Source organism: Nocardioides psychrotolerans, assembly GCF_943371775.1.
Lineage (GTDB): Bacteria > Actinomycetota > Actinomycetes > Propionibacteriales > Nocardioidaceae > Nocardioides > Nocardioides psychrotolerans_A.
Genome location: NZ_CALRWD010000026.1, coordinates 1 through 47,881 on the forward strand (window position 1 = coordinate 1; position 47,881 = coordinate 47,881).

Annotated in this window: 45 protein-coding genes and 1 tRNA gene; 13 read left to right on the plus strand and 33 right to left on the minus strand. The window is 72.0% G+C overall.

Annotated features, from left to right (window positions below; all coding sequences use genetic code 11):
* Positions 1–26: 26 nt before the first annotated feature.
* The 8 genes from AAG827_RS09560 to mca all read right to left on the minus strand — a co-directional run bounded on the left by AAG827_RS09560 (position 27) and on the right by mca (position 9,723).
* Complete coding sequence (locus AAG827_RS09560; protein WP_341925701.1) at positions 27–1,409, minus strand: ABC transporter substrate-binding protein; 1,383 nt, start codon at positions 1,407–1,409, stop codon at positions 27–29.
* A 237-nt stretch (positions 1,410–1,646) separates the two neighbouring features.
* A complete protein-coding gene (locus AAG827_RS09565) occupies positions 1,647–3,332 on the minus strand; it encodes a ribonuclease J (protein WP_341925703.1) in 1,686 nt (561 codons plus the stop codon).
* Positions 3,333–3,407: 75 nt separating this feature from the next.
* Positions 3,408–4,982 (minus strand): peptide chain release factor 3, encoded by a 1,575-nt coding sequence (locus AAG827_RS09570; RefSeq protein ID WP_341925704.1) that lies wholly within the window; start codon positions 4,980–4,982, stop codon positions 3,408–3,410.
* A 51-nt stretch (positions 4,983–5,033) separates the two neighbouring features.
* Positions 5,034–6,422 (minus strand): serine/threonine-protein kinase, encoded by a 1,389-nt coding sequence (locus AAG827_RS09575; RefSeq protein WP_341925705.1) that lies wholly within the window; start codon positions 6,420–6,422, stop codon positions 5,034–5,036.
* A 128-nt stretch (positions 6,423–6,550) separates the two neighbouring features.
* Complete coding sequence (locus tag AAG827_RS09580) at positions 6,551–7,633, minus strand: endonuclease/exonuclease/phosphatase family protein (RefSeq protein ID WP_341925706.1); 1,083 nt, start codon at positions 7,631–7,633, stop codon at positions 6,551–6,553.
* A 66-nt stretch (positions 7,634–7,699) separates the two neighbouring features.
* Positions 7,700–8,575 carry an endonuclease/exonuclease/phosphatase family protein gene (locus AAG827_RS09585; RefSeq protein ID WP_341925708.1) on the minus strand — a complete coding sequence of 292 codons (876 nt, stop codon included), beginning with the start codon at positions 8,573–8,575 and terminating at the stop codon, positions 7,700–7,702.
* 17 nt (positions 8,576–8,592) lie between these two features.
* On the minus strand, positions 8,593–8,814 hold the full coding sequence (locus tag AAG827_RS09590; RefSeq protein WP_341925709.1) for a hypothetical protein: 222 nt from the start codon (positions 8,812–8,814) through the stop codon (positions 8,593–8,595).
* A gap of 12 nt (positions 8,815–8,826) precedes the next feature.
* The gene (mca, locus tag AAG827_RS09595) at positions 8,827–9,723 is read right to left on the minus strand and encodes a mycothiol conjugate amidase Mca (protein WP_341925710.1); all 897 of its coding nucleotides are present in this window, start codon (positions 9,721–9,723) and stop codon (positions 8,827–8,829) included.
* A 29-nt stretch (positions 9,724–9,752) separates the two neighbouring features.
* On the opposite strand from mca, the gene AAG827_RS09600 reads away from it, so the two are divergent.
* Both AAG827_RS09600 and greA read left to right on the plus strand, forming a co-directional pair.
* Positions 9,753–10,193, plus strand: coding sequence for a DUF4307 domain-containing protein (locus AAG827_RS09600; protein WP_341925711.1), 441 nt, complete (start codon positions 9,753–9,755; stop codon positions 10,191–10,193).
* Between the two features lie 189 nt (positions 10,194–10,382).
* Positions 10,383–10,889 (plus strand): transcription elongation factor GreA, encoded by a 507-nt coding sequence (gene greA / locus AAG827_RS09605; RefSeq protein ID WP_341925712.1) that lies wholly within the window; start codon positions 10,383–10,385, stop codon positions 10,887–10,889.
* A 1-nt stretch (position 10,890) separates the two neighbouring features.
* Here the strand turns inward: greA and ilvA are convergent, their stop codons facing one another.
* From ilvA to AAG827_RS09625, 4 genes are read right to left on the minus strand one after another with little or no spacing between them, the layout of a single operon-like run.
* Positions 10,891–12,108: a threonine ammonia-lyase gene (gene ilvA / locus AAG827_RS09610; RefSeq protein WP_341925713.1), complete on the minus strand. Its 1,218-nt coding sequence runs from the start codon at positions 12,106–12,108 to the stop codon at positions 10,891–10,893.
* A complete protein-coding gene (locus AAG827_RS09615; protein WP_341925714.1) occupies positions 12,101–13,450 on the minus strand; it encodes an AI-2E family transporter in 1,350 nt (449 codons plus the stop codon). Before AAG827_RS09615 ends, ilvA begins: the two co-directional genes overlap by 8 nt.
* A 4-nt stretch (positions 13,451–13,454) precedes the next feature.
* Positions 13,455–14,930, minus strand: coding sequence for a glutamate mutase L (locus AAG827_RS09620; RefSeq protein WP_341925715.1), 1,476 nt, complete (start codon positions 14,928–14,930; stop codon positions 13,455–13,457).
* Positions 14,917–16,080, minus strand: coding sequence for a cystathionine gamma-synthase (locus AAG827_RS09625; protein ID WP_341925716.1), 1,164 nt, complete (start codon positions 16,078–16,080; stop codon positions 14,917–14,919). The genes AAG827_RS09620 and AAG827_RS09625 overlap by 14 nt, the downstream gene beginning before the upstream one ends.
* A gap of 85 nt (positions 16,081–16,165) precedes the next feature.
* Between AAG827_RS09625 and msrA the strand changes: the two genes are divergently transcribed.
* The gene (msrA, locus tag AAG827_RS09630) at positions 16,166–16,813 is read left to right on the plus strand and encodes a peptide-methionine (S)-S-oxide reductase MsrA (protein WP_341925717.1); all 648 of its coding nucleotides are present in this window, start codon (positions 16,166–16,168) and stop codon (positions 16,811–16,813) included.
* 110 nt (positions 16,814–16,923) lie between these two features.
* Here msrA and AAG827_RS09635 read toward each other — a convergent pair whose 3' ends face one another.
* On the minus strand, positions 16,924–17,565 hold the full coding sequence (locus AAG827_RS09635; protein ID WP_341925719.1) for a hypothetical protein: 642 nt from the start codon (positions 17,563–17,565) through the stop codon (positions 16,924–16,926).
* A 146-nt stretch (positions 17,566–17,711) separates the two neighbouring features.
* On the opposite strand from AAG827_RS09635, the gene AAG827_RS09640 reads away from it, so the two are divergent.
* Positions 17,712–18,053: a YciI family protein gene (locus AAG827_RS09640; protein ID WP_341925720.1), complete on the plus strand. Its 342-nt coding sequence runs from the start codon at positions 17,712–17,714 to the stop codon at positions 18,051–18,053.
* On the opposite strand, the gene AAG827_RS09645 is transcribed toward AAG827_RS09640, so the two are convergent.
* Positions 18,050–18,208, minus strand: coding sequence for a hypothetical protein (locus tag AAG827_RS09645; protein ID WP_341925721.1), 159 nt, complete (start codon positions 18,206–18,208; stop codon positions 18,050–18,052). The two genes, AAG827_RS09640 and AAG827_RS09645, sit on opposite strands and share 4 nt — an antisense overlap.
* A gap of 31 nt (positions 18,209–18,239) precedes the next feature.
* Here AAG827_RS09645 and AAG827_RS09650 point away from each other — a divergent pair, with 31 nt between their 5' ends.
* Together AAG827_RS09650 and AAG827_RS09655 are read left to right on the plus strand one after the other, a co-directional pair.
* Positions 18,240–19,208 (plus strand): CapA family protein, encoded by a 969-nt coding sequence (locus AAG827_RS09650; protein ID WP_341925722.1) that lies wholly within the window; start codon positions 18,240–18,242, stop codon positions 19,206–19,208.
* Positions 19,209–19,255: 47 nt separating this feature from the next.
* Positions 19,256–20,593: an AarF/ABC1/UbiB kinase family protein gene (locus AAG827_RS09655; RefSeq protein WP_341925723.1), complete on the plus strand. Its 1,338-nt coding sequence runs from the start codon at positions 19,256–19,258 to the stop codon at positions 20,591–20,593.
* 16 nt (positions 20,594–20,609) lie between these two features.
* Here the strand turns inward: AAG827_RS09655 and AAG827_RS09660 are convergent, their stop codons facing one another.
* Genes AAG827_RS09660 through AAG827_RS09680 form a run of 5 tightly spaced genes read right to left on the minus strand, consistent with a single transcriptional unit; the run spans position 20,610 to position 23,715 of the window.
* Entirely contained in the window at positions 20,610–21,131 is a 522-nt protein-coding gene (locus tag AAG827_RS09660; RefSeq protein ID WP_341925724.1) for a DinB family protein, read from the minus strand.
* A gap of 25 nt (positions 21,132–21,156) precedes the next feature.
* Positions 21,157–21,906, minus strand: a complete 750-nt coding sequence (locus AAG827_RS09665) for a VOC family protein (protein ID WP_341925725.1) — start codon at positions 21,904–21,906, stop codon at positions 21,157–21,159.
* Entirely contained in the window at positions 21,903–22,289 is a 387-nt protein-coding gene (locus AAG827_RS09670; protein ID WP_341925726.1) for a pyridoxamine 5'-phosphate oxidase, read from the minus strand. Before AAG827_RS09670 ends, AAG827_RS09665 begins: the two co-directional genes overlap by 4 nt.
* A complete protein-coding gene (locus AAG827_RS09675) occupies positions 22,286–22,939 on the minus strand; it encodes a YigZ family protein (protein ID WP_341925727.1) in 654 nt (217 codons plus the stop codon). Before AAG827_RS09675 ends, AAG827_RS09670 begins: the two co-directional genes overlap by 4 nt.
* The gene (locus AAG827_RS09680) at positions 22,936–23,715 is read right to left on the minus strand and encodes a TSUP family transporter (protein WP_341925728.1); all 780 of its coding nucleotides are present in this window, start codon (positions 23,713–23,715) and stop codon (positions 22,936–22,938) included. The genes AAG827_RS09675 and AAG827_RS09680 overlap by 4 nt, the downstream gene beginning before the upstream one ends.
* 23 nt (positions 23,716–23,738) lie before the next feature.
* Here AAG827_RS09680 and AAG827_RS09685 point away from each other — a divergent pair, with 23 nt between their 5' ends.
* Entirely contained in the window at positions 23,739–24,596 is an 858-nt protein-coding gene (locus tag AAG827_RS09685; RefSeq protein WP_341925729.1) for an ABC transporter substrate-binding protein, read from the plus strand.
* 16 nt (positions 24,597–24,612) lie between these two features.
* On the opposite strand, the gene AAG827_RS09690 is transcribed toward AAG827_RS09685, so the two are convergent.
* The 3 genes from AAG827_RS09690 to AAG827_RS09700 form a co-directional block, all read right to left on the minus strand.
* On the minus strand, positions 24,613–30,786 hold the full coding sequence (locus tag AAG827_RS09690; protein ID WP_341925730.1) for a hypothetical protein: 6,174 nt from the start codon (positions 30,784–30,786) through the stop codon (positions 24,613–24,615).
* Positions 30,787–31,058: 272 nt separating this feature from the next.
* On the minus strand, positions 31,059–33,101 hold the full coding sequence (locus tag AAG827_RS09695; RefSeq protein ID WP_341925731.1) for a VWA domain-containing protein: 2,043 nt from the start codon (positions 33,099–33,101) through the stop codon (positions 31,059–31,061).
* Positions 33,094–34,485 (minus strand): magnesium chelatase, encoded by a 1,392-nt coding sequence (locus AAG827_RS09700; RefSeq protein WP_341925732.1) that lies wholly within the window; start codon positions 34,483–34,485, stop codon positions 33,094–33,096. The genes AAG827_RS09695 and AAG827_RS09700 overlap by 8 nt, the downstream gene beginning before the upstream one ends.
* A gap of 121 nt (positions 34,486–34,606) precedes the next feature.
* On the opposite strand from AAG827_RS09700, the gene AAG827_RS09705 reads away from it, so the two are divergent.
* From AAG827_RS09705 to AAG827_RS09720, 4 genes are read left to right on the plus strand one after another with little or no spacing between them, the layout of a single operon-like run.
* A complete protein-coding gene (locus AAG827_RS09705; protein ID WP_341925733.1) occupies positions 34,607–35,998 on the plus strand; it encodes a wax ester/triacylglycerol synthase family O-acyltransferase in 1,392 nt (463 codons plus the stop codon).
* Positions 35,995–36,831, plus strand: a complete 837-nt coding sequence (locus tag AAG827_RS09710; RefSeq protein ID WP_341925734.1) for an adenylate/guanylate cyclase domain-containing protein — start codon at positions 35,995–35,997, stop codon at positions 36,829–36,831. The genes AAG827_RS09705 and AAG827_RS09710 overlap by 4 nt, the downstream gene beginning before the upstream one ends.
* Complete coding sequence (locus tag AAG827_RS09715) at positions 36,828–37,193, plus strand: YchJ family metal-binding protein (RefSeq protein ID WP_341925735.1); 366 nt, start codon at positions 36,828–36,830, stop codon at positions 37,191–37,193. The genes AAG827_RS09710 and AAG827_RS09715 overlap by 4 nt, the downstream gene beginning before the upstream one ends.
* Complete coding sequence (locus AAG827_RS09720) at positions 37,190–37,738, plus strand: GNAT family N-acetyltransferase (protein ID WP_341925736.1); 549 nt, start codon at positions 37,190–37,192, stop codon at positions 37,736–37,738. Before AAG827_RS09715 ends, AAG827_RS09720 begins: the two co-directional genes overlap by 4 nt.
* Here AAG827_RS09720 and AAG827_RS09725 read toward each other — a convergent pair.
* The 7 genes from AAG827_RS09725 to AAG827_RS09755 form a co-directional block, all read right to left on the minus strand.
* Complete coding sequence (locus AAG827_RS09725; RefSeq protein WP_341925737.1) at positions 37,687–38,535, minus strand: hypothetical protein; 849 nt, start codon at positions 38,533–38,535, stop codon at positions 37,687–37,689. The genes AAG827_RS09720 and AAG827_RS09725 overlap by 52 nt on opposite strands.
* Before the next feature lie 25 nt (positions 38,536–38,560).
* Positions 38,561–39,364 (minus strand): enoyl-CoA hydratase, encoded by an 804-nt coding sequence (locus AAG827_RS09730; RefSeq protein ID WP_341925738.1) that lies wholly within the window; start codon positions 39,362–39,364, stop codon positions 38,561–38,563.
* Between the two features lie 2 nt (positions 39,365–39,366).
* Entirely contained in the window at positions 39,367–40,557 is a 1,191-nt protein-coding gene (locus AAG827_RS09735; protein ID WP_341925739.1) for a lipid-transfer protein, read from the minus strand.
* Positions 40,554–41,048 (minus strand): OB-fold domain-containing protein, encoded by a 495-nt coding sequence (locus AAG827_RS09740; protein WP_341925740.1) that lies wholly within the window; start codon positions 41,046–41,048, stop codon positions 40,554–40,556. The genes AAG827_RS09735 and AAG827_RS09740 overlap by 4 nt, the downstream gene beginning before the upstream one ends.
* Before the next feature lie 197 nt (positions 41,049–41,245).
* Positions 41,246–41,758, minus strand: a complete 513-nt coding sequence (locus AAG827_RS09745) for a hypothetical protein (protein WP_341925741.1) — start codon at positions 41,756–41,758, stop codon at positions 41,246–41,248.
* Positions 41,759–42,045: 287 nt separating this feature from the next.
* Entirely contained in the window at positions 42,046–42,357 is a 312-nt protein-coding gene (locus AAG827_RS09750) for a GIY-YIG nuclease family protein (RefSeq protein WP_341925742.1), read from the minus strand.
* 188 nt (positions 42,358–42,545) lie between these two features.
* Complete coding sequence (locus tag AAG827_RS09755) at positions 42,546–43,958, minus strand: cystathionine beta-synthase (protein WP_341925743.1); 1,413 nt, start codon at positions 43,956–43,958, stop codon at positions 42,546–42,548.
* A gap of 36 nt (positions 43,959–43,994) precedes the next feature.
* On the opposite strand from AAG827_RS09755, the gene AAG827_RS09760 reads away from it, so the two are divergent.
* Both AAG827_RS09760 and AAG827_RS09765 read left to right on the plus strand, forming a co-directional pair.
* Positions 43,995–45,062: an SGNH/GDSL hydrolase family protein gene (locus AAG827_RS09760; protein ID WP_341925744.1), complete on the plus strand. Its 1,068-nt coding sequence runs from the start codon at positions 43,995–43,997 to the stop codon at positions 45,060–45,062.
* Between the two features lie 79 nt (positions 45,063–45,141).
* The gene (locus AAG827_RS09765; RefSeq protein WP_341925746.1) at positions 45,142–45,558 is read left to right on the plus strand and encodes a hypothetical protein; all 417 of its coding nucleotides are present in this window, start codon (positions 45,142–45,144) and stop codon (positions 45,556–45,558) included.
* 97 nt (positions 45,559–45,655) lie between these two features.
* On the opposite strand, the gene AAG827_RS09770 is transcribed toward AAG827_RS09765, so the two are convergent.
* The 4 genes from AAG827_RS09770 to AAG827_RS09785 form a co-directional block, all read right to left on the minus strand.
* Positions 45,656–46,528 carry a Bax inhibitor-1/YccA family protein gene (locus AAG827_RS09770; protein WP_341925747.1) on the minus strand — a complete coding sequence of 291 codons (873 nt, stop codon included), beginning with the start codon at positions 46,526–46,528 and terminating at the stop codon, positions 45,656–45,658.
* 173 nt (positions 46,529–46,701) lie between these two features.
* On the minus strand, positions 46,702–47,385 hold the full coding sequence (locus AAG827_RS09775; RefSeq protein WP_341925748.1) for a methyltransferase domain-containing protein: 684 nt from the start codon (positions 47,383–47,385) through the stop codon (positions 46,702–46,704).
* Between the two features lie 66 nt (positions 47,386–47,451).
* Positions 47,452–47,525 (minus strand) — tRNA-Leu (locus AAG827_RS09780).
* Between the two features lie 61 nt (positions 47,526–47,586).
* Positions 47,587–47,881: peptide deformylase (locus AAG827_RS09785; RefSeq protein ID WP_341925749.1), on the minus strand; the 295-nt coding region annotated here is incomplete at its 5' end.

Genomic DNA, 47,881 nt, shown 5'->3' on the forward strand with positions numbered 1-47,881 from the left:
CCCCCCCACCGCTCTGCTGCCGACCTCTAGGAGGTGGGCCAGGACGACTCGACGTTGGCCAGGGCGTCAGCAGTGCTGGCACCCGTGATCCAGGACGTCATCTCGCTCCAGAAGGAGCCGGCGCCGACGGCACCGGGCATCTGGTCGGAACCGTCGAAGCGGAAGACCGCGTCGGGGTCCTGCAGGGTCGACGCCGACAGCTGGTCGATCGGGCTGACCAGGTTGTTGATGTCAAGACCCGTGTTGGAGCTGACCCAGCCACCGGCGGTGGTGGCGATGGCCTTCTCGTTGGCCCACACGTCGCTGGAGAGGTAGGTCTGGAAGGCCTGGACCTCGGGAGCGTCGGAGAACGCGGCGACGAACTCGCCACCGCCGAGGACGGGCTTGCCGAAGTCCTCGTTGGTGGTGGGCAGGTAGAAGGCGAACACGTCGCCGTCCTCGGCCACGGTGGTGCCCTCGGGCCAGTTGGCGGCGTAGAAGCTCGCCTGGCGGTGCATGGCGCAGTCACCGTCGAGGATGGGCAGGCCACCCTCCTGGAACGGCGTGGTCGCGATCGACTTCACGTCGCCGATGCCGCCGTTGACCATGTCCTCGTCCTTGAGGACCGAGCCCACGCGGTCGAGGGCCTCGGCGATGGCCGGGTCGTCGAAGGGGATCTCGTGGTTGACCCACTGGTCGTAGACGTCGGGGCCGGCGTCACGCAGGACGGCGTCCTCGAGCCAGTCGGTGGTGACCCAGCCGGTGGCCTCGCCCGACTCGATGCCGGCGCACCAGGGCTTGATGCCCTTGCCGGCAGCGTCCTCGGACAGCGCCATCATGTCGTCCCAGGTCTCGGGGACGGTCCAGCCGTTCTCCTCGAACATGGCCGGCGAGTACCACACGAAGGACTTCACGTTGGCGCCCAGCGGGGCGGCGTAGAAGGTGTCGGCGACGGTGCCGTAGGACTTCCAGTCCTCACCGAAGAACTCGTCGACGTTGGCCGACACGGTCTCGGGCGCGGGAACGACCTTGTCGGTCTGCTCGACCAGGGTCTTGAGCAGGCCGGGCTGCGGGATGTAGGCGATGTCGGGGGCGTTGCCGCTGCGCACGCGCACGACGAGCTGCGCCTCGAACTCCTTGGAGCCCTCGTAGTTGACGGTCGCCCCGGTGCACTCCTCGAAGAGCTTGTAGGAGTCCTTGTGGGCCTGGTCCTCGGGGGCGATGATCGAGGTGTAGACGTTGACCTCGCGACCGCTGAGGTCGCCGAACTCGGTCAGCTGCTCGCAGCCGGCCTTGCCCTCGCCGGGCGACGTGCCTCCGGCGGTCTGGGTCTCTCCGTCGGTGCTGTCGTCGGCACAGCCGGCCAGCGCGAAGCCGGCCAGGAGCAGGGCGGACGCGGCCGCGGCGCGGCGCTTGTTGCGTGATGCCATGAGTGTTCCCTCTCTGGGTCTTCGTCGACGACCGTCGGACACCTCTGGGGTCGATCGTTGCGACGCTGTGTATGCAAGCGCTTACACACAGCCCCGGTCAAGAGATACGAGTCACGATTCTGTAACGCACGTCACATCGAGGTTTGACAGCCGGAAATCGCCGAGTCGGCGCAATGTTGCAGACCTGCGTGCAACATTGCGCCGACTCGGCACTGCTGGAGGGGCTGGCTGACCCGGTCAGGCGTCGATGACGATCGGGATGATCAGCGGGCTGCGACGGAACGTCTTGTGCGCCCACCGGCCCACGTCGCGCGCCAGCATCTGCTCGAGCTGGCGGGCGTCGCCGATGCCCTCGGACGCGGCCCGCGCCAGGGTGCGCTCGATGACCGCCGTCGCGGGGTCGAAGGCGCCCTTCTCGTGCACGAAGCCACGGACCAGGAAGTCCGGCGGGTCGGCCAGCTCGCCGGTGTCGGCGTCGACGATGGCGAGCACCGTGACGACGCCCTCCTCGGCCAGCGTGCGCCGGTCCTTCAGCGTCGCCTCGGTGACCCCGCCGACGGTCTGCGCGTCGACGTAGATGTTGCCGGCGGCGACCTTGCCGGTGATCGAGACCTTGCCGTCCACGAGGTCGACGACGACGCCGTCCTCGGCGAGCACGACGGTCTTGGGGTCCATGCCGGTGCTGATGGCGAGGTCGGCGTTGGCGCGCAGGTGGCGGTACTCGCCGTGGATCGGCATCACGTTGCGCGGCTTGACGATGTTGTAGCAGTAGACGAGCTCACCGGCGCTGGCGTGGCCCGAGACGTGCACCTTGGCGTTGCCCTTGTGCACGACGTTGGCGCCCCAGCGGGTCAGGCCGTTGATGACGTTGGAGATGGCGTTCTCGTTGCCGGGGATGACCGAGCTGGCCATCAGGATCGTGTCGCCCTCCCCCACGCGGATCTTGTGGTCGCGGCTGGCCATGCGCGACAGCGCGGCCAGCGGCTCGCCCTGCGAGCCGGTGCAGATCAGCGTGGCCTTGTGGGGAGGCATCCGTTCGAGCTGGTCGAGCGGCACGATGAGGTTGTCGGGCACCTTGAGGTAGCCCAGGTCCTTGGCGACGCCCATGTTGCGGACCATCGAGCGCCCGACGAAGGACACCTTGCGGCCGTGGGCGTGCGCGGTGTCGAGCACCTGCTGGATGCGGTGCACGTGGCTGGCGAAGCTCGAGACGATCACCCGACGCGGAGCGGTGCGGAAGACCTGCTCGATGGCCGGGGACAGGTCGCGCTCGGAGGTCGTGAAGCCCGGCACCTCGGCGTTGGTGGAGTCGGTCATGAACAGGTCGACCCCCTCCTCGCCGAGCCGCGCGAAGCCGCGCAGGTCCGTGATGCGCTTGTCGAGGGGGAACTGGTCCATCTTGAAGTCGCCCGTGGCCAGCACGAGGCCGGCCGAGGTGCGGATCGCGACCGCGAGGCCGTCGGGGATGGAGTGGTTGACCGCGAGGAACTCCAGGTCGAAGGGCCCGTACGACGAGCGGTCACCCTCGGCGACCTCGTCGCGGACCGGCCGGATCTGGTGCTCCTTGAGCTTCTCCGTGATCAGCGCCAGCGTGAGCTTGGAGCCGATGAGCGGGATGTCCTTGCGCTCGCGCAGGAGGTAGGGGACGCCGCCGATGTGGTCCTCGTGGCCGTGCGTGAGCACGATGCCGACGATGGAGTCGAGGCGGTCCCGGATCCAGCTGAAGTCGGGCAGGATCACGTCGACGCCGGGCTGGTGCTCCTCGGGGAAGAGCACCCCGCAGTCGACGACGAGCAGCTTGCCCTCGTGCTCGAAGACGGTCATGTTGCGACCGATCTCGCCGAGGCCGCCGAGCGCGACGACGCGCAGACCGCCCTTCGGGAGTGCGGGGGGCTTGTGCAGCTCAGGGTGGGGATGGCTCATGGCGAGCTCCGATCTGGTTCTGACGTGGTGCGGATGTGTCTGGGCCGCGGTCGCGGCAGAGTCTGGGACGAGGGGTCAGCCGCCGCTGGCGGGCAGGGCCTCGAGGAAGATGTCGGGATTGTCGCGGGCCGCGGTGTGCGCTCGCCACTTGTCGGGGAAGAGGGCCAGCCACGCGCCGTCCGAGCGACGCATGACCTCGACGCCGCGCACCCCGTTGAGGACCTGGGAGCCCTCGAGGTCGGTCAGCATGGCGAGCTGGAAGTCGAGCCGGTCGAGCTTGATCGCGGCCTTGAACTCGCTCTCCATGCGCGCGGTCACGACCTCGAACTGCATGGGTCCGACGGCCGCGAGCACCGGCGACTGGTCGCCGCGCAGGTCGGAGCGCAGGACCTGCACCACGCCCTCCTGGTCCATCTGCTCGATGCCGCGGCGGAACTGCTTGTAGCGGCCGGTGTCGGCGGCGCGCGCCGACATGAAGTGCTCGGGGGCGAAGCTGGCGATCGGGGGGTACTGCACGGCACGGCCCTCGTAGATCGTGTCGCCCACCCGCAGGGCCGAGGCGTTGACCAGGCCCACGATGTCGCCGGGCAGCGCGGTCTCGACGACGGTGCGCTCGCGACCGAAGACCGCCTGGGCGTACTTGGTCGCGAAGGGCTTGCCGGTCTCGCCGTGCTGGACGACCATGCCGCGCTGGAAGACGCCCGAGCAGACCCGCGCATAGGCGAGCCGGTCGCGGTGGGCGGCGTCCATGCCCGACTGCACCTTGAAGACGAACGCGCTGAACTCGTCGTCGACCGCCCGCAGCGACCCGTCCACGGCCGGCGTGGCCGACGGGGCGGGCGCCAGCTCCAGCAGGATCTCGAGGAGCTGGGCGACGCCGAAGTTCTGCAGGGCGGAGGCGAAGAGGACCGGGGTCGTCCTGCCGGCCAGGAACTGCTCCTGGTCGTGGTCGCCGCCGTCCATCTCGAGGAGCTCGTGGCCCTCGATCGCGGCGGCCCAGGCGTCACCGGCCACGGCCTCGGCCTCGTCGGGCGAGACGACCTTCTCCGGCGCGCGCGTCGCGCCCCCCGCCGTGCGGGTGAAGTGGATGAACTGGCCGCTGCGGCGGTCGAGCACGCCGTGGAAGTCGCCGGACTGCCCGACCGGCCAGGTCAGGGGCGTCGGCTTGAGGCCGATCTCCTTCTCGATCTCGTCCATCAGCTCGAGGGCGTCGAGGCCGGGACGGTCCCACTTGTTGATCACGGTGATGACCGGGATCCCGCGGTGGGCGCAGACCTGGAAGAGCTTGAGCGTCTGCGGCTCGAGGCCCTTGGCGGCGTCGACCAGCATCACGGCCGAGTCGACGGCGGAGAGCACCCGGTAGGTGTCCTCGGAGAAGTCGGAGTGCCCGGGGGTGTCGACCAGGTTGACCACGTGGTCGCGGTAGTCGAACTGCAGCGCAGCCGAGGTGATCGAGATCCCGCGCGCCCGCTCCATCTCCATCCAGTCCGAGACCGTCCCGCGACGCCCGGCCTTGCCGTGCACCGCACCGGCCTCGGAGATGACGTGCGCGTGCAGGGCGAGCGCCTCGGTCAGCGTCGACTTGCCGGCGTCGGGGTGGCTGATGACCGCGAAGGTACGGCGGGGGCGGGGGTCGGAAGCGGTGGTCATCGCCCCCCAACCTATCGAGTCCCGGGTGCGGTCACCGAAACGACGCCTCCGTCAGCGGCGGCCCTTGCCCTGGGACCCGCCCTTGGACCCGCCTTTTGACGCGCCCTTGCCCTTGCCGTTGCCGTGCCGTTCGGCCTTGCGCGCGCCGTGCTCCTTCGCCCGGTGCTTCGCCTTGGCCGGCCCCTTGGCCGCGGCCTTCGCGCCCTGCCGGTCGTGCTGACGCGGAGCAGAGCGGGTCGCGGCCGCGGCCACCTCCTGCGCCGGAGCCGCCTGGGTGCCGCCACCGTTCGTCGTACGACGAGGGGGTGCGGTGGGCGACGACGCGCCGGTCGTCGCCACGGAGGCGGCGGACGAGGGCCGATCGGCAGCGCTGGGTGCTCCTCCCCCGAGCAGGCCGCTCCCGGTCGCGAGAGCGAGGGCGACGAGCACGGCGGCGGCCGCGAGGACGGGGCGAGAGGTCCAGCGTCGCCCGGCCAGCCCGGTCGAGGGCACCAGCACACCGGCGCCGCGCTCCTCACGAGCGACGTGGGCCAGCTCGTCGGCGACCTGACCCGCGCTCGGACGCAGCCGCGGGTCGGTCGCGGTCATGGCGCGCACCAGGTCGCGCAGGCGCCCCGGGAGCTCGGAGGGCACGTGGGGCGGTCGGGACAGTCGCGCCATCGCAGCCTCGACCACCGACCCGGTGTAGGCCTTGACCCCGGTCACGGACTCGAGGAGGACCAGACCGAGCGCGTAGACGTCGACAGCCTGGGTGAGCTCGTCGCCGGTGACCTGCTCCGGGGCGAGGTAGGCGACCGTGCCGATCAACGTGCCGGGCAGCGTGTGCCGCACGTTGTCGCCGACGAGTCGCGCGATGCCGAAGTCGGCCAGCTTGACCCGCCCGTCGTCCCCGAGCAGCACGTTGCCGGGCTTGACGTCGCGGTGGACCACGCCGCGGTCGTGCGCGTAGGCCAGGGCTTCGGCCACCCGGGCCAGGACGCGCGCCGACTCCGCGACGGGGAGCGGCCCGTCGGCCAGGACCCCGGACAGCGTGCTGCCCTCGACCAGCTCCATCACCAGGTAGGGCCGGCCCTCGGTGTCGCCGACGTCGAGCACCGTCACGAGGCCGGGGTGCATCAGGGCGGCGAGCGTGCGCGCCTCCGAGCGGAAGCGCGCCCGATCGACCTCCGTGGCCGTGCGCTCGCGGAGCACCTTCACCGCGACCGGGCGGTGCAGGAGCGTGTCGGTCGCCCGGTGCACGTCCCCGACTCCCCCGCGGCCGACCACGGCGTCGAGTACGTAGCGCTCGTCCAGCCAGCCCTGGTCGGGCGAGGAGTCGGGCAGCGCACCGGTGGTGTCGTCCAGCAGGACGGCCATGTCCGGGACCGCGTGCGTGCGGTCGGGATCGACGTGGAGGTCGTCGTCGCGCGTCGTCATCAGGAGGGCCTCGGTGATCGTCACTGACGAGCCCCCAGCGGCCCGTCGACCACCGGTGCCCGCAGGGCGGGCGCGGCAAACCCAGGTCCAGACAGCCGAGCAGGAGGAGGGGCGCGGCGGCGCGGCGGCCCTGGCGGATCAGCCCTGGTCGATCAGCCTTGGGGGATCAGCGGGGTGACCTGCACGTCGGCGTGGACGAAGGCGTGGTCGGTCGCGTAGCGGATCGGGTCGCCGTAGTCGACGACGTGGCCGGAGAAGTCGACCTCGCCACCCGAGCCGAGGATCCAGTCGATCTTGATCGGACCGGCACCGGTGTTGCAGCCGCCGGAGTAGTAGGCGCCGTTGGAGCCGACCATCCCGGTCGAGGCGGCGACCCGGCAGAAGAACTCGGTGTGCTCGTTCATGTCGCCGACGATGAAGACGGGCTTGCCGGTGCTGCGCAGCTCGTTGATGAGCGCGATCTCCTCGCCGGTGGCGGCGTCGCGGTCGCCCTCCTGGTCGCGCGGGGAGTTGTGCACGTCGATGACGTAGAACTGCCCCTGCGTCGCGCGGTCCTCCAGCAGGACCCACGGGATCGGGCGCTGCTGGTGGTCGAAGGTCGTGGTGATCGAGCCGGTGTCGACGAGCGAGAACAGCGAGTCGCGCCACGCGATCTGGAGCCGGACGCCCTGGTTGCCGAGGCCCTGCCCGGGCCAGATCGTGTAGCCGGAGAGCTGGTTCTGCAGGACCGCGAGCTGGTCGTCCTGGACCTCCTGCAGGCCGACGATGTCCACGCCGCGGCCCTGGATGGCGCCGGCGAGCGCAGAGGCGCGGCTGGTGCCGCCACCGCGGTGCTGGCTGCCGAGGATGTTGAGGGTGCCGATCCGGAAGGAGAACGGGTCACCGGGCACGGGGCCCGGGGGGAGCTTCTCGATCGGCTTGGTCGTCCGGACCACCTTGAACGGCGGGATCCGCACGAGCGAGCCGGCCTCCGGGCGGTCCTGACGGGCCTTGCCGGTCGCGCGACCCGAGGTCTGGGCGGCCGGAGCGAGGCCGCCCGCGCGCTCGCCACCACGGGACACCGAAGCCGGGCGGGCACGGACGTCGGCGCTGCTCACGACCGACTGCGAGGCGGCCTCGACGACCATCAGGTCGACAGGGCCGGGAGCCTTCAGCACGCCTACGCCGACGGCTGCGCCGGTGATCAGGGTCGCCGCAAGCAGACAGGCTCGGGTGGCGGCGGGTCGACGAGGCATCACGGAAGGATAACGGCGAGCGGGCCGCCCTGTCTCATCGAGGTCGGATCCCCCGTGGAGCATGCATCAGCGTCGGGGCCGGTGACGCAGCGTCACGGTCGCGCGGATCATCCGGTGGTCGCTGACCTTGCGCACCAGCCGACCGTCGTCGGCGACGTAGTCGGAGAACTCCAGGAGTCCCCGGCCGAAGATCCAGTCGACGCGCACCCCGCGCTCCGGCGGTCGGCAGCGACGTCGGGAGACCCAGCCCCCGTTGGCGGCGACCAGGTCCGTGCGTCCGACGACCTTGCAGAAGGCCTCCTCGCGCTCGTTGAGGTCACCGAGCACGAGGACCGTGCGGCCGGTGGCGCGGAAGCGCTGGACGAGCTCGATCTGCCGCCCGAGCGCCCGGTCGCGCTCGAGCTCGCGACCTCGGGGCGAGTTGTGGACGTCCACGACGTAGAGGGGTCGCCCCGAGGCGCGGTGGCGCAGGAGCACCCACGGCACCGGGCGGTTCTGCCCGACGAACTTCGTCACCAGGGTGCCGCGGTCGAGGAGGTCGAAGGCCTGCTCGCGCCAGGCGATCTGCAGCCGCAGGGTGCCCCGGCCGAGCTGGTAGGCCGGCCAGATGCGGTGGTCCTCCAGCCGACGCTTGAGCACGAGCAGCTGGTCGGCCTGCACCTCCTGGAACGCCACCAGGTCGAGGCGCTTGGCGATGACCAGGTCGCTGGTGATCCTGGCCCGCGCCTTGCCCGGGCCGCGACCGCCGGGGCCGCGGGTGTGCTGGCTGCCGAGCACGTTGAACGTCGCAACCTTGATCGAGGAGTAGCGAGCGGCCGCCGGTGCCGCCTGCTGCCCTGCGCTCGGGCTCGCCGGGACCAGCGAGCCCAGGACCAGCGCGAGCAGGCCGACGACCGCACCGCACGCCGTACGGCGAGGGGCTCGGGTCGTCGAAAGGCGCACCCGTCGACGTTAGGGGATCAGGTGTTGGTGGGCTCGGACTTCTCCGGCGTGGTGCCGAAGAGACCTTCCTGCTCGTTGCTCGCCGCCTTCTTGAGGTGCTTGGTGAGGCTGAAGCCGAGGATGACCACGGCGAGGATGAGCAGGCCGAAGAGTCCGAAGGCGGTCCAGCCGGCGACCACGTCCTCGGGCTCGGGGCCCTGCTCCACGAGAGGGAAGATCAGCGGCATCACGGCGTCCATGGCTCCAGTGTCTCAGGCCGGGTCGAGGATGCCCGCGAACAGGTCGTCCTCGGGGACCTGGGAGAGGACGTGGCTCACCACGAGCTCGAAGTCCTCCGTCGGCCAGACCTTCTCCTGGATCTCGCGCGGCAGGGCGAACCAGAACCCGTCGGGGTCGATCTGGGTGGCGTGGGCCAGCAGCGCCTGGTCGCGCACGCCGAAGTAGTCGCCGCACGGGACCTTCGTGGTGACACGTGCGTCCCACTCGGGCTCGGGCTTCCACTCCTTGAGCCGCTCCTCCCAGGGCGACTCCAGGCCGTGGGCGATCATCGCGTCGTGCAGCCTCTGCATGCGCTCGCGGTTGAACGAGTGGTGGTAGTAGAGCTTGAGGGGCTGCCAGGGCTCACCGGCGTCGGGGAAGCGGTCAGGGTCGCCCGCCGCCTCGAACGCCGCGACGGAGACCTCGTGGCACTTGATGTGGTCGGGGTGGGGGTAGCCCCCGCGCTCGTCGTACGTCGTGACCACGTGGGGCCTGAAGGAACGGATCAACCGGACCAGGGGCTCGGTGGCCTCCTCGAGCGGGACGAGCCCGAAGCAGCCCTCGGGCAGCGGGGGCTTGGGGTCGCCCTCGGGCCAGCCCGAGTCGACGAAGCCGAGCCAGTCCTGGCGCACGCCCAGGATGTCGCGGGCGCGCTCCATCTCCTGGCGGCGGATCTCGGTGATGTTCTCGAGGATGTCGGGGCGGTCCATCTTGGGGTTGAGGATCGACCCGCGCTCGCCACCGGTGCAGGTGACGACGTGGACGTCCACGCCCTCGGCGACGTACTTGGCGGTGGAGGCGGCGCCCTTGCTCGACTCGTCGTCGGGGTGGGCGTGCACGTGCATCAGCCGGAGGCCCGATCGGGCGCCGGCAGGAGGGTGCTGCGGCATGGTGACATGGTAGGTGTCACGCTGGAGGGGTGAGCCCGCAGACTCCCCCTTCCGCCGATCCGGGTGCCGCCGCGACCGTGCCGGCCGACCGCTACGGCGCCCCGTCGCCGTGGCGTCGACGAGGCGTGCTGATCGCGTCGGTCGCCGTCTCCGTCCTGTTCCTGTCCTGGCTGGCCTGGACCTCCTGGCTGCACGCCACCCCGGCGGTGGACTCGGAGCTGATCTCCTTCGACGTGGTCGACGACCACACCGCGACGGCGGTCCTGCAGATCGAGCTCGCCGACGACTCGGTCGAGGCCACCTGCCTGCTGCGCGCCTTCGCCGAGGACCACACCGTGGTCGGCGAGCTCTCCTTCGTCCCCGACCCGGCGGCCGGCAACCGGGTCGAGCAGACGGTGCGCACGGAGCGCCTGGCCACCTCGGTCGAGTCCATCGGGTGCACCGCCGAGGGCCAGTCCCGACCCCGCTGATCACGCTCGAACCTGCGATCTGGGCGGGCCGTTGTTAGACTTGTTGTTCTGACCGTCCCACCGGGCCGTCCAGGAGAGGGCCCGAGATCGTCCGCGCAGCGCCACGTCGTGGCCGCCGGACCGGGCATCGCCTCCTGAAACACCCGGCGGGTCCGACCGTCGTACATCACGCAGCACAGGAGTACCCCCATGACGCAGCAGTCCGCCCAAGGCACCATCTGGCTCACCCAGGACGCCTTCGACAAGCTCACGGCCGAGCTGGCCAACCTCAAGGGTCCTGTGCGCGAAGAGGTCATCGCCCGGATCAGTGCGGCGCGCGACGAGGGCGACCTCAAGGAGAACGGCGGCTACCACGCCGCTCGCGAGGAGCAGGGCAAGCTCGAGGGCCGCATCCGCCAGCTCGAGGACATGCTCCGCCGCGCCGAGGTCGGCGAGACGCCCCCCGACGACGGCATCGTCGAGCCCGGCATGGTCGTGACCTACCGCTTCGTCGGCGACGCCGACGACGAGACCGAGACGTTCCTCCTCGGCGCCCGCGAGATCGAGCCCGAGGGCCTGACCGCCTACTCGCCGCAGTCCCCGCTCGGCTCGGCCATCAACGGCCACAAGAAGGGCGAGACCGTCTCCTACGAGGCGCCCAACGGCAAGATGCTCGAGGTCGTCATCGTCGACGCGACGCCCTACACCGGCGCCTGAGCTACTCGAAGACGCGGTAGCCGCACGCCCGCAGCCGGGTCAGCACCCGCTCGGCGTGCGGCTCGCCGCGGGTCTCGAGCTGGAGGTGCACCTCCACCTCGTCGAGGTGCAGCGCCGGCGAGATCCGCTCGTGCATCACCTCGAGCACGTTGGCGCCGGCATCGCCGACCTCGCCCAGCAGCCGGGCGAGGCCGCCCGGGGTGTCGGGGATGTTGACTCGCAGATTGAGGTAGCGGCCGGCGGCTGCCATGCCGTGGCGGATCACCTTGCCGAGCAGCAACGGGTCGATGTTGCCGCCCGAGAGCACCGCCACGGCCGGGGTCTCGAAGGCGGTCGGGTGGTCGAGCATCGCCGCGACTGCCGCAGCGCCGGCCGGCTCGACGATCATCTTGGCCCGCTCGACGAGCGCGAGCAGCGCCCGTGACATCGACTCCTCCGAGACCGTGATGATGTCGTCGACGTAGTCGCGCACGGCAGCGAACGTGACCTCGCCGGGCAGGCCGACCGCGATGCCGTCGGCCATGGTCTTCATCGTGGTCAGCGCCACGGGGTGGCCCTGGGCGAGCGACGCGGGGTAGGCCGCTGCGCCTGCCGCCTGCACGCCGACGACGCGGACGTCCGGGCGCAGCGACTTGATCGCGATCGCCATGCCGGCGAGCAGCCCTCCCCCGCCGGTCGGCACGAGCACGGTCCGCAGGTCGGGGACCTGCTCGACGACCTCGATCCCGCAGGTGCCCTGGCCCGCGACGATGTCGACGTGGTCGAAGGGGTGGATCAGCACCGCCCCGCTCTCGGCCTCGAACGCACGCGCCGCCCTGAGGGAGTCCTCGAGGAAGCGCCCCTCGAAGACCACGTCGGCGCCGTAGGCCCGCGTCGCCTTCTCCTTGGGGATCGGCGCACCCTCGGGCATGAAGACGGTCGACCTGATCCCGAGCAGGCTCGCGGCCAGGGCGACGCCCTGCGCGTGGTTGCCGGCCGAGGCGGCGACGACCCCGCGGGAGCGCTCCTCGGGCGTCAGGCGGGAGATGCGGAGGTAGGCGCCGCGGGCCTTGAAGGACCCGGTGCGTTGGAGGTTCTCGCACTTGAGCAGCACCGGGCCGCCGGCCAGCGCGGAGAGCCAGCGCGACTCCTCGATCGGGGTCCGGATCGTCACGTCCTGCAGCACCGAGCGGGCGGCCTCGATGTCGGCCAACGTGACGCCGACGGTGGCGTCAGTCATCGGAGTCCTCCGGCTCGACCGAGGCTCTCGCCCCGGTCTCCTCGTAGTCCTCCTGGAGCTCCTCGACCGGGTCGTCCCCCGGCGAGGTGTTGGCAGCCAGGTGCTGGACGACGGCGTTGGCCGCGGCCGCGAGGGGCACGGCGACGAGCGCTCCGGCGATGCCGGCCACGAGCACGCCGGCGCCGATCGCGAAGATGACGCCGAGCGGGTGGACCGAGACCCAGCGGCCCATGAGGAAGGGCTGGAGCACGTGACCCTCGACCTGCTGGACGAGGACCACGACGCCGAGCATCAGCAGGGCCGTGATGGGGCCCTGGTCGACCAGGGCGACCAGCACGGCCACGACCCCGGCGACGGTCGCGCCGACCATCGGGATGAAGGCGCCGAGGAAGACCAGCACGCCGATGGCGAGCACGAAGGGCACCTGGAGGATCGCAGCGCCGATCATGATCCCGACCGCGTCGACCATCGCGACCAGCACCGTGGCCCGGACGAATTGGGTGAGCGAGATCCACGCGACCCGCCCGGAGCTGTCCACGTGCTGGCGGGCGGCCCGCGGCGAGAGGCGGACGAACCAGGCCCAGATGCGGTCGCCGTCGGCGAGGAAGAAATAGCTGGAGAAGAGCACGATGAAGAACCCGGCGACCACGTGGCCGATCGTCGTGCCGACCTCGGTGACCTGGCTGAGGAGCTCGCCGTTCTCGGTGCGGCTGGTGATCGCGTCCTGCGTCTGGTTGATCCAGTCGTTGATCTGGGAGTCGCTGGCGTTGAGGGGGCCGTCCTTGAGCCAGGTCTTGATCTGCCCCAGGCCCTCCACCGTGGAGTCGGCGAGGTCGTTGGCGCCGTTGGCGACCTGCTGGCCGGCGAAGGTGAGCAACGCCCCGACGAAGCCGATGCCGCCGAGGACCACGACGATCGCGGCCAGGCCGCGCGGCACGTGGCGCCGGCTCATCCAGCCGACAACGGGGCTCACCAGCGCGGCGATCAGCAGGGCGATGGCGGCGGGCAGGACGATGACCGAGAAGAACGCGACCGCCTTCACCAGCACGAAGCCGGCTGCGATGATCACCAGGAAGCGCCACCCCCAGGCCGCGGCGAGGTCGAGACCCCACGGCACCTGTGCCCGGCTGAAGTTGGAGGGGCCGGCGACGATCGGGGCGGGCTGCGGCCGCCGCTCCTCGCGCATCGCCGCCCACTGCTGGGCCAGACGCTGGGTGATGCGCTCCTCGGTGGACTGGGCCTCGTCCACGGTGTCCCCGCCGCGCGGGCGACGCGGCAGCAGCCGCCGTCGTGAGTCGTCGGACTCCTCGGGCGCTGCCGGCGTCGGGTCGTCGTTGCTCACGGCGTCACACTAGATGAGCGACGGGGTCGATCAGGCGTCGGGCGAGGCGGTAGGCCGCCTCCGGGTGGGCGTCCGCGAGCAGGCCCACAGCCGCCAGGACGTACGCCGTGTCCACCACCACGCGGGCCCGTTCGGGCAGCTGCCACCCGCCCTCCAGGTCGGCACCGACGCTGCCGGCGAGGACCCGCTCGGCCACACCCTCACGTCCGTGGCGCAGCACGCCTCCCGACCCGACGAGCAGGTCGACCTCGCGCAGGTCCTTGCCGGAGCGCTCGACGACCCGGCCGCTGGGCCCGACGACGACCTTGGAGCGCCCGGCGTGCCGACGCAGCGCCAGGCCGACGGCGGCCCGGGCGATCGCCTCGTCCGCGTCGAGCTCGGCGTCGGTCGTGGGCAGGAACCCCGGGTCCTCGGTGCGGCGACGGGCGGCGGCGAGGAGCTCCTCGTCGGGGCCGGCACCGGGCTCGGCGTCCGCCTCGACGGTGCTCAGCGCCGACCAGCGCATGCCGAGGTCGCCCTCGACGGTCCGCGTGACGGGGGTGGTGGCGACGACCTCGCGGGAGAGCCCGGCGTCCTCCGGGTCGACCTCGACCACGGAGTGCACGTCGGTCGTGGCACCTCCGACGTCGACGACCACCACGTCACCGGCGCCGGGCCGCTCGCTGTCGAGGCCGTTGGCCAGGAGCTCGACCCCGGTGAGCACCACGTCGGGGGTGGCACCGCGGACCATCTCGACGAAGGCGTCGCCCCGGGCGGTCGTGCGGCTGCTGAGGTGCTTGCCGCCGATGACGTGGGAGAGGAACACCTCGCGGATCGCGGCGCGGGCGCCGGCGGGCTCGAGGACGCCGATGCGGGGCACGACGTTGTCGGTGACCACGTGCGGCACGTCGGCCAGGACCGCGGCGACCTCTGCTGCTGCCTCGACGTTGCCGGCGACGACGACGGGACCGCTCCAGCCGCTGTCGACCAGGTCGCGTGCGGCTCGCAGCAGCACCTCGCTGTTGCCGCCGTCGGTGCCGCCGGTCAGGAGGACGACGTCGGGTCGGGTCGTCTGCCTGAGGTCGCGGTAGACCGCTGGCTGGGGCATGGTTCCTGAGGAGGCGAGGGACGAGCCGTCTCGAAGGACACGACTCGCACCCGCAGCGACGACTCCCACCACCTTGCCGCCGCTGGAGAGCGCGACGCGGCGACCGGCCTCCGCGGTGACGAGCTCCTCGTTGCCGACCACGGCGATCCGCAGGCCGCCGCCGGCGCTGGAGCAGGCGAGCACCGTTGCGTCGGCCGCCCGCGGTTCGGTCGCGACAAGCGCGGCCAGGCAGGCGTCGTAGGCGTCGAGGACGTCGCCCTCACCGCTGGCCGAGGGCAGCGTGGTGGGGTGCTCGGCCGCGGCGACGATGCGCCCCTCGGTCAGGTCGACCAGCGAGGCCTTGGTGAAGGTCGAGCCGAAGTCGACGCAGATCGTCAGGTCAGCCGAGAGCACGGTCGAGGTCCGCCAGCAGGTCCTCGACGGTCTCGATGCCGACGCTGAGGCGCACCAGGTCAGCAGGCACCTCGAGGTCGGTGCCGGCGACGCTGGCGTGGGTCATGCGACCCGGGTGCTCGATGAGCGACTCGACACCGCCCAGCGACTCGCCCAGCGTGAAGACCTCGGTGCGCTCGCAGACGGCCAGCGCCTGCGCCTCGCCACCGGTGACGCGGAAGGAGATCATCCCGCCGTAGCGCTTCATCTGCCGGCTCGCCACCGCGTGGCCGGGGTGCTCCGCGAGACCGGGGTAGATCACCTGCGCGACCGACCGGTGCCCGGAGAGGAAGTCGACGATCCTCTCGGCGTTGTCGCAGTGGCGGTCCATGCGTACGCCGAGCGTCTTGACGCCGCGGTGGGTGAGGAACGCGTCGAAGGGGCCGGGCACGGCACCGATGGCGTTCTGGTGGAAGGTCACCTGCTCGGCGAGGTCGAGGTCGCGCACGACCAGCGCGCCGCCGACCACGTCGGAGTGGCCGCCGACGTACTTGGTCGTCGAGTGCACCACCACGTCGGCGCCGAGGGTGAGCGGCTGCTGGAGGTAGGGCGAGGCGAAGGTGTTGTCGACGACGAGCAGGGCGCCGGCGTCGTGGGCGACCGCGGCCAGCGCCTCGATGTCGCCGATGTTGAGCAGCGGGTTGGTCGGCGTCTCGACCCACACCAGCTTGGTGCGGCCGGGCTGGATCGCGGCACGCACGGCGTCGACGTCGGAGACCGGCGCCGGGCTGTGCTCGACGCCCCAGGCCTGCTCGACCTTGTCGAAGAGCCGGAAGGTGCCGCCGTAGGCGTCGTCGGGGATGACCACGTGGTCGCCGGGGCGGCAGGTGGTGCGGACCAGGGTGTCCTCGGCGGCGAGACCGGAGGCGAAGGCGAAGCCCTTCTCGCCCTCCTCGAGCGCCGCCAGGACGCCCTCGAGGGCGGTGCGGGTCGGGTTGGCGGAGCGGCTGTACTCGTAGCCGCCGCGCAGGCCACCCACGCCGTCCTGCTTGTAGGTCGACGTCGCGTAGATCGGCGGGATGACCGCCCCGGTCGTCGGGTCGGGCTCGTAGCCGGCGTGGATCGCACGCGTCTCGAAGCCGGACTTGGTGATGTGCTGCTGCTCGCTCATCCTCCGAGGCTAGCGGTGCCCGGACGAGGAAGGATCGGGCCCTTGGCGGTGTTGCACACTGGACAGACCGACCGAAGGAGTCACCGTGTTCTTCTCGCGCACCAAGACCGAGCTCGTCGCCCCCGACCAGGCCCTGCCCGGTCGCAGCGAGCGCAACTTCCACCTCACCGACAAGCACGTCGTGCTCGGCACGCCGGTCGTCACCGACGAGGCTCCCGCGGGCTTCGAGGTCGCGCTCTTCGGGCTCGGCTGCTTCTGGGGTGCTGAGGAGATCTACTGGCAGCTGCCCGGTGTCTGGTCGACGTCGGTCGGCTACGCCGGAGGGCACACCCCGCACCCGTCGTACGAGGAGGTCTGCTCGGGCCGCACCGCGCACACCGAGGCCGTGCGCGTCGTCTTCGACCCCGCGCAGGTCTCCTTCGCCGACCTGGTGAAGCGCTTCTTCGAGGTCCACGACCCCACGCAGGGGATGCGCCAGGGCAACGACGTCGGCACGCAGTACCGCTCCGCGATCTACTTCACCTCCCCCGAGCAGGAGAAGGTGGCCCGTGAGCTGACCGACGTCTACGGCGCCGAGCTGGCCCTTCGCGGCCTGGGCGAGATCACCACCGAGGTGCGCGAGGTCCCGACGTACTACTACGCCGAGGACCACCACCAGCAGTACCTCGCCAAGAACCCGCACGGCTACCGCTGCCACGCCAACACCGGCGTGAAGTTCCCCGCGACCGCCTGACCTGCACGGCTGGGCGGTGGACCCGCCATCGGATGTCTGTCCGGGCTACGGGAGCGTCGACCCTCGACACGTTCCCGCGCAGCAGCAGCGGCAGGTCCGGACGGATCTCGTCAGTCGTGGCGCACGTCCACGACCACCCGGGTGGGGTCGCTGAGGGCGAAGACGCGGAAGGGCCGCTCCGCGCCGGTGAGGCCGATCCACGCCAGCTGGTCGCCCTCGAAGACCCCACCGGGCGCGATCTCGACGACCCCCTCGGTGCCGGTGCCGGGCACCCGCGTGGTGTCGTCGCCGTACGCCGTGAGGCCGGTGTCGAAGGGCAGGCCGATGCCTCGCAGGCCGACCTGGAGGTAGACCTCCCCCTCGAGCGGCACCGGCTCGCCGCTGCCGTCGAAGCGGGGACGACGCACGTAGTCGACGTACCAGCCCGGGGTGCCGGTGCCGCCGAGGTCGAAGACGACGCGGTCGAAGTCGGGTCCCTGCCCGGTGCGGACCCCGGTCACCCCGAGCCCGTTGCCGGAGCCGTAGCCGCCGTCGACGGGACCGACCTCGTCCGGGAAGGGCACCTCGCTCTCCTCCGGAGCCTCGGTGCTGGGCTCTGGGGTGCTGGGCTCCGGGATGCTCTCCGGCGTGCCGGTCGGCGTCGGATCCGCCGCCACCGCGGGCCCGGCGTCGGTCGACTCCTCCGCGCAGCCGGCCGCGCCGACGAGCAGGGCGAGGACGAGCAGGGCGGGTGCTGCGGCGCTCGAGCGCATGGCGTGCCTCCAGGTGATGGGTGCTCCTGGCCCTAGGACGCAGAGGGCAGCCGAAAAGTTCACCCGGTGGAGGTGTCGTGCCCGGGGTCCGCCGTTCGTAGCCTGGGTGGAGGCGGCGTCAGGTCCGCCCGAGCAGAGGAGCTGTCATGACCCAGTACCTCATCTACTTCAACCAGCAGTGGGTCGGGGACCACCCCGAGGAGTGGTTCCGCTCGCGGGGCCCTCTCGCCCGGGCGGTGGTCGAGGAGATCCGGGAGGCCGGTGACTACGTGTTCGCCGGGGGGCTCGAGGAGGACGGCCCGGTGTTCAGCGCCGACGCCACGAGCGGTGAGCTGCTGTTCACCGACGGTCCCTTCGTCGAGACGAAGGAGTGGCTGGGCGGGCTGACCATCGTGGACGTGGCCGACGAGGAGGCCGCGCGGGCGTGGGCCGGCCGGATCGCCGAGGCGTGCGGCTGGCCGCAGGAGGTCCGGATGTTCGGGGGCTAGGGTCGCGAGATGGCTCCGGGGCGCAGACGCAGCGCCGCGCTCGTCACCTGCGCCGCGCTCGTCTCGGCCGTCGCGTGCACCTCGCCCGAGCCGCCGTACGACGACGCGCGGGCGCCGTCGGCGAGCCCCTCGCCGACGGCGACTCCGACGCCCACGCCTCCTGCTCCGCCGCGCCGACCCCGGCCGGTGACGATCGCGCTGGCCGGCGACGTGCACTTCGAGGGCGCGCTGCGGGGACGACTGGAGGCCCCGGCGACCGCCCTGGCTCGGCTCACCTCGACGCTGGCGGCCGCCGACGTCGCGGTGGTCAACCTCGAGACGTCGGTGGGGTCGGGCGGGCGGCCCGATCCCACGAAGCGCTTCGCGTTCCAGGCCCCGCCGTCCACGTTCGCCGCCCTGAGGGCTGCCGGGGTCGACGTGGCGACGATGGCCAACAACCACGCGCTCGACTTCGGACGCGAGCCGTTGCCGGCGACGTTCGCCGCCATGGACCGCGCCGCCACGCAGGACCCGCCGCTCGCGGTGGTCGGCCTGGGGCGTGACGTCGCCGATGCCTTCGCGCCAGCGGTCGTGGACGTCGGCGGCACCCTCGTGAGCACGATCGGCGCGACGGTCGCCGATCAGGACCCGACGGCCGACCGGACGGGCCAGTGGGCCGCGACGCCTGACTCCCCCGGCACGGCCGACGCGATCGCCGACCCGGAGCGACTGCTGCGCGCCGTCCGCTCGGCCGATCGGAGCACCGACGTGGTGGTGGTCTACCTGCACTGGGGCATCCAGGGTGAGCGCTGCCCGAGCGACGACCAGCGCCGACTGGCCCGCTCGCTCGTCGACGCCGGCGCCGACGTCGTGGCCGGCAGCCACACGCACGGGCTGCAGGGCGACGGGCGGCTGGACGGACCACGAGGACAGGGCTACGTGGCCTACGGGCTGGGCAACTACGCCTGGTACACCCCCACGGAGCTGACCGGTGTGCTGACGCTGAGCGTGCAGCCCGCGGCGGAGCGCGACAGTCGCGCGCGGGTGACCGACGCAGCGTGGTCGCCGGCCTCGATCGGGGCGGACGGGCTGCCCGTGCCGCTCCGGGGCGCTGCCGAGCAGGATGCCCGGGACGAGATCGCGTCGCTGCGGGGCTGCGCGGGCTTCAGCGACTGAGCGGCGACCGCCGGCCCGGATGCGGCACCCCCTGGAACAATGGGCCCATGGTCGACCTCCCCCGCAAGGCAGCAGCGCGCACGGCCCGACTGGCCGCCCTCCCGCTGGGCTATGCCGGGCGCAGCGCTGTCGGGCTCGGGCGCCGACTGGGTGGCGCACCGGCCGAGGCCGTGATGAGCGACATCCAGGCCCGGACGGCCGAGCAGCTCTTCCGCACGCTCGGTGAGCTCAAGGGCGGGGCGATGAAGTTCGGCCAGGCGCTGTCGGTCTTCGAGGCGGCACTGCCCGAGGAGATGGCAGGGCCCTACCGCGAGCAGCTGACCAAGCTCCAGGACTCGGCGCCGCCGATGCCGACCCAGACCGTGCGCGACACCCTGACCCGCGACCTCGGACCCGACTGGCCGAAGCAGCTGGTCTGGCTCGACGGCGGACCGACGGCGGCGGCGTCGATCGGGCAGGTCCACAAGGGGCGCTGGCACGACGGTCGCGAGGTGGCGGTGAAGGTGCAGTACCCCGGCGCCGGGGACGCCCTGCGCGCCGACCTGCGCCAGCTGGCGAGGCTCGCCAAGACCATCGGACCGCTCTTCCCCGGCATCGACATCAAGCCGCTGGTCGAGGAGGTCCAGGCCCGTGCCGAGGACGAGCTCGACTACCGCCTCGAGGCCGAGGCGCAGCGCGCGTTCGCGAAGGTCTTCAAGGACGACCCCGACATCGTCATCCCCGACGTGGTCGCCCAGGGCGAGGCGGTGCTGATCACCGAGTGGCTCGACTCCGACTCCTCCCTGGCCCGGATCATCAAGGAGGGCACGCCCGAGGAGCGCGACCACTACGGCGACCTGCTGGTGCGCTTCCTCTTCGAGGGACCGAGCCGCACCGGGATGCTGCACGCCGACCCGCACCCCGGCAACTTCCGGATCATCCCCGCCGCGGACGGCTCCCCGGGTCGCATGGGCGTGCTCGACTTCGGCGCCGTCGCTCGGCTGCCCGGCGGCACGTTCCCCGACGAGATGGGCACCCTGATCCGACTCACCGCGCTGGAGGACAAGGAGCAGCTCATCGCCGAGCTGCGCCGCGGTGGCTTCATCAAGGACAAGATCAAGGTCGACGCCGACCTCCTCGTGGACTACCTCGCCCCGCTCGTCGAGCCGACGATGGTCGAGCGGTTCCGCTTCACGCGGGAGTGGATGCGCGCGCAGTTCCAGCGCATCAACAACCCCAAGGAGCCGAGCTACACGATCGCGATCAAGCTCAACCTGCCGCCGTCCTACATGCTCATCCACCGCACCTGGATGGGCGGCATCGGCGTGCTCAGCCAGCTCGAGGCCGAGGTCGCGTTCAACGAGATCCTCACCGAGCACCTGCCCGGCTTCGCCGACCCCGCCTGATCCCTCCCGGCGGGGGCTAGTGCCCCACCGCGCCGTCGATCGACTCGCGGATCAGGTCGGCGTGGCCGTTGTGCCGCGCATACTCCTCGACCAGGTGCACCAGCACCCAGCGCAGGTTGAAGTGGCCGCCGGTGCGGCCGCTGGTGTGCTTCGACTCCGTGTCCAGGCTGGCGATCGAGGCGATCACCGCGTCGGCCTTGTCGACCTCGGCGTCGAAGAGGTCACGCAGCTGGGCGGGGGTGTCGTGGACGGCGCTGTGCCAGTCCCAGTCGGCGTCCGCCTCCCAGTCGACCGAGGCCCACGGCTCGTCGTCGTGGCCGCCCATGATGCGGCGCACCCACCAGTTCTCCACGTAGGCCAGGTGCTTGGCCATGCCGCCGAGGGTCATGTCGCTCGGCGGGTGCGGGGTGTCGAGCTGTCGCGCGTCGAGACCGGCGATCTTGATCCGGAAGGTGTTGCGGTGCCAGTCGAGGAAGGCCAGCAGCGTCGTGCGCTCGTCGGCGTTGTTGGGTGGGAAGCCGCGCTGCTCGATGTCCATGCCGCCTGACGCTATGCCATGGCGGTCAGGGCAGCAGCCCGGTTGCGGGGTCGCGGTCCGTGAGGCAGTACGACGACCCGCCGGGGTCGGCGAGCACCGTCCAGCGGTCGTGGGTCGAGAGGACGCGGGCGCCGAGCCCCACGTGACGCCTCGTCTCGGCGGTCCGGTCCGAGGTCGCGAGGTCGAGGTGGATGCGGGGCGGCGTGCCCCGTGCGTCGTCGGTGCGCTGGAGCAGGAACCGCAGCGGCTGCCCCGCGGGACGGACCAGCGAGTGCAGCTCCTCGAACGACGCGGCGACCAGCTCCCAGCCGGTCAGGTCGCGCCAGAACGCCCACTCCCGCTCGTGGTCGGGCGCGGCGACGTCGAGGCACACCTGGTCGACCAGGCTGCTCCCGCCGCCGGGCCACGGCCTCGGTCGCGGGCGGGTGCGCGCCGGGTGGCTCACGTGGCAGAAGGTCAGCCCGGCCGGCGACGTCAGCACCACGTAGCCGTGCTCGGACCGGTGCACGACCTGCGCACCCAGCGCCACGGCGTGCTCGGTCGCCGCGCCCGGGTCGCTCACGTGCAGGTCGAGGTGGATCCGGCTGGGCCCCTCGTCGCGGCGTTGCACCCGCAGGAAGTCGTCGCCTTCCGGCGGCACCAGCGTCGCGAACTCGTCCGTGGCACCACGGCGGGGCGACACGTCGTACCCCGTCACGGCGGACCAGAACGCGAGGTCTCGCTCGAGGTCGGGCGCCGCGAGGTCGAGGAACGCCGAGACCCAGCAGGGGCTCACGTCACCGGCGCGCAGTCGTGGCCGCAGCCGTCCCCGCCGGCTCCGGGGGCCGCGGGCCCGTCGGAGTGCGCGGCCGGGCGGTGCAGGACGGCCGAGGTCGGCGTGAGGCGCACGTCCTCGCCGGCGACCGCGGCGGTGCCGTCGACGAGCAGGGTGTAGCCGCGCGGCTCGAGGGGCGGGAAGAGCGCGGTGACCGACGGCTGGGCGGTCACGTTGGTGCACGAGCCGCGGCCCGGGCCCGTGACGAGGAGGGCACCGTCGACGACCTCGGGCTCGATCGTGACGGCCTTGACGCGTCCGTCGGCCGACGTGGTCAACAGGTAGCCGGCGCCGAAGTCGCCGAGGGCTCGGGCCAGGTCTGCGACGTCCACGGGGATGCTCATGCCCCGAGGCTATCCACCCGGCCGTCCACCCACCGCTCACCGGCGACCACGGCGGCCGGTGCGCCGGAGGTCAGCTCGGCGACGAGGGCGTGCAGCCGGCGTACGTCGGCGGGGGCGACGCCGAGGCGCAGCGTGACCGCCCCGGCGTAGTCGCTGTCGAGCACGGCCACCCCGCGGGTGCGCAGCTCGCTCTCCACACGGCCCGCGTCGGCGTGGTCGACCTCGAGCAGCAGCTCCTGGACGAGCGAGCGGCGCTGGGTGCCCGCGGCGTCGAGCCCGGCGCGCACGGCGTCGCCGTAGGCCCGCACCAGTCCCCCGGCGCCGAGCAGGGTCCCACCGAACCAGCGTGTCACCACCGCCACCACGTCGGAGACGCCCGCACCCCGGACCACCTCCAGCATCGGCGCACCGGCGGTGCCGGACGGCTCGCCGTCGTCGCTGGACCGCTCGACGGCGCCATCGGGGCCGAGCACGAAGGCCGAGCAGTGGTGGCGGGCGTCGTGGTGCTGCTTGCGGAGCCCGTCGACGACGGCCCGCGCGGCGGCCTCGTCCTCGACCCGGGCGACGGTGCACAGGAAGCGCGAGCGCTTGACCTCGATCTCGGCCTGCGTGTCGCGGCGAGGGACGAGATAGCTCGCCGGCCCGGTCACCACAGGCCCAGCACCCCGCCACCGATGCGGATGATGAAGGCGGAGACGACGACGATGAAGAAGACCCGCACGAAGCCTGCACCGCGAGCGACGGCGACGCGGGCCCCGAGGTAGCCCCCGACCAGGTTGGCGAGCCCCATCAGCAGGGCGACCTTCCACAGGATCACGCCCTGCGGGACGAAGACGACGAGCGCACCCAGGTTGGTCGCCCAGTTGGCCAGCCGGGCCTTGGCCGAGCCCTCCAGGAAGTTGTAGCCGAGCAGCCCGACCAGCAGGAACACGAAGAAGCTCCCGGTGCCCGGCCCGAGCGCGCCGTCGTAGAAGCCGACCGCCAGGCCGGTGCCCATCGCGGCCGCCGTGTGGCGGCGGCCGGTGAAGCGCAGCGCCGTCGTCGCGCCGATCTCGGGCTTGAGGAGGACGTAGGCGCCCACGGCCACGAGCACGACCAGCACGATCGGGTCGAACGCCGAGCGCGGGATGAAGAAGGCGACCACCGCGCCCATCGCCGAGCCGATGAACGCCAGCGCCATCAGCGGCAGGAAGGTGCGGGGATCGGGCCTGACGCGGCGGTAGTAGGTCGCGGAGCTGACGGTGGTGCCGCAGAACGACGCGAGCTTGTTGGTCGCGAGGATCTGCACCGGGCTGGCGCTGGGGAGGCCGAGCAGCAGCGCCGGCAGCTGGATGAGCCCGCCGCCGCCGACCACGGCGTCGACGAAGCCGGCCGCCAGCGCGGCCAGCCCGAGCAGCAGGAGCACGCTCAGGGTCGGGTCCTCCACCTGCTCAACCCTAGGCTGGTGCGATGCGCATCGTGTCATTGCTCCCGTCCACGACCGAGATCCTCTTCGCGCTGGGCGCCGGTCCGGAGGTGGTCGGCGTGACCTTCGAGTGCGACACCCCGGCCGAGGCCCGCGCCCGCACGATCGTGTCGACCACGACGATGCCCGAGGGCCTGACCCCGGCCGAGATCGACGCCTTCGTGGTGGGGGCGCTCGCGCGGGGCGAGGACCTCTACCGGCTCGATGCGGGAGCGCTGGCCGGTCTCGACGCCGACCTCGTCGTCACCCAGGACCTGTGCGCGGTGTGCGCCGTCGACGTGAGCGTCGTCGACGACGCGCTGCGCCACCTCGGCTGCACGGCCGAGGTCCTGACCTTTGACCCGCACACGATCGAGGAGGTGCTCGCGTCAGTCGAGGCACTCGGCGTCGCCACCCGTCGTACGACGCAGGCCGAGGCACTGGTCGCCTCGCTGCGGGCGCGCCTCGAGGTGGTGGCCGCGTCGGTCGCCGCCCGGGGCGCCGACCGCCAGCGGGTGGTGGTGCTGGAGTGGACCGACCCGCCCTATGCCCCGGGCCACTGGATCCCGGAGATGGTCGAGATCGCGGGCGGCGAGTGCGTGCTCGGCACGGCCGGCGCGAAGTCCGAGCGGGTCCTGTGGGAGACCGTGCACGCGGCCCGGCCCGACGTGGTCGTCGTCGCGCCCTGCGGCTTCGACCGTCCCGCCTCCCAGGCCATCGCGGACGAGCTCCTGGCCTCCGGCGTGCTGCCGCCCGGGGTGCTCGTCCACGCCGTCGACGCCAACGCCCACTGGGCCCGCCCGGGGCCCCGGCTGGTCGACGGGGTGGAGGAGCTGGCCACCCTGCTGGCGGCACGCGACTGACGAGCACACGGGTGACTCAGCGGCGGATCCTCACCACCGTGCTCGTCGCACCGACCTGGAGCCGCGCGGTGCGCAGACCCGGAGCACGCAGCGCCTTGCGGCCGACCGCGGTGGGCTTGAGCGCCAGCGTGGTGCGGCGGTCGGCTCCGACCCGGTAGGTCGCGGTCGCGAGGACCACGCCCTTGCGGATCGTCGTCGCCCCCAGTCGCTGGGTGCTGCGCGCCACCAGGGTGATCCGTCCGGAGCACGACTGGCCGGAGCTGCACCGCACCGGCACCATCACCCTGGCCCCGGCCACGCTGACGGCTGCACCCGTGAGGCTGATCGGCGTGGCCGGCGTGGTGGTGTCGACGTCGAGGGCCGCGCTCGCGCTGTTGTCAGCGGTCGTGGACTCGGCCGAGGTCGTGGTCACGCTCGCCGTGTTGACGACATGGGTGCCGGACGCCCCGCCGGTGGTGCGGGTGGACAGGCAGCCCAGCCACAGCTCGGCACCGAGCGGCCCGCTCGTCGGGTTGAAGAGCTTGAACACCCGGATCTTGGGACGAGGGTCGTTGCCCAGGTTGACCAGGCCGCTCTCGAGGTCCCACCCGGCGACGATGCCCTTGGCGTCGTCGGCGCACGAGAGCGTCACCTCGAGCACCTCACCGGCCGGCACGACCACCGACTGGTGCACCTCGGCGAGCCCCAGCTGGTGCTGGTGCCCGTCCACCGCCCCGACCAGGTCGGAGAGGCACCGCAGGCTGAAGGTCGCGCTGCCCGCGGTGTCCGAGCCCGCCACCGTCACGACGAACCTCCGCGCGTCGTCACCCGAGGGGTAGGACGTCGCGACGGTCGCGGTGCCGTCCAGCAGGAACCCCGGCTGGACGGGGGTCGTGCCGGGAGCACAGGTGAGCGTCGCGGTCGCGACCCCCGCCACGACCGGCACGGTCACCGTCTGCTCGGCGCTCACCTGCAGCGGGTGCTGGTGCCCCGCGACCACCTCGGTGCTCGCCTTGACGCACACGGCGAAGACCTTGGCCTGCGCCCGTCCGGTCGCGGTGTTCAGCACCGTCACCTGCCAGGTGTCGAGGCCGACGGCACGCGACTCGAGCACCCGTGGGGAGCCGAGCGTGCCCGTGCCCTGGTCCACCGCGTCGATGCGGCCCGAGCCGTCCGTGACGACGTAGCCCGGGGAGCACGTCACCGTGATCGTCCGCTGCTGCCCTGCCTCGACGTCGAGCTGCGCCTCGGTCTTCTGCACGTCGACGAGGTGCTGCTCGGCGGCACCGGCAGGAGCCACCGGGTCGACGGTCGCACGGATGCGCACCGTTGCCGACCCGCCGGAGGCCAGCTGGCCCACAGGACACGTGACCGTGCTGCCCGAGGTGCTGCACGGGGCGTCCGCGCCGACGAGGGTCACTCCCGCGGGGAGCGTGTCGACGATCACCACGTCGGCGGCCGGGCCTGGGCCGGCGTTGGTCGCGGTGAGCGTGTAGGTGACGGTCTCACCCGGTCGGGGCGCGGCGTCGTCCACGGTCTTGGTGATCCGCACGTCCGCCCGGGTGGTGGCGACCGGGGTGGTGGTGGAGTCGCGGTCCGTCACGGTGGCACCGGTGGGCGCCTGGGCGGTGACGGTGGCCGTGTTGAGGACCTCGCCGGCGGCGATGTCTCCCGCCGTGAGGACGTGGACCTGGTCGGTGCAGGTCCGCGTGGCCGCCGGGGCCAGCGGGCCGGTCGGGCAGCCGATGGAGGAGAACATCGGGTCGCTGACCACCACGTCGGTGAGGGTCAGGTTGCCGGTGTTGGTGACCACGAAGCCGTAGGTGATGGTGTCCCCCACGTCCGGTCCGTTGCCGTCCAGGTCGTCGATCGCCGACGCGGTCTTGTCCAGGCTGATCGACGGGCGGACCGGCAGGGTTGTGGTGTCGGTGTCGTCGTCACTGACCGGGGCTCCCGTCGGCGGCACGGCACTGGCCGTCGCCGTGTTGACCACGGCACCGGCGACGACGTCGGCCTGGGTGATGACGTAGGTGCGCTGCGAGCAGGTCACCGACGCACCCGGGGCGAGCGACCCGGCAGGGCAGGTCACGGGACCGATCTTCGGGTCGCTGAGTGCGACGCCGCTGAGGGTGACGGTCCCCGTGTTGGTCACGACGAACGAGTAGGTGATCGTGTCACCGGCGTCGGGCCCGTTGCCGTTGAGGTCGTGGATGGCGCCCGAGGTCTTGTCGAGCGTGATCGCCGCACGCCCGGTCACGGGCGTGCGCCGCTGGTCGTCGTCGGTGACCGTGACACCGCCGGGCGTCGTGCCGGTCGCGGTCGCGGTGTTGTCCACCGTGCCGGCGTTCACGTCCGCCTGGGTCAGCGTGTAGGTCCGCGACGTGCACGTCACCGATGACCCCGGCGACAGCGGACCACCGGGGCACGTGACGTTGGGTGAGGCACCACCGAGGAGCGGGTCGTGGACCACGACCGGGTTGAGCGTCACGTTGCCGGTGTTGGTCACCTTGAAGCCGTAGGTGATCGTGTCACCCGCGTCGTGACCGTTGCTGTCCACGTCCACGATCGCGGAGGCCGACTTGTCGAGGGTGAGCGCGGGATCGAGGAGCAGCGTGGTGCGCGTGGAGTCGGCGTCCGTGACCTGGGCGCCGCCCGGGGTCGTGCCGGTCGCGGTCGCGGTGTTGTCCACCGTGCCGGCGTTCACGTCAGCCTGGGTCAGCGTGTAGGTCCGCGACGTGCACGTCACCGACGCACCCGGGGCCAACGCACCGCTCGGGCACGACACGTTGGGCGCAGCGCCACCCAGGAGCGGGTCGTTCACCACCACCGGGTTCAGCGTCACGTTGCCGGTGTTGGTCACCTTGAAGCCGAAGGTGATCGTGTCACCGGCGTCCTGGCCGTTCCCGTCGACGTCCGAGACGGCGCCGGCGGTCTTCACGAGCTGGAGGTCCGCACGCACGGCGACCAGGGTGGTCGTCGAGTCGTCCGACCTGACGACCGGTCCGCTCGGAGGCGTGCCCGTGGCGGTCGCGGTGTTGTCCACCCTGCCGGCGTCCACGTCGGCCTGGGTCAGCGTGTAGGTCCGCGACGTGCACGTCACCGACGCACCCGGGGCCAACGCACCGCTCGGGCACGACACGTTGGGCGCGACACCACTCAGGAGCGGGTCGTTCACCACCACCGGGTTCAGCGTCACGTTGCCGGTGTTGGTCACCTTGAAGCCGAAGGTCACCGTGTCACCCACGTCGTGACCGTTGCCGTCGACGTCGGAGATCGCGGAGACCGACTTGTCGAGGACGAGCTCAGGACGACCGGGCAGCAGGTTCGTCGTGGAGTCCGTCGCCCGCACCACCGGGCCGCTCGGCGGGGTCCCGGTCACGGTGGCGGTGTTGCTCAGCGAGCCTGCGTCGAGGTCGGCCTGGGTCAGCACGTAGGTCTTCTGCGTGCAGGTCACGGAGGCCGCCGGGGCGACGGGTCCGGCGGGGCAGGTGACGGCGCCTCCGAGGAGGGGGTCCGCCAGGGTGACGGGGTTGAGCGTGACGTTGCCCGTGTTGGTCACCTTGAAGCCGAAGGTGATCGTGTCGCCGGCGTCGACGCCGTTGGAGTCGATGTCGGACACCGCCGAGGCGGTCTTGTCCAGCTCGATGCCCGGAGACGATCCGAGCGGGGTGCTGGTGCTGTCGGCGTCACCCACCGGGCTGCCGCCGGGGCCGGTGCCGGAGACGGTGGCCGTGTTGTCGACCTTGCCCGCGTTGACGTCCGCCTGGGTGAGCACGTAGGTGATGGACGTGCAGCTCATGGCCGCCGCTGGGAGCAGCGACGTCGCCGGGCAGGTCACGGGCCCCCCGAGCTTGGGGTCGCTCAGCGTGATGGCCGAGATCGTGACGTTGCCGGTGTTGGTCACCGTGAAGCCGAAGGTGATCGTGTCGCCGGCGTCCTGGCCGTTGCCGTCGACATCGACCACGGAGCCCGCGGTCTTGTCGATGCGCAGGGCAGCGGCCTGGGTGAGCACGACCGCCACCGTGTCCGGGTCGGTGACCTTGGCGCCACCGGGCGTGGTGCCGGTCGCGGTCGCAGTGTTGTCCACCCTGCCGGCGTCCACGTCGGCCTGGGTCAGCGTGTAGGTCCGCGACGTGCACGTCACCGAGGCCCCCGGCGCCAACGCACCGCTCGGGCACGACACGTTGGGCGCAGCGCCAGACAGGAGCGGGTCGTTCACCACCACCGGGTTCAGCGTCACGTTGCCGGTGTTGGTGACCTTGAAGCCATAGGTGACCGTGTCACCCGCGTCGTGACCGTTGCCGTCGACGTCCGTGACGGCGCCGGCGGTCTTCGCCAGCAGGATCTCGGCGCGAGCAGGGATCGGGGTGGACGTGGAGTCGGGATCGGTGACCTTGGCGCCACCGGGCGCAGTGCCGGTCGCGGTCGCGGTGTTGTCCACCCTGCCGGCGTTCACGTCCGCCTGGGTCAGCGTGTAGGTCCGCGACGTGCACGTCACCGACGCACCCGGGGCCAACGCACCGCTCGGGCACGACACGTTGGGCGCAGCGCCACCCAGGAGCGGGTCGTTCACCACGACCGGGTTCAGCGTCACGTTGCCGGTGTTGGTCACCTTGAAGCCGAAGGTGATCGTGTCGCCGGCGTCCTGACCATTGCCGTCGACGTCGGAGATCGCGGAGGCGGACTTGTCGAGCTCGATGGCGGCACTGGGGGTCAGCGCCGTGGTGATCGAGTCGGGAGCGGTGACCACGGCTCCGGTGGGCGAGGTCCCGGTCACGGTGGCGGTGTTGTCGACCTTGCCGCTGTCGAGGTCCGCCTGGGTCAGGGTGTAGCTCTTGGGGGTGCAGGTCACGCTCGCGCCCGGGGCCAGGGCCGTGGTCGGACAGGTGATGGCGCCCAGCTTGGGATCGGCCACCGTCACCGGCTGCAGGCTGGTCGAGCCGGTGTTCGTCACCTTGAAGCCGTAGGTGATTGTGTCCCCCACGTCGTGACCGTTGCCGTCCAGGTCCACGACGGAGCCCGCGGTCTTGTCCAGGGAGACGGCCGGGAAGCGCGGGACGTTGGTGAAGGTGCACACGACGCCGATTCCGGATCCCGCGGGCACGGTGAAGGAGCCCGTGCTGCCGGTGCCCTGCGAGACTGCGCCACCCGTGGAGGTCACGCAGGACCACGTGGTGGTGTAGTCGGCCGCGTTGGTGCCCGACACGGGCGTCTGGGTGATCGTGTAGGTCTGGCCGGAGGCCACGAGCACCGTGCCGGCGACCTCGCCGACGGCGTCCTGCACCCCGGTGTCGGTGCCGGCCGTGGTCCCCGTGTTGCCGGAGGAGAGGCCGTTGCCGGTGATCGTCACGGTGAACTGGTCGCCTGCCTCATAGCGCCCGTCAGGCAGGTCCACCAGGGCCTTGGCGGTGCTGGGCAACGCGCACGAGGCCATGTCCGAGAAGGCTGCGGTCGTGGTGGCCGTCGACAGGGTCGCACCGGAGGTGGGGTTGACCCGGAGCAGGTTGCCGGAGCCGGCTCCGATCACCAGCGCGCCTGAGGAGTCGAAGGCCATCGAGTTGTACTGGCCCGAGTTGGCGGGCGTGGTGGTCAGGGTGGTGATCGTGAGCGCGGCACTGCCCGCGGTCGTCGGGAGAGGCTGGTTCACGCGCGCCAGGGTCCCCGCGCTGGTGGAGCCGGAGTTGCTGACCACGTAGAGCGTGCCGCTGGCGTCGAACGCGAAGTCGCCGTTGCCGGCCAGCCCGGTCCCGGAGATGGTGGCGACCTGACCGAGAGCCGTGTTGGTGTTGGTGTTGAAGGCGTAGACCGTCCACGTGGCGCCGCCCGCGGCGTAGTAGTAGATGCCGGTCGCCGGGTTGATGGCGCCGGCCACCACTGCGGAGGCGTTGCCGTTCGACGGCGTCGCGTAGGTCGCGACCGCGTGGGTGGTGGCGTCGAAGCGCAGGACCTGGTTGGTCGACCGGTTGAAGGCGTAGATGTAGCGCCCGGCTGACGGCAGTGCGAGGGCGTTGATCGAGTCGCCGGAGCCGGCGGTGAACGCGCCGTTGCCTGACGAGGCACCCGTGAGGGCGTTGACCTTTGAGATCGCGAAGCCGGACGTCCCCTGGACGGTGTAGACGGTGTTGTCCGTGCACACGAAGCTCGGCGCGGTCGCGGAAGCCGGCGCACCTGGCAGGAGCACCAGGGAGACGGTCGTGAGGCTCAGGGCCACGAGCGCCAGGAGCCTCCTGCGCCAGGCGCCGCGAGGTGAAGTCCCGAGATCGAAGTGTCCTGCGCGCGCAGCATTCATTGACAGCGACATGTCGCCGGCCCCCCAGCCGTGTGTGCTCGTCTCCGAGCGGTCTTCAATGGCTCCGGCTGTGGCCGGGCCAGTTCGTGAGCTCGACGACGTCGTCGCTTCGCTCGTTCAGCGAAGCATGGGGGGCGACCCGCATCCCCGTACAGGGATTTCGATCGCAGGCCCGTGAAAAGTCTGTGAAGGCGTCAGTCGCCGACCCAGAACCCGCGTCCGCCGAACCAGTCACCGTAGGCGTTGCGCAGGTCGCCCATCGGGCTCTGCCCACCCCGGGAGCCGAGGTAGGAGCCGACGACGGCCGCCCCGAGGTCGTCGAGCTCGGGCGCCACGACGTTGCCGTCGACCCGCTTGGCCATCGACTCGATGAAGCGGGCCAGGCCGGGGTCCTCGCCGAGACGGAAGAACGTCGTGTGGGCGCCCAGGCGCATCGACGCGTCGAGCTCGCGCACGGCGTAGGCGACGGTGAGCGGGTGCGGAGGGTAGGAGAAGTAGACCTGCCCGTCCGGCTCGAGGTGGGAGGTCGGCTCGCCGTCGGTGACGATCAGGAGCACCGGCTGGGCGTTGGGGTGCTTGCGGAAGTGGCGGTTGGCGAGCAGCAGGGCGTGGTGGAGGTTGGTGCCCTTGTCCCACTGCGCGTCGAGGCCGGTGAGCTCCTCGATGTCCATGACCTGCGCGTGCCGGCCGAAGGCGATCATCTGCAGCGCGTCGCCGCGGAAGCGCGACTTGATCAGCGTGTGCAGGGCCAGAGCGGTGCGCTTCATCGGCACCCAGCGCCCGTCCATCGCCATCGAGAAGGACGTGTCGACGAGCAGCGCGACGCAGGCCTGCGTGCGGGCCTCGGTCTCGGTGACCTCCACGTCGCCGACCTCGAGGCGTACGCCGGAGCGGGGGTCGCCGCCCTCGGAGACCGTGCGCTGCACGGCGTTGGTGATCGTGCGGGTCACGTCCCAGGGCTCGGTGTCGCCGAAGGCCCACTCACGGGTCGCACCGGAGCGCTCCCCGGCGGCGCCGGCCTGGCGCAGGTCGCGCTGGCCCTGCCGGCCGGACATCTTGTCGGCGACGTCCTTGAGCAGCGCCTTGCCGAGCTGGCGCATCGCCTTGGGCGTGAGCTTGAGCTGGCCGCTGGAGTCGCGGCGCAGGGTGCCGCTCTCGCGCAGCGCCTTCTCGAGCTCCTTGAGGGTGCGGGCGTCGACGGCGGCCGGGTCGCCGAGCTGGCGCGAGAGGGCGTCGAGGTCGACGTCGTCCAGGCGGGCGCCGCCGTAGGACTGGGAGAGCTGGTCGGACAGGGCGTCGAGCTCGGCGAGGTCCTGCAGCACGCCGGTGCCGTCGCCGAGACCCAACCCCTGCTCGCCGTCGAAGCGCTCGGAGCCGCCCCAGTCCTCGCCGGGGCGCAGCGCCTGGAGGTTGCCGTCGAGCTGCGACAGCGACTGCATCAGCTCGGGCGAGCCGAAGGCCTGCGAGGCCAGGGCGTCGAGCTCGTCGCGCTGCTCCTGGGTCATCGAGTTGCGCATCCGCTGGGCGGCGGCGGCGCGCTGGGCCAGGGAGTCGAGGAGCTCGTCGATGTCCTTCGGGTCCTCCGGGAAGAAGTCGCCGTGCTTGTCCATGAACTGCTCGAAGTCCGCGGACGTGTCCTCCCCGCGAGCGTGCTTCTCCAGCAGGCCGTTGAGGTCCTGCAGCATCTCGTTGATCGCCGCGCGGTCCTCGTCGGTGGCGTTCTCGAGGGCCTGCTTCATGCCGGCGAAGCGCTGGTCGAGCATCTCGCGGCCGAGGAGGTCCTTGATCTTCTCGTAGTCCTCGCGGGCCTCGCGGCTCTGCCAGTCGTAGTCGCCGAGCTCCTGCACGGCGGCCGACGTCGAGGTCGGGAGGTTCTCCAGGCGCATCTCGGCGAAGGCGCGGTCGGCGTCGTCCATCATCGCGTCGCGGGCCAGCTGCTTGCGCTCCTCGAGCACCGCCTTGTCGAGCAGCTCCTTGACCTCGGCCAGGGTGCCGTCGAGGTTGTGCTTCTGGAGCAGCTCACGGCGCTTCTCGGCCACGCGCCGCGCCAGGTCGTCGAGGCCCTGGCGGTCCTGGCCACCGCGACGCAGGAACTCCCGCATCGCCCGCTCGGAGCTGTAGCCGGCCATCACGTCCTCGCCGATGGCGTCGAGGGCCTCGGCGAGGTCGACCGGCGGCGCGAGCGGGTCGCCGCCGGCGTACTTGCCGTAGCGCGAGGCGCGGCGGAGCCTAGCCATAGACGGTCTCGGACCCGTCGGAGTCCTTGCTGATCTTGCGCGCGAGGTAGAGCCCCTCGAGGGCCAGCTCGATCGCGCCGGCGCGCTGGCCGTCATTGGTGGCCCCGAGGCGGTCGCAGATCTCGTCGTAGAGCTCGGACTCGCCCAGGACCGGCAGCCCGGTGAGGAAGTCGCGCGCGGTGACCTGCTCGCCCGTGATCACCATCGAGCCGGACTCGATCGCGTCGATCAGCAGCGCGAAGTCGAGCCCGCGGAAGTGCGCCCGGACGGTCTCGGCCGTGGCGGTGCGCAGCAGGTGGGTGAGGATCTCGTCCTCGCGGCCCTCCTCGCCGGACTCGAACTCGATCTTGCCGCCGAGCACGTCGACCGCGGTCTCGAGGTCGACGACACGAGCCACGGCGGCGTCCTCGCCCTGCACGGTCGCGCGGTGGATCGCCGCGGCCGCGATGGTCTCGGCGCCCGCGATCGCGAAACGGGCCGAGACGCCCGAGCGCTGGTCGACCGAGGAGGAGTCGCGCAGGTTGCGGGTGAAGCGGGCCAGGATCTCGACGAGGTAGTCGGGCACCTCGGCGACCAGCTCGGCCTCCTGGCGGATGACCGCGATCTCGGCGTCGAGCTCGAGCGGGTAGTGGGTGCGAATCTCGGCACCGAAGCGATCCTTGAGCGGGGTGATGATCCTCCCGCGGTTGGTGTAGTCCTCCGGGTTGGCGCTGGCCACGACGAGCACGTCGAGCGGCAGCCGCAGGACGTAGCCGCGGATCTGGATGTCGCGCTCCTCCATCACGTTGAGCATCGCGACCTGGATCCGCTCGGCGAGGTCGGGCAGCTCGTTGATCGCCACGATCCCGCGGTGGCTGCGCGGGATCAGACCGAAGTGGATGGTCTCCAGGTCGCCCAGCGAGCGGCCCTCCGCGACCTTCATCGGGTCGACGTCGCCGATCAGGTCGGCGACCGAGGTGTCGGGGGTCGCCAGCTTCTCGGCGTAGCGCTCGTCGCGGTGACGCCAGGCGACCGGGAGGTCGTCGCCGAGCTCGGCTGCTCGTCGCTGGGACGCGGTCGTGACGGGCTCGAAGGGGTGCTCCCCCAGCTCGGAGCCGGCGATGACCGGGGTCCACTCGTCGAGGAGCCCGACCAGGGTGCGCAGCAGGCGGGTCTTGCCCTGGCCGCGCTCGCCCAGGAGCACGACGTCGTGGCCGGCGATGAGAGCCCGCTCGAGCTGCGGGATGACCGTGGTGCCGAAGCCGTGCAGGCCGGGCCACGGGTCGCGGCCCTCGGCCAGGGCAGCCAGCAGGTTCTCGCGGATCTCGGCGCGCAGGGTCCGGGCGACGTGGCCCGACGCGCGCAGCTCGCCGACGGTGGAGATGGTGGGAGCAGAGGAAGTCACGTCCTCGAACCTACGCCCCCGCCGCAACGTGGAGCGGGCTCCTGGAGCGCTCTCCAAGACGGCTGCCACGAGCCCGGTGCGTGCTCTAGGGTCACGGCGGGAGCAGGACAAGAGGAGTGACATGGGGCGCAAGCTGCTGGCAGTGAACGACTCGGCGTGGCTGTTCGCGGAGAGCCACCGGACACCGATGCAGGTCGGCATGCTGGCGACCTTCCGCGTGCCCGAGGACCAGCCGACCTTCGTGGCCGACCTCGTGGCCCGGTGGCGCGAGGTGAGGTCCTTCGCCCCGCCGTTCAACTACCTCTTCAAGAAGAGCCCCGTGCCCAGCTGGATCGAGGTGCCCGACGAGGAGATCGACCTCGACTACCACCTGCGGCACTCCGCCCTCCCCGCCCCGGGCTCCCAGCGCGAGCTCGGCGTCCTGGTCTCCCGGTTGCACTCCTCGATGATGGATCGCCGCTACCCCCTGTGGGAGTGCCACGTCATCGAGGGCCTCGAGGAGGACCGCTGGTCGCTCTACATCAAGGCGCACCACTCGCAGGTGGACGGCGTCGGCGGCATCCGGCTGCTGCGCCGGATCCTCTCGGCGGACCCCGACACGCGCGACATGCTGCCGCCGTGGGCGGTGGGCACCCGCGGCCCCGACCAGTCCGGGATCCCCTCCCGGCCCCGGTCCATGCCGTCGGCCGAGGCGGTGGCGTCCCCCCGCGCCGGCGCCGTGCGCAGCGGCGCGACCGTGCTCGCCTCGCTCACCAAGACGTACGCCGAGACGCTTACCGGCACGCGCGACGACGACCGCGCCGTGCCGTTCCGCGCGCCCAAGTCGATCTTCAACGGCCGCATCCACACGCCTCGGCGCTTCGCCACCCAGCACTACTCGATCGAGCGGCTGCGCTCGGTCGCGAAGGCCGCCGACGCGAGCCTCAACGACATCTTCCTGACCATCTGCGGGGGCGCGCTCCGGCGCTACCTGGTCGAGCACGACCAGCTGCCCACGCAGACGCTGACCGCCAACGTGCCGGTCTCGGTGCGCGAGGGCACGGCCGCGTCGGTCGGCAACGCCATCACGTTCCTCTACGCGACGCTCGGCACCGACATCGAGGACCCGGTCGTGCGGATCGCGGCGATCAAGAGCTCGACGGCCAGCGGCAAGGCCCGCCTGCCCGAGGTCAACGGCCTGGCCATGACGGCCTACACCGCCGTGCTCATGGCGCCGTTCCTCACCCAGGCGATCCTCGGCGTGGGGGGCCGCGGCCGGCCCGCGTCCAACATCGTCGTCTCCAACGTCCCGGGACCGGCCGAGGCGCGTTACCTCGACGGCTCGCGCATGGAGGAGATCTATCCCGTCAGCCTGCTCTTCAACGGCCAGGCCCTCAACATCACCGCGGTCTCCTACGACGGCGAGTTCAACATCGGCTTCACCGGGTGTCGCGACTCGATCCCGAGCCTGCAGAAGATCGCGGTCTACGCCGGTGAGGAGCTCGACCGGCTCGAGGCCGCGCTGGCGCCATGATCGCGCTCGCCGTCGTCCTCGCGGTCGCGGCCCTGGTGCTGGGTGCCGCGCTCGTCCTGACCCGACAGCGCCTGTCGGCAGCCCGCGCCGAGCTGGTCGCCGAGCAGGAGCGCTCGGCCCAGCTCGAGGCCGACCTCGACGCCGCACTGCGCCCCCGGCCCGCGGCGACCGCCACCGAGCGCGCCGTACGACGGGTGGTCGAGACCGCCAGCCGGGTGCGGGAGCACGGCATCGCCGGGCTCCTCGAGCGATCCCTCGAGGACCTGACCAGCTGGGCGGCCGACGAGCGCACCGAGATCGTCAACCTGGCCGCCGCCGACGGCACCGTCACGCTGCTCTTCTCCGACATCGAGGGCTCCACCTCCCTCAACCACCGGCTCGGCGACGCCGCCTGGGTCAAGCTCCTGGCCGCCCACGACCAGCTGGTGCGCTCGCGCGTCGACCGCTACCGCGGCCAGGTCGTCAAGACCGCCGGCGATGGCTTCATGGTCGCCTTCCGCGACGCCGAGGCCGCCTGCCGGGCCGCCCTGGGCATCCAGAAGGACCTCGGCCGCAGCCTCGACGCGCGGCTGCGCCCGGTGCGGGTGCGCATCGGCATCCACACCGGCACGGTCGTGAGCCGCGACGGCGACTACTTCGGGCGCAACGTCGCGATGGCCGCCCGCGTCGCCGACAAGGCCGTGGGCGGTGAGGTCCTGGCCAGCGGCGCGGTGCTCGCCGCCCTCGACGACGACGCGGCCGTCACGCTCGTCAAGGCCGCCGACGTCGAGCTGCGCGGCCTGCCGGGTCGCCACGACCTCTACCGCGTCGAGCGCCGCCGGGCCAGCCTGTGAGGCGGCTCCAGCAGGAGTGCCCGTGCGGCAGCACCGCGACCTACGACGCGTGCTGCGGTCGCCTGCACCGTCAGGCCGCCCAGGCTGAGACGCCGTTGGAGCTGATGCGCTCGCGCTACGCGGCCTACGCCGTGGGCGACCTCGACCACGTGTTCCGCACGTGGCACCCACGCACCCGCCCCGACGACCTCGAGCCGGACCCGTCGCTGACGTGGACGGGCCTGGAGATCCTCGGCTCGGGCGAGGACTGGGTGGAGTTCGTGGCGTCGTACTCCCGCGGCGGCGTCGCCGGGCAGCGCCACGAGCGGAGCCTCTTCGAGCGGCGCGGTGGTCGCTGGGTCTACGTCGGCGAGACGCCGTGAGCATCCTCGTGCGCGAGCGGCGCGACACCGACCTCGCTCGCCTGGTCGAGCTGCTCGCCGAGCAGCAGGCCGTGTCGTCCTACCCGGTCCGGTGGCCGCTGCCCTTTCCTGCCGAGCAGTTCCTGGTGCGTCGCCACGACCGGCGGGCCTGGGTTGCCGAGCTGGACGGTGCGGTGGTCGGTCACGTGAGCGTCGGCGACCCCGAGGAGCTGGTGCCGCGCTTCACGGAGGCGACGGGCGCGGCCGCGTTCGGCATGGTCTCCGCCCTCTTCACCGGGCTGGCGGCGCGGGGTCGGGGCGTGGGGTCGCTCCTGCTCGACACGGCGGTCACATGGGTCCGCGCGCGCGGCGAGGTGCCGGTGCTCGACGTGGTGCCCGTGCACGAGCCGGCCGTCAGGCTCTATCGCGACCGCGGCTGGGTCGAGGTCGGGTCGGACCGCTTCGCGTGGATGAGCGAGGACGTCCCCGACGTCCTGCTGATGGCCCTGCCGCCCTACCCCTCGGCGGGCTCGTCAGCCAGCACCGGGCCGAGCGCCCGCTCGTAGGCCGCAACGTCCACGTCGGGCGCATCGGCCAGGACGCGGAAGAGGGCGGCCCGCAGGATCGCCTGGCGAGGCACCCCGTGCGCCCACGCAGCGAGGGCACCGAGCGGCGCTCCGAGCCACATCACCGCGTCGAGCACGCAGACGGCCTCGGCCCAGAGGACCGGGCGCCAGGACGGGGCGACGTCGATGACGACCGGGGCGCCGAAGGCGTCGAGGAGCACGTTGCCGGCGAGGTCGGCGTGCACGAGCTGGTCGGGGCCGAGGTCGGTGCCGTCGATCGCCGCGTGCAGCCGGACGGCGAGGTCGATGCCGGGGCCGGCCGGGGTGATCAGCGGCTGCTCGCCGAAGGCCTGACGCTCGGCCCGCGCCCAGCGGTCCTCGCGAGCAGACAGCCCGTCGGGTCGGTCCGGCACGGCGACCGCGAGCTCCGCGTGCAGGACGTGGGCGGTGGCGGACAGCACCGCGAGGTCGTCGCAGGCCACGGTGCCGGGCTCGTAGCGGCTGGCCCCCCAACCGTCGACCGCCCACGAGCCGTCGCGCGCCGGCACCGGCATCGCGATGCGCAGGTCGCGCAGGTCACGACCGGGTCGCTCGTCGAGCTGGACCGCGAGGCGGGCGAGGACGGGGTTGAGCCAGACCAGCACCTCGGGGTCGCGGTCGGGTGAGAGGACCAGGTCGCCGGCCCTGACGCTGCGCCCCTGGCCACCGGGCAGCGGCTCCACGGTCTCGGGCACGGCGAAGAGGTCGAGCACCTCCGGTGGAGGCCCGAGGCAGGTCGGTCGGGAGGTTCCGGGCACCGGCCCAGGCTAGACGTCCCCTTCGTCAGCGGCGGTCGCGGAAGACCGGCTCGCGCCCTTCGCGACGCGCGAGCGTGGCTTCCTCGAAGTTGTCGGTGAGCAGGCGCAGGTAGAGCTGGCCGAGACCCTCGGAGGTCAGGTGCGCCTCGAGCGAGGTCGCCGCGAGGCCGGCCTGGAGCGACTTCTTGGTGAGCTCGACGCCGGGTTGCGACAGGCGGGCGATGCGCTCCCCCGTCGTGACGGCAGCCGCCACGACGTCGTCGTGGACGCTGCTCACCAGCCCGATCCGCTCGGCCTCCTCGGCGTGCACGTCGCGCCCCGTGAGCATCAGCTCGGCAGCACGGGTGGACCCGATCGCCCGCGGCAGCAGGAAGCTCAGCCCCAGCTCGCTGGCGGTGAGGCCGTTGTTGATGCCGGCTGCGCGGAAGTACGCCGCCGGGGCGGCCAGCCGCAGGTCGCACGCCAGCGCGAGGCACAGGCCACCGCCGATCGCGGCGCCGTTGACCGCGGCGACCACCGGCTGGGGCAGCCGGCGCAGGGTCAGCACGACGTCCTCCAGCAGCTGCATCGCCCGCAGCGCGTAGGTCGGCGGGGTCAGCCCGCTCAGCCCCGGCGGCACACCGGCCGACTCCTGGTCGGCTCCCGAGCAGAAGCCCCGGCCGGCTCCGGTCACCACCACCGCACGCACCTCGGTGTCCGCCCCGACCTCGAGGAGCGCGTCGCGGAAGGGCACCATCACGTCGAAGGACATTGCGTTCATCCGCTCGGGGCGGTTGAGCGTGACCACCGCGACGTGCGCCGCCGGCCGCGACACCTCGACGTACGCCATCGTCAGACGGCCAGGATCACCGAGGAGCCGTGCCCGAAGAGTCCCTGGTTGGCGGTGATGCCGACGCGCGCACCCTCCACCTGGCGACCCTCGGCCTGGCCGCGCAGCTGCCAGGTCACCTCACACACCTGGGCCAGGGCTTGCGCCGGCACGGCCTCGCCGAAGCAGGCCAGGCCACCGGACGGGTTGACCGGGATGCGGCCGCCGATCGTCGTGTCGCCGGCGCGCAGCAGGGTCTCGGCCTCCCCGCGCTTGCAGAGCGCGAGGTCCTCCATCCAGTCGAGCTCGAGGGCGGTGGAGAGGTCGTAGACCTCCGCGAGGCTGACGTCCTCCGGGCCGATCCCGGCCTCCTCGTAGGCCGCGTGCGCGATCGACTCCTTGAAGGTGCGCTCGGGCACGCCTGCGAGGGCGCTCGAGTCGGTGGAGAGGTTGGGCATGTCCATGACGGTGTTGGGGAAGGTCGGCGTGACCGTCGAGACCGCCTTGACCCGCACCGGGTCGGCGAGCCCGTGCCGGCGGGCGTAGTCGACGCTGGTGAGGACCACCGCGGCGGCGCCGTCGGAGGTGGCGCAGATGTCGAGCAGGTGCAGCGGGTCGGAGACCACCGCGCTGGTGAGGACGTCCTCGACGCTGACCTCCTTGCGGTAGCGGGCGTTGGGGTTGGCCAGCCCGTGCTTGGCGTTCTTGACCTTCACCTGCGCGAAGTCGGCCTGCGTGGCGCCGTAGAGGTCCATCCGTCGGCGCGCGTAGAGCGCGAAGTAGGCCGGGTTGGTCATGCCGAGCAGCCGGAAGCGCAGCCAGTCGGGGTCGTCCCACCGCTCCCCGGCGTTGGGCGCGAGGAAGCCCTTGGGCGTGGTGTCGGAGCCGACCACCAGCGCCACCTCGCAGAGCCCGGCGAGGATCCGGGCGCGGGCGGTGTCGAGCGCCTGCGCTCCGGTCGCGCAGGCGGCGTACGACGTGGCGACGCGCGCGCCGTTCCACCCCAGCGCCTGGGCGAAGGTCGCGCCGGCGACGTAGCCGCCGTAGCCGTTGCGCACCGTCTCGCCGCCGACGATCAGGTCCACGTCGGTCCACGCGATGCCGGCGTCGGCCAGCGCGGCGCGCGCGGCGTGCACGCCGTAGGTCACGAAGTTCTTGCCCCACTTGCCCCAGGGGTGCATGCCGACCCCGGCGACGGCGACGTCGTTGCTCATGCGTCCGCCCCTGCCATGTCGTCGGTCGAGCCGTGAGCTCCGTTGGTCGAGCCTGTCGAGACCGGCTTCCAGCGCCAGATCAGCCGGTCCCCGGACTCGTCGGCGTAGAGCGTCTCCACGACCAGCTCGACCTCGTGGCCGACCTGCAGGTCGGCCACGCCGTAGCCCTCGGCCACCTGCCCCAGCACCGTGATGCCCTCGGCCAGCTCGACCGCCGCCAGCGCGAACGGCACGTAGGCCTCGCCGTCGGCGTGGGTGGGGACGTAGGGCGGCGGCGGTTGGTACTGGGCGTCGGTGTAGGACCAGATCCGCCCCCGCCGCGACAGCTCGACGTCCGCGAACTCCTCCCCCGCGCACGCCGGGTTGCGGCAGAAGCCGGCGGTGCGTGGGAAGAAGACCGTGGTGCACGCCGTGCACCGCGACCCGATCAGGGCCGGCTCGTCACCGGTCGTGAACCAGCCCTCGATGGCCGGCGTCGACGTCTGCGTCATGGGAGCTCCTGAAAACTAGAACAGGTTCTCATCATGGCATCGACGGCGTACGTCGGTCGAGCGCGGCCACGCGCCGGTCACGCGCCGACCCCCGTCGGTCGAGCAGCGAGCGCAGCGAGCGCCCGTCGAGACCACACCCCGTCGGTCGAGCAGCGAGCGCTGCGAGCGCCCGTCGAGACCACGGCGTGCCGGTCACCTCACAGGCCGCGGCACTGGTCCTCCTTGTCGCCCTCGACCACGTTGTTGCCACCGACCGGCTTGGGGCGGTTGGACTTGCACTGCAGGTTGCCGTCGACACGGTTGCCGCGCACGGTGAAGCGGGCGTCGTTGCCGAAGAGCTGGATGTCGCCGTTGACGACCATGCCGAGCAGCTTGCCGCCGCCACCCTGCTTGAGCTGGACGCTGCCCTCGACGCGCGACTTCGACCCGTCACGCGTGCTCACCACGACGCGACGGTGGTTGTCGGCCTGGATGTTGCCGTTGACCTTCACGCCGCGCGCGACCAGGGTCGCGTTGCCCTTGACGAGCACGTTGCCGTCGACCCGGGTGCCGAGCAGCGTGCAGCTGGCGCCCTTCGGCACCACGACGTCGCCGTCGATGGCCTTGGCGCCGATGGTGCCGCGGCACACACGGTCGTCGGCCGACGCGGGCGCCGCGACGAGGATGGAGCCGGCGAGGGCGAACGGGATGGCGGCGAGGAAGGTCTTCACGAGGTTCTCCTGAGGTCGGTGAGCCGCTGACGCTAGGCAGCCGCCGTGAGGCCTTCGTGAGCCGACGATGAGGGTGCTCTTAGGCCCCTCGACCGCCCATCGAGCAGCCCTGCCGGGACCCACACTGTTGGTCGAGCAGCGAGCGCAGCGGGCGACCGTCGAGACCCACAACGCGCGCGCCGCACGGCGTAGGTCTCGACGACCGTTCGTCGCTGACGCTCCTCACTGCTCGACCAACGCGCCAACCCGTCGGTCGAGCAGCGAGCGCAGCGAGCGCCCGTCGAGACCTACGGCTGTGACGTGGGCCGTGGCGGGAGGGATCGTCCCCAGGCGAGACCGGGCAGGTCGTCCAGTCGACCTTCGATCAGCGCGAGGCGCTTGGCCCGCGACCACCCCTGCACCTGCTTCTCGTAGCGGAACGCGTCGTCGAGCCGCTCCATCTGGACGGCCCATGCGAGTCGGACCGGGCGTCGGCCCGGGCGGCGCGTGTAGGCCGAGCCGAGGCCGGCGTCGTGCTCGGAGATTCGACGGTCGAGGTCGCGGGTGCTGCCGACGTAGAGCGAGCCGTCGGCGCACTCGAGGATGTAGGTCCAGGCCATCCGTCGACGATGACCCCGCGTGGCAGCGTCGAGCAATCCGCGAGCTCGATGCCTGTGGAGGGCCGTGGGGTCGTGGTCTCGACGGGCGTTCCTCGCTGGCGCTCGTCACTGCTCGACCGACGACCGAGCAGGTCTCGACGGGCGCTCCTCGCTGGCGCTCGTCACTGCTCGACCGACGCCCCTCGGACTCAGCCGCGCGCGAGGAAGGCCAGCAGGTCCTGGCGGGTGAGCACGCCCACGGGCTTGCCGTCCTCGTGGACCAGGACCGCGTCGGCCGACTCGAGCAGACCGACCGCGTCGCGGGCGTCCTCGGTCGAGCCGATGGTCGGCAGGGCCGGGGACATGTGGTCCTCGACCGGGTCGGTCAGCTTGGCGGAGCCGGCGAAGAGGGCGTCGAGCAGCGTGCGCTCGGAGACCGAGCCCGCGACCTCGGCGGCGACGATCGGGGGCTCGGCGCGGACCACGGGCATCTGGGACACGCCGTACTCCTGGAGGATGGCGACGGCCTCGGCGATGGTCTCGCTCGGGTGGGTGTGCACGAGCTCGGGCAGCTGGCCGGCCTTGCCGCGCAGCACCTCGCCGACGGTCTGGGCGTGGGCCTGGCCGCTGGAGAAGCCGTACTGCGCCAGCCACTCGTCGTTGAAGATCTTGGTGAGGTAGCCACGACCGGAGTCGGGCAGCAGCACGACGATGACGGCGTCCTCGCCCTCCGGCGTGCCGGCCAGCTCCTGGGCGACCAGACGGGCGGCGTAGGCGGCCATGCCGCACGAGCCTCCGACCAGCAGCGCCTCCTCACGGGCCAGGCGGCGGGTGAAGGCGAAGGAGTCGGCGTCGGAGACCTCGATGACGCGGTCCGCGACGGTGCGGTCGTAGGTCTCGGGCCAGAAGTCCTCCCCCACGCCCTCGACCAGGTAGGGGCGACCGGTGCCGCCGGAGTAGACCGAGCCGGCCGGGTCGGCGCCGATCACCTGGATCGCAGGGTTCTGCTCCTTGAGGTAGCGACCGACGCCGCTGATCGTGCCGCCGGTGCCCATGCCGCACACGAAGTGGGTGATGCGCCCCTCGGTCTGCGCCCAGATCTCGGGACCGGTGGTCTCGTAGTGCGAGCGCGGGTTGTGGGGGTTGGAGTACTGGTCGGGCTTCCAGGCGCCCGGCTGCGAGGCCAGGCGGTCGGAGACGTTGTAGTAGGAGTCCGGGTGCTCCGGCGCGACGGCAGTCGGGCAGACCACGACCTCGGCGCCGTAGGCCTTGAGCACGTTGCGCTTGTCGACCGACACCTTGTCGGGACACACGAAGACGCACTTGTAGCCCTTCTGCTGGGCCACCATCGCCAGCCCGACCCCGGTGTTGCCCGACGTCGGCTCGACGATCGTGCCGCCCGGCTGCAGGGCGCCGGACGCCTCGGCCGCCTCGATCATCCGCGTCGCGATGCGGTCCTTCACGGAGCCGCCGGGGTTGAGGTACTCGATCTTGGCGAGCACCAGCGGACCCCCCTCGGGAGCCGGGCCGTCGCCACCTCCCCCCGCCAGGTCCAGGGTGCGCGACAGACGCACGAGCGGGGTGTTGCCGATGAGGTCGAGGACACTGTTCACGTACTGCACACGATGACCTTAAGGCTCTTTCGTAGAGTGGCGCTCGTGGGGAAAGCCGGAGCCGCCAGAAAGCTGGCCTCAGCCGCTGCATACGGCGGCGGAGGTCTGTCCGTGCTGGGCGCCGGACTCTTCGGTGTCATGAAGGTCGAGGCCAAGCTCGCCCGCAAGACGATCGGCCAGCCCAGTGACCAGCCGCCGCCCGACGCGACCGGATGGTACGGCCGAGGGCGGCCCGGTCCGGCGCTCAAGATCGCGCTCCTCGGCGACTCCAGCGCCGCCGGCTACGGCGTCGACCTGGTCACCGAGACCCCGGGCGCGGTGCTGGCCAACGGCATCGCGGAGAACGCCGACCGCCGCGTCTACCTGCGTGAGTTCTGCAAGGTCGGCGCGGAGTCCTCCGGTCTTGCCGACCAGATCGACCGTGCCCTGCCGATCGAGCCCGACGTCGCGGTCATCCTCATCGGCGCCAACGACGTCACCCACACCGTGCTGCCGTCGCAGTCGGTGCGCCACCTCTCCGAGGGCGTACGCCGACTGCGCGAGGCCGGCGTCCAGGTCGTCGTCGGCACGTGCCCCGACCTGGGCACCATCAAGCCGATCGCTCCCCCGCTCAAGCAGGTCGCGCGCGCCTGGTCTCGCCGCCTCGCAGCCGCCCAGACCATCGCGGTCATCAAGGAGGGCGGCCGCACGGTCTCCCTCGGCTCGATCCTGGGCCCGGAGTTCCTCGCCGCTCCCGCCCTGCTCTTCGGGCCCGACCAGTTCCACCCCTCCGCCGAGGGCTACCAGGCCCTCGCCAACGTGCTGCTCCCCTCGGCCCTGGCCGCGCTCGGGCTCGCGCCCGACGACGAGGCCCTGCCCGAGGCCTATCGCGGCGAGGGCGTCCTGCCGATCGCCGCCGCGGCCGTCCAGGCCGTCAACACCCCCGGCACCGAGCTCGGCGGCACCGAGGTCGCGGGCAACCGGGCCGGCGTCCGCGGGCTCTGGGTCGAGCTGCGCCACCGCCGGCGGCGTCCGCAGTCGGCCGGCGAGGGCCCCGACGCCGAGGACACCGACGACGCTCCCGCCGAGCCCGGGTCCGACACACCGGTGGCCGACGGCGAGCTGAGCGCCTGAGGGGTCGCCGCGCGGAGTTCACCCACGGTGTTCGTGCATTCTGCGGACACGAGGGTGCGCCGCGGGCGAGGCTTGACCCATGACGGCCTCGGACGACCTGCTCACCCTGCTGGGATCGGCGTACGACGCGATCTCGGGCGGTGACGTCACGTCCCTCGTGCCGCGTCTCGCCGCTGGTGCCACCTGCGTCGTCACCGACGAGGTGGAGCTGACCCAGGAGCGGCTGTCGCTCGCGACGGCGATCGCCCGTCTCGCCGACCTCGCCCCCGCCGGCCACCGGCTCGTCGGCGGCCCCGCGCCGCTGGTCAGCGAGAGCGCCGACCGGCTCTGGCTCACCGACCACCCCACCGTCGTGCTCGCGGACGGCACGCAGCGCCCGCTGCAGGTCACTCTCCTGGCCACCTGCGCTGCCGACGGGTCCCTGCTCGTCGACCAGGTCAACCTCGCGGCGCCCGTCCGCGACCGCGCCGCCGCTCAGCCCGACCTCGTCGGCTGACCTCTGCCGGCACCGCAGCGACAACGGCAAGGGCCCCGGGGAGATCCCCGGGGCCCTGCGTCGTGCGGTTGTCGGTCGAGCGTGTCGACCGCCCTGATCAGTCCTGGCTGAAGAACGCCAGGATGCGGAGCAGGTTCGTGTAGATCCAGACGAGGCTCACCGTCATGGCGAACGCCGCACGCCAGGACTCGCGCTCCGGGATGCCGTTGGCGACACCCTGCTCGACGAAGTCGAAGTCCATGATCAGCATGAAGACACCGAGCACCAGGCCGGCGACCGCGGTCACCATGCCCAGTCCGCTGACGCCGAAGAGGCCGATCTGGGCGCCGAACATGCCCAGGACGAGCTCCATCAGGCTCAGGCCGATCATGCCGAAGACGGCAGCGATGACGAACTTGCGGAACTTGTCGGTCACCTTGATGTTGAGCACCTTGTAGGCGATGAGCGTGCCTGCGAAGGCAGCGAACGTGCCCATGACCGCACCAGAGACGACACCGTCACCGAACCGTGCGTCGAACACCTTCGAGATCGCACCGAGCGCCACACCCTCGAGCGCGCAGAACGCCAGCACCAGGGCCGGGCTCACGACACGCTTGAAGGAGTTGACCATCGACAGCGCGAAGGCGCCGAGCGAGCCGACGATCATCGCGAGGTAGAGCGGGCCGAGGTCCTCGGTCGTCGCCGTGGCGAGGTCCGGGGTGAGGATCCACGTCGCGAGGGCCGCCACGATGACGACGCCGAGGGACATGGCGGTCTTCTGGACGACCGAGTCGATCGTCATGGGGCCCTGGGAGACGGGCGCCTGGGGCGGCATGCCCGTGCCGGGCTCGCCCGTGCCCCACTGGGCGGGGTCGGTGCCGTAGCCCTGGTAGGCGGCACCGTTGCCGGCGTACGTCTGGTTGCCATAGGCGTTCGCGCCACCGCGCTGGAACTCCTCCGAGCGGGCGAACACCGGGTTGTTGCTTCGCATTGGTCTCCTCCTTGGAGGCCTGGTCACCGTCTCCGTGACGGCTGGACCCTGTCAAGACCCCCAGTCTAGGGGCCTTCACCGTGAACAACGCCGCCCCGGGCCCGGACGTTCCCCACATGAGAGGTTTCTCAGGAACCCCACAGGTGTCCGGTGGACGGCGGAGAAATCGCAGGTCAGCGGCGCTTTGCGAGCACGACGGTGTCGCGCACCGTCACCGGGCCGTCCGCGTGCTGGTGCTCGCGGGTCGGGGCGGCCACGACGACGATCTCCCAGTCGGCCTGGTCGAGCGCCGCGACGACCCGCTCGGGGGTGAACAACAGGTCGGGACCGTGCGGACGACGCGCGCCGGTGGCGAGGTCGTCGGGGTGGTGACCGACGACGAGCAGGTGGCCACCGGGAGCGACGGCGGCACCCAGCCGCCGGTGCACCTCGACGAACATCTCGGCCGGGGGGTGGAAGAACTGCACCGAGACCAGGTCCTGGCCCCCCGGCAGGGCCTCCCCCGCGATGACGTCGACCTGCACCAGCTCGACGCTGTCCTTCACCCCGGCCTCGGCGGCGTGCGCCCCGGCCTTGGCCAGTGCGACCGGGGAGACGTCGGCGCCGGTCACCTGCCAGCCCTGGCGGGCCAGCCAGACCACGTCGGCACCCTCACCGCAGCCGACGTCGAGGGCGCGCCCGGGCGTCAGGTCGGCGACGTGCTCGACGAGACGGGGGTTGGGGTTGCCGCTCCAGACGCGGTCGGACTCGGCGTAGCGGGTGTCCCAGGTCGCCTGGCTGTAGAGGTCGCGGATGTCGGCCGGCGCGTCGCTCGGGGCCTCGTGGGCCTCGTGGGCGTGGTGGTCGTGGTGGCTCATGGGGACCACTGTGCCGCTTCAGGTCGACCTGAAGGCAAGTCCTCGAGGTCCGTGATCTGGCCAGGGTGCCCCCGGTGGGGCTCGAACCCACACTGGGCCGCTTTTAAGGCGGCTTCCTCTGCCGATTGGGATACGGGGGCGAGGTGGTCGGCAACGTCATACGTTGCGTGGAGTCGACCACCCACAACGCATGACGTCACGCTACAAGTAGGTCTTGCGCGCGTAGATCGCGTGCGCGCCGGCGGCCCGGTCGAGGAAGAGCAGCCCCGCGCAGTGGTCGATCTCGTGCTGGAGCGCGCGGGCCTCGAAGGCGTCGGTCGTCACGGTGACGACCTCGCCGGTGCCCGGCAGCGCGCCGCGCACGACGATGCGCGACGCGCGCTTCACGTCACCGGTGAGGTCGGGGACGCTCATGCAGCCCTCCCGGGCCTTCTCGTTGCGACTGGACTCCACGACCTCCGCGTTGCACAGCACGAAGGTGCCGTGACCCGTCCGG

Coding starts and splice junctions, on each gene's coding strand:
- AAG827_RS09560 (WP_341925701.1), bottom strand. CDS start 1,409: ATGGCATCACGCAACAAGCGCCGCGCCGCGGCCGCGTCCGCCCTGCTC.
- AAG827_RS09565 (WP_341925703.1), bottom strand. CDS start 3,332: ATGAGCCATCCCCACCCTGAGCTGCACAAGCCCCCCGCACTCCCGAAG.
- AAG827_RS09570 (WP_341925704.1), bottom strand. CDS start 4,982: ATGACCACCGCTTCCGACCCCCGCCCCCGCCGTACCTTCGCGGTCATC.
- AAG827_RS09580 (WP_341925706.1), bottom strand. CDS start 7,633: ATGCCTCGTCGACCCGCCGCCACCCGAGCCTGTCTGCTTGCGGCGACC.
- AAG827_RS09590 (WP_341925709.1), bottom strand. CDS start 8,814: ATGGACGCCGTGATGCCGCTGATCTTCCCTCTCGTGGAGCAGGGCCCC.
- mca (WP_341925710.1), bottom strand. CDS start 9,723: ATGCCGCAGCACCCTCCTGCCGGCGCCCGATCGGGCCTCCGGCTGATG.
- greA (WP_341925712.1), top strand. CDS start 10,383: ATGACGCAGCAGTCCGCCCAAGGCACCATCTGGCTCACCCAGGACGCC.
- ilvA (WP_341925713.1), bottom strand. CDS start 12,108: ATGACTGACGCCACCGTCGGCGTCACGTTGGCCGACATCGAGGCCGCC.
- AAG827_RS09625 (WP_341925716.1), bottom strand. CDS start 16,080: ATGAGCGAGCAGCAGCACATCACCAAGTCCGGCTTCGAGACGCGTGCG.
- AAG827_RS09635 (WP_341925719.1), bottom strand. CDS start 17,565: ATGCGCTCGAGCGCCGCAGCACCCGCCCTGCTCGTCCTCGCCCTGCTC.
- AAG827_RS09640 (WP_341925720.1), top strand. CDS start 17,712: ATGACCCAGTACCTCATCTACTTCAACCAGCAGTGGGTCGGGGACCAC.
- AAG827_RS09655 (WP_341925723.1), top strand. CDS start 19,256: ATGGTCGACCTCCCCCGCAAGGCAGCAGCGCGCACGGCCCGACTGGCC.
- AAG827_RS09660 (WP_341925724.1), bottom strand. CDS start 21,131: ATGGACATCGAGCAGCGCGGCTTCCCACCCAACAACGCCGACGAGCGC.
- AAG827_RS09670 (WP_341925726.1), bottom strand. CDS start 22,289: ATGAGCATCCCCGTGGACGTCGCAGACCTGGCCCGAGCCCTCGGCGAC.
- AAG827_RS09685 (WP_341925729.1), top strand. CDS start 23,739: ATGCGCATCGTGTCATTGCTCCCGTCCACGACCGAGATCCTCTTCGCG.
- AAG827_RS09695 (WP_341925731.1), bottom strand. CDS start 33,101: ATGGCTAGGCTCCGCCGCGCCTCGCGCTACGGCAAGTACGCCGGCGGC.
- AAG827_RS09705 (WP_341925733.1), top strand. CDS start 34,607: ATGGGGCGCAAGCTGCTGGCAGTGAACGACTCGGCGTGGCTGTTCGCG.
- AAG827_RS09710 (WP_341925734.1), top strand. CDS start 35,995: ATGATCGCGCTCGCCGTCGTCCTCGCGGTCGCGGCCCTGGTGCTGGGT.
- AAG827_RS09730 (WP_341925738.1), bottom strand. CDS start 39,364: ATGGCGTACGTCGAGGTGTCGCGGCCGGCGGCGCACGTCGCGGTGGTC.
- AAG827_RS09735 (WP_341925739.1), bottom strand. CDS start 40,557: ATGAGCAACGACGTCGCCGTCGCCGGGGTCGGCATGCACCCCTGGGGC.
- AAG827_RS09740 (WP_341925740.1), bottom strand. CDS start 41,048: ATGACGCAGACGTCGACGCCGGCCATCGAGGGCTGGTTCACGACCGGT.
- AAG827_RS09750 (WP_341925742.1), bottom strand. CDS start 42,357: ATGGCCTGGACCTACATCCTCGAGTGCGCCGACGGCTCGCTCTACGTC.
- AAG827_RS09765 (WP_341925746.1), top strand. CDS start 45,142: ATGACGGCCTCGGACGACCTGCTCACCCTGCTGGGATCGGCGTACGAC.
- AAG827_RS09770 (WP_341925747.1), bottom strand. CDS start 46,528: ATGCGAAGCAACAACCCGGTGTTCGCCCGCTCGGAGGAGTTCCAGCGC.
- AAG827_RS09775 (WP_341925748.1), bottom strand. CDS start 47,385: ATGAGCCACCACGACCACCACGCCCACGAGGCCCACGAGGCCCCGAGC.